At 73.0% G+C, this 56230-nt stretch carries 53 protein-coding genes, 2 tRNA genes and 1 riboswitch (2 of these 56 only partly in view); of the genes, 25 read left to right on the forward strand and 30 right to left on the reverse strand.

The window, feature by feature from the left end; genetic code table 11:
* Positions 1–594: the 3' portion of a 30S ribosomal protein S2 gene (rpsB, locus tag H4J02_RS04280; RefSeq protein ID WP_187675875.1), read on the forward strand. 393 nt of this gene lie to the left of the window's left edge; 594 of the gene's 987 nt are visible here — the last part of the coding sequence; the start codon falls outside the window, past its left edge; it ends in the stop codon at positions 592–594.
* A 38-nt stretch (positions 595–632) separates the two neighbouring features.
* Positions 633–1460 (forward strand): translation elongation factor Ts, encoded by an 828-nt coding sequence (gene tsf, locus H4J02_RS04285; protein ID WP_187675876.1) that lies wholly within the window; start codon positions 633–635, stop codon positions 1458–1460.
* Positions 1461–1528: 68 nt separating this feature from the next.
* Here tsf and dapD read toward each other — a convergent pair whose 3' ends face one another.
* Positions 1529–2452 carry a 2,3,4,5-tetrahydropyridine-2,6-dicarboxylate N-succinyltransferase gene (dapD, locus tag H4J02_RS04290; RefSeq protein WP_187675877.1) on the reverse strand — a complete coding sequence of 308 codons (924 nt, stop codon included), beginning with the start codon at positions 2450–2452 and terminating at the stop codon, positions 1529–1531.
* A gap of 33 nt (positions 2453–2485) precedes the next feature.
* On the opposite strand from dapD, the gene dapE reads away from it, so the two are divergent.
* The 3 genes from dapE to H4J02_RS04305 all read left to right on the forward strand — a co-directional run bounded on the left by dapE (position 2486) and on the right by H4J02_RS04305 (position 5043).
* The gene (gene dapE / locus H4J02_RS04295) at positions 2486–3556 is read left to right on the forward strand and encodes a succinyl-diaminopimelate desuccinylase (RefSeq protein WP_187675878.1); all 1071 of its coding nucleotides are present in this window, start codon (positions 2486–2488) and stop codon (positions 3554–3556) included.
* Positions 3538–4770, forward strand: coding sequence for a hypothetical protein (locus H4J02_RS04300; RefSeq protein WP_187675879.1), 1233 nt, complete (start codon positions 3538–3540; stop codon positions 4768–4770). Before dapE ends, H4J02_RS04300 begins: the two co-directional genes overlap by 19 nt.
* Positions 4771–4872: 102 nt before the next feature.
* Entirely contained in the window at positions 4873–5043 is a 171-nt protein-coding gene (locus H4J02_RS04305; RefSeq protein WP_120762851.1) for a DUF3117 domain-containing protein, read from the forward strand.
* Positions 5044–5122: 79 nt separating this feature from the next.
* On the opposite strand, the gene H4J02_RS04310 is transcribed toward H4J02_RS04305, so the two are convergent.
* Positions 5123–5755, reverse strand: coding sequence for an O-methyltransferase (locus H4J02_RS04310; RefSeq protein ID WP_187675880.1), 633 nt, complete (start codon positions 5753–5755; stop codon positions 5123–5125).
* Positions 5756–5812: 57 nt separating this feature from the next.
* Here H4J02_RS04310 and H4J02_RS04315 point away from each other — a divergent pair, with 57 nt between their 5' ends.
* Positions 5813–6193, forward strand: coding sequence for a Sec-independent protein translocase TatB (locus H4J02_RS04315; RefSeq protein WP_187675881.1), 381 nt, complete (start codon positions 5813–5815; stop codon positions 6191–6193).
* A gap of 7 nt (positions 6194–6200) precedes the next feature.
* Here the strand turns inward: H4J02_RS04315 and H4J02_RS04320 are convergent, their stop codons facing one another.
* Entirely contained in the window at positions 6201–6986 is a 786-nt protein-coding gene (locus H4J02_RS04320) for an SDR family NAD(P)-dependent oxidoreductase (protein ID WP_187675882.1), read from the reverse strand.
* Between the two features lie 100 nt (positions 6987–7086).
* Here H4J02_RS04320 and H4J02_RS04325 point away from each other — a divergent pair, with 100 nt between their 5' ends.
* Complete coding sequence (locus H4J02_RS04325) at positions 7087–7584, forward strand: MarR family winged helix-turn-helix transcriptional regulator (RefSeq protein ID WP_187675883.1); 498 nt, start codon at positions 7087–7089, stop codon at positions 7582–7584.
* A 65-nt stretch (positions 7585–7649) separates the two neighbouring features.
* Here the strand turns inward: H4J02_RS04325 and H4J02_RS04330 are convergent, their stop codons facing one another.
* Positions 7650–9197 carry a succinic semialdehyde dehydrogenase gene (locus H4J02_RS04330; RefSeq protein ID WP_187675884.1) on the reverse strand — a complete coding sequence of 516 codons (1548 nt, stop codon included), beginning with the start codon at positions 9195–9197 and terminating at the stop codon, positions 7650–7652.
* 94 nt (positions 9198–9291) lie between these two features.
* Between H4J02_RS04330 and H4J02_RS04335 the strand changes: the two genes are divergently transcribed.
* Both H4J02_RS04335 and H4J02_RS04340 read left to right on the forward strand, forming a co-directional pair.
* Positions 9292–10719, forward strand: coding sequence for an MFS transporter (locus H4J02_RS04335; RefSeq protein WP_187675885.1), 1428 nt, complete (start codon positions 9292–9294; stop codon positions 10717–10719).
* Positions 10716–12170: an aspartate aminotransferase family protein gene (locus tag H4J02_RS04340; RefSeq protein WP_187675886.1), complete on the forward strand. Its 1455-nt coding sequence runs from the start codon at positions 10716–10718 to the stop codon at positions 12168–12170. Before H4J02_RS04335 ends, H4J02_RS04340 begins: the two co-directional genes overlap by 4 nt.
* A 121-nt stretch (positions 12171–12291) precedes the next feature.
* Here H4J02_RS04340 and H4J02_RS04345 read toward each other — a convergent pair whose 3' ends face one another.
* From H4J02_RS04345 to H4J02_RS04355, 3 genes are read right to left on the reverse strand one after another with little or no spacing between them, the layout of a single operon-like run.
* Entirely contained in the window at positions 12292–13353 is a 1062-nt protein-coding gene (locus tag H4J02_RS04345) for a P-loop NTPase (RefSeq protein WP_187675887.1), read from the reverse strand.
* On the reverse strand, positions 13350–13856 hold the full coding sequence (locus H4J02_RS04350; RefSeq protein ID WP_187675888.1) for a DUF1003 domain-containing protein: 507 nt from the start codon (positions 13854–13856) through the stop codon (positions 13350–13352). The genes H4J02_RS04345 and H4J02_RS04350 overlap by 4 nt, the downstream gene beginning before the upstream one ends.
* Entirely contained in the window at positions 13843–15156 is a 1314-nt protein-coding gene (locus tag H4J02_RS04355) for a magnesium transporter MgtE N-terminal domain-containing protein (protein ID WP_187675889.1), read from the reverse strand. Before H4J02_RS04355 ends, H4J02_RS04350 begins: the two co-directional genes overlap by 14 nt.
* Positions 15157–15192: 36 nt before the next feature.
* Between H4J02_RS04355 and H4J02_RS04360 the strand changes: the two genes are divergently transcribed.
* Positions 15193–15681 carry a general stress protein gene (locus tag H4J02_RS04360; RefSeq protein ID WP_187675890.1) on the forward strand — a complete coding sequence of 163 codons (489 nt, stop codon included), beginning with the start codon at positions 15193–15195 and terminating at the stop codon, positions 15679–15681.
* 98 nt (positions 15682–15779) lie between these two features.
* On the opposite strand, the gene H4J02_RS04365 is transcribed toward H4J02_RS04360, so the two are convergent.
* Together H4J02_RS04365 and H4J02_RS04370 are read right to left on the reverse strand one after the other, a co-directional pair.
* On the reverse strand, positions 15780–16592 hold the full coding sequence (locus tag H4J02_RS04365) for an ABC transporter permease (RefSeq protein ID WP_187675891.1): 813 nt from the start codon (positions 16590–16592) through the stop codon (positions 15780–15782).
* 5 nt (positions 16593–16597) lie between these two features.
* Entirely contained in the window at positions 16598–17491 is an 894-nt protein-coding gene (locus H4J02_RS04370; protein WP_187675892.1) for an ATP-binding cassette domain-containing protein, read from the reverse strand.
* A 114-nt stretch (positions 17492–17605) separates the two neighbouring features.
* Between H4J02_RS04370 and H4J02_RS04375 the strand changes: the two genes are divergently transcribed.
* Positions 17606–18523 carry a TetR/AcrR family transcriptional regulator gene (locus H4J02_RS04375; RefSeq protein WP_187675893.1) on the forward strand — a complete coding sequence of 306 codons (918 nt, stop codon included), beginning with the start codon at positions 17606–17608 and terminating at the stop codon, positions 18521–18523.
* A gap of 57 nt (positions 18524–18580) precedes the next feature.
* Here H4J02_RS04375 and H4J02_RS04380 read toward each other — a convergent pair whose 3' ends face one another.
* The 3 genes from H4J02_RS04380 to H4J02_RS04390 form a co-directional block, all read right to left on the reverse strand.
* Positions 18581–20707, reverse strand: a complete 2127-nt coding sequence (locus H4J02_RS04380) for an alpha-amylase family glycosyl hydrolase (RefSeq protein WP_316250703.1) — start codon at positions 20705–20707, stop codon at positions 18581–18583.
* 212 nt (positions 20708–20919) lie between these two features.
* Complete coding sequence (locus H4J02_RS04385; RefSeq protein ID WP_222942210.1) at positions 20920–22371, reverse strand: aminopeptidase P family protein; 1452 nt, start codon at positions 22369–22371, stop codon at positions 20920–20922.
* Positions 22372–22473: 102 nt separating this feature from the next.
* Positions 22474–23487 carry an endonuclease/exonuclease/phosphatase family protein gene (locus H4J02_RS04390; RefSeq protein ID WP_187675895.1) on the reverse strand — a complete coding sequence of 338 codons (1014 nt, stop codon included), beginning with the start codon at positions 23485–23487 and terminating at the stop codon, positions 22474–22476.
* Between the two features lie 130 nt (positions 23488–23617).
* Here H4J02_RS04390 and H4J02_RS04395 point away from each other — a divergent pair, with 130 nt between their 5' ends.
* A complete protein-coding gene (locus tag H4J02_RS04395) occupies positions 23618–24481 on the forward strand; it encodes a PHP domain-containing protein (protein ID WP_187675896.1) in 864 nt (287 codons plus the stop codon).
* A gap of 449 nt (positions 24482–24930) precedes the next feature.
* On the opposite strand, the gene H4J02_RS04400 is transcribed toward H4J02_RS04395, so the two are convergent.
* A complete protein-coding gene (locus H4J02_RS04400) occupies positions 24931–26367 on the reverse strand; it encodes a DEAD/DEAH box helicase (protein WP_187676420.1) in 1437 nt (478 codons plus the stop codon).
* Between the two features lie 121 nt (positions 26368–26488).
* Between H4J02_RS04400 and H4J02_RS04405 the strand changes: the two genes are divergently transcribed.
* On the forward strand, positions 26489–27202 hold the full coding sequence (locus H4J02_RS04405; RefSeq protein ID WP_187675897.1) for a ferritin-like fold-containing protein: 714 nt from the start codon (positions 26489–26491) through the stop codon (positions 27200–27202).
* Positions 27203–27428: 226 nt separating this feature from the next.
* Here H4J02_RS04405 and H4J02_RS04410 read toward each other — a convergent pair whose 3' ends face one another.
* Both H4J02_RS04410 and H4J02_RS04415 read right to left on the reverse strand, forming a co-directional pair.
* On the reverse strand, positions 27429–27725 hold the full coding sequence (locus H4J02_RS04410) for a hypothetical protein (protein ID WP_187675898.1): 297 nt from the start codon (positions 27723–27725) through the stop codon (positions 27429–27431).
* Between the two features lie 25 nt (positions 27726–27750).
* Entirely contained in the window at positions 27751–27975 is a 225-nt protein-coding gene (locus tag H4J02_RS04415) for a DUF3107 domain-containing protein (RefSeq protein ID WP_187675899.1), read from the reverse strand.
* 135 nt (positions 27976–28110) lie between these two features.
* On the opposite strand from H4J02_RS04415, the gene H4J02_RS04420 reads away from it, so the two are divergent.
* Both H4J02_RS04420 and H4J02_RS04425 read left to right on the forward strand, forming a co-directional pair.
* Entirely contained in the window at positions 28111–31242 is a 3132-nt protein-coding gene (locus H4J02_RS04420) for an ATP-dependent DNA helicase (RefSeq protein WP_187675900.1), read from the forward strand.
* Positions 31235–34501 carry an ATP-dependent DNA helicase gene (locus tag H4J02_RS04425; protein WP_187675901.1) on the forward strand — a complete coding sequence of 1089 codons (3267 nt, stop codon included), beginning with the start codon at positions 31235–31237 and terminating at the stop codon, positions 34499–34501. Before H4J02_RS04420 ends, H4J02_RS04425 begins: the two co-directional genes overlap by 8 nt.
* Here the strand turns inward: H4J02_RS04425 and H4J02_RS04430 are convergent.
* Complete coding sequence (locus H4J02_RS04430) at positions 34498–35340, reverse strand: LysR substrate-binding domain-containing protein (RefSeq protein WP_187675902.1); 843 nt, start codon at positions 35338–35340, stop codon at positions 34498–34500. The two genes, H4J02_RS04425 and H4J02_RS04430, sit on opposite strands and share 4 nt — an antisense overlap.
* Positions 35341–35421: 81 nt before the next feature.
* On the opposite strand from H4J02_RS04430, the gene H4J02_RS04435 reads away from it, so the two are divergent.
* Complete coding sequence (locus tag H4J02_RS04435) at positions 35422–36777, forward strand: MFS transporter (protein ID WP_262406215.1); 1356 nt, start codon at positions 35422–35424, stop codon at positions 36775–36777.
* 523 nt (positions 36778–37300) lie between these two features.
* On the opposite strand, the gene H4J02_RS04440 is transcribed toward H4J02_RS04435, so the two are convergent.
* Entirely contained in the window at positions 37301–38293 is a 993-nt protein-coding gene (locus H4J02_RS04440; protein WP_187675903.1) for a phosphotransferase, read from the reverse strand.
* Between the two features lie 108 nt (positions 38294–38401).
* Between H4J02_RS04440 and nudC the strand changes: the two genes are divergently transcribed.
* Both nudC and H4J02_RS04450 read left to right on the forward strand, forming a co-directional pair.
* Complete coding sequence (nudC, locus tag H4J02_RS04445; RefSeq protein ID WP_262406216.1) at positions 38402–39382, forward strand: NAD(+) diphosphatase; 981 nt, start codon at positions 38402–38404, stop codon at positions 39380–39382.
* Complete coding sequence (locus tag H4J02_RS04450) at positions 39379–41079, forward strand: ATP-dependent helicase (RefSeq protein ID WP_187675904.1); 1701 nt, start codon at positions 39379–39381, stop codon at positions 41077–41079. Before nudC ends, H4J02_RS04450 begins: the two co-directional genes overlap by 4 nt.
* A gap of 783 nt (positions 41080–41862) precedes the next feature.
* Here H4J02_RS04450 and H4J02_RS04455 read toward each other — a convergent pair.
* The 5 genes from H4J02_RS04455 to H4J02_RS04475 form a co-directional block, all read right to left on the reverse strand.
* Positions 41863–42759 (reverse strand): SDR family oxidoreductase, encoded by an 897-nt coding sequence (locus tag H4J02_RS04455; RefSeq protein WP_187675905.1) that lies wholly within the window; start codon positions 42757–42759, stop codon positions 41863–41865.
* Positions 42760–42918: 159 nt separating this feature from the next.
* On the reverse strand, positions 42919–43641 hold the full coding sequence (locus tag H4J02_RS04460) for a membrane protein insertase YidC (protein WP_187675906.1): 723 nt from the start codon (positions 43639–43641) through the stop codon (positions 42919–42921).
* A gap of 84 nt (positions 43642–43725) precedes the next feature.
* On the reverse strand, positions 43726–44025 hold the full coding sequence (locus H4J02_RS04465; protein WP_187675907.1) for a DUF6412 domain-containing protein: 300 nt from the start codon (positions 44023–44025) through the stop codon (positions 43726–43728).
* A 19-nt stretch (positions 44026–44044) separates the two neighbouring features.
* Positions 44045–44257: a hypothetical protein gene (locus H4J02_RS04470; protein ID WP_187675908.1), complete on the reverse strand. Its 213-nt coding sequence runs from the start codon at positions 44255–44257 to the stop codon at positions 44045–44047.
* Positions 44258–44513: 256 nt separating this feature from the next.
* Positions 44514–45020 carry an emopamil-binding family protein gene (locus H4J02_RS04475; protein ID WP_187675909.1) on the reverse strand — a complete coding sequence of 169 codons (507 nt, stop codon included), beginning with the start codon at positions 45018–45020 and terminating at the stop codon, positions 44514–44516.
* 22 nt (positions 45021–45042) lie between these two features.
* Positions 45043–45190, forward strand: a riboswitch (TPP riboswitch).
* A 65-nt stretch (positions 45191–45255) separates the two neighbouring features.
* Here H4J02_RS04475 and H4J02_RS04480 point away from each other — a divergent pair.
* Genes H4J02_RS04480 through H4J02_RS04495 form a run of 4 tightly spaced genes read left to right on the forward strand, consistent with a single transcriptional unit; the run spans position 45256 to position 48764 of the window.
* On the forward strand, positions 45256–45891 hold the full coding sequence (locus tag H4J02_RS04480) for an ECF transporter S component (RefSeq protein ID WP_187675910.1): 636 nt from the start codon (positions 45256–45258) through the stop codon (positions 45889–45891).
* A gap of 28 nt (positions 45892–45919) precedes the next feature.
* Positions 45920–47401 carry an ABC transporter ATP-binding protein gene (locus tag H4J02_RS04485; protein WP_187675911.1) on the forward strand — a complete coding sequence of 494 codons (1482 nt, stop codon included), beginning with the start codon at positions 45920–45922 and terminating at the stop codon, positions 47399–47401.
* Positions 47398–48177, forward strand: coding sequence for an energy-coupling factor transporter transmembrane protein EcfT (locus H4J02_RS04490; RefSeq protein WP_187675912.1), 780 nt, complete (start codon positions 47398–47400; stop codon positions 48175–48177). The genes H4J02_RS04485 and H4J02_RS04490 overlap by 4 nt, the downstream gene beginning before the upstream one ends.
* 26 nt (positions 48178–48203) lie before the next feature.
* On the forward strand, positions 48204–48764 hold the full coding sequence (locus tag H4J02_RS04495; RefSeq protein ID WP_262406217.1) for an ATP-binding protein: 561 nt from the start codon (positions 48204–48206) through the stop codon (positions 48762–48764).
* A 39-nt stretch (positions 48765–48803) separates the two neighbouring features.
* On the opposite strand, the gene H4J02_RS04500 is transcribed toward H4J02_RS04495, so the two are convergent.
* The 8 genes from H4J02_RS04500 to H4J02_RS04535 all read right to left on the reverse strand — a co-directional run bounded on the left by H4J02_RS04500 (position 48804) and on the right by H4J02_RS04535 (position 53197).
* The gene (locus H4J02_RS04500) at positions 48804–49439 is read right to left on the reverse strand and encodes a hypothetical protein (protein WP_187675913.1); all 636 of its coding nucleotides are present in this window, start codon (positions 49437–49439) and stop codon (positions 48804–48806) included.
* 105 nt (positions 49440–49544) lie between these two features.
* Positions 49545–49898 (reverse strand): metallopeptidase family protein, encoded by a 354-nt coding sequence (locus tag H4J02_RS04505; RefSeq protein ID WP_187675914.1) that lies wholly within the window; start codon positions 49896–49898, stop codon positions 49545–49547.
* The gene (locus H4J02_RS04510; RefSeq protein WP_187675915.1) at positions 49895–50347 is read right to left on the reverse strand and encodes a DUF2017 family protein; all 453 of its coding nucleotides are present in this window, start codon (positions 50345–50347) and stop codon (positions 49895–49897) included. Before H4J02_RS04510 ends, H4J02_RS04505 begins: the two co-directional genes overlap by 4 nt.
* Entirely contained in the window at positions 50344–50610 is a 267-nt protein-coding gene (clpS, locus tag H4J02_RS04515) for an ATP-dependent Clp protease adapter ClpS (protein WP_187675916.1), read from the reverse strand. The genes H4J02_RS04510 and clpS overlap by 4 nt, the downstream gene beginning before the upstream one ends.
* Positions 50611–50663: 53 nt before the next feature.
* A tRNA-His gene (locus H4J02_RS04520) sits at positions 50664–50739 on the reverse strand.
* A gap of 28 nt (positions 50740–50767) precedes the next feature.
* Positions 50768–51391, reverse strand: coding sequence for an oligoribonuclease (orn, locus tag H4J02_RS04525; RefSeq protein ID WP_187675917.1), 624 nt, complete (start codon positions 51389–51391; stop codon positions 50768–50770).
* A 121-nt stretch (positions 51392–51512) separates the two neighbouring features.
* A complete protein-coding gene (locus tag H4J02_RS04530; protein WP_262406218.1) occupies positions 51513–52766 on the reverse strand; it encodes an MFS transporter in 1254 nt (417 codons plus the stop codon).
* Positions 52763–53197, reverse strand: coding sequence for a MarR family winged helix-turn-helix transcriptional regulator (locus tag H4J02_RS04535; RefSeq protein ID WP_187675918.1), 435 nt, complete (start codon positions 53195–53197; stop codon positions 52763–52765). Before H4J02_RS04535 ends, H4J02_RS04530 begins: the two co-directional genes overlap by 4 nt.
* 107 nt (positions 53198–53304) lie before the next feature.
* On the opposite strand from H4J02_RS04535, the gene H4J02_RS04540 reads away from it, so the two are divergent.
* The 3 genes from H4J02_RS04540 to H4J02_RS04550 form a co-directional block, all read left to right on the forward strand.
* Positions 53305–53380 (forward strand) — tRNA-Arg (locus H4J02_RS04540).
* 41 nt (positions 53381–53421) lie between these two features.
* A complete protein-coding gene (locus H4J02_RS04545) occupies positions 53422–55863 on the forward strand; it encodes a hypothetical protein (protein WP_187675919.1) in 2442 nt (813 codons plus the stop codon).
* Positions 55860–56230 carry the 5' portion of an FtsX-like permease family protein gene (locus H4J02_RS04550; protein WP_187675920.1) on the forward strand. Its footprint extends 2293 nt past the window's final position, so the window shows 371 of its 2664 coding nt (coding positions 1–371); its start codon is at positions 55860–55862; its stop codon lies beyond the right edge, outside the window. The genes H4J02_RS04545 and H4J02_RS04550 overlap by 4 nt, the downstream gene beginning before the upstream one ends.

Consider the following 56230-nt stretch of genomic DNA (forward strand, 5'->3'; position numbering starts at 1 on the left):
AAGGAGCTCCTCATCAAGAAGCGCGAGCTCGACAAGCTGCACAAGACGCTCGGTGGCATCCGCAACCTCACCAAGACCCCCAGCGCGATCTGGGTCGTCGACGCCAAGCGCGAGCACCTCGCGGTCGACGAGGCCACGAAGCTCGGCATCCCCGTGATCGGCATCCTCGACACGAACGCCGACCCCGACGAGCTGCAGTTCCCGATCCCGGGCAACGACGACGCGATCCGCTCGGTGAGCCTGCTCACGCGCATCATCGCCGACGCCGCCGCCGAGGGCCTCATCCAGCGTCACCAGAAGCCCGAGGCCGAGGGCAACGTCTCCGCCGTCGAGCCGCTCGCCGAGTGGGAGCGCGAGCTCCTCGAGGCGTCGAGCAACCCCGAGTCGGTCGCCGAGAAGATCGAGTCCGTCGACAACCGTGTCGAGGGTGACGTCGAGGCGGGCGCCGAGGCCGTGGCCGAGGTCGTCGAGGCCGAGACCCCGACCGAGCAGAACGACGCGGATGCGGAGGTCGCCGAGAAGGCTGCCGACGCCGACGCCGAGGAGAAGCCCGCGGCGAAGAAGAAGCCGGCCGCCAAGAAGGCCGCCGAGTAATCCCCCCGATCGATTTCGAACAGCTAAGGAACACATCCATGGCCAACTTCAGCCTGGAAGACGTGAAGGCCCTGCGCGAGCGCCTCGGCACCGGCATGGTCGACACCAAGAACGCTCTCGTCGAGGCCGATGGTGACATCGAGAAGGCCGTCGAGATCCTGCGCCTCAAGGGTGCGAAGGGCAACGCGAAGCGTGCCGACCGCTCCACGAGCGAGGGCCTCATCGCCGTCGTCGAGTCGGCCACGGCCGTCACGATGATCGAGCTCGCGTGCGAGACCGACTTCGTCGCGAAGAACGACAAGTTCGTCGCCCTCGCCGACAAGATCGTCGCCGCGCTCGCCGACTCGGGTGCCGAGACGGTCGACGCGGCCCTCGCGGTCGCCGTCGACGGCGGCACCGTGGCCTCCCTCATCGAGGACCAGGCCGCGACCATCGGCGAGAAGATCGAGCTGCGCCGCGTCGTGCGCATCGCCGGCGAGAAGTTCGCCGTCTACCTGCACCGCACGAGCAAGGACCTCCCGCCGCAGATCGGCGTCGTCGTCTCCTACACGGGTGACGACGCGGAGACCGCCCGCTCGATCGCTCAGCACATCTCGTTCGCCGACCCGGCCTACCTCACGCGCGAGGACGTGCCCGAGGCCGACGTCGAGAACGAGCGTCGCATCGTCGAGGAGATCAGCCGCAACGAGGGCAAGCCGGAGGCCGCCCTGCCGAAGATCGTCGAGGGTCGCCTCGGCGCCTACTTCAAGCAGGTCGCCCTGCTCGAGCAGGACTACGCCCGCGACAACAAACTGACCGTCGGCAAGGTCGTCGCCGACGCCGGTCTGACCGTGAACGGCTTCGCCCGCTTCAAGGTCGGCGCCTAAGCAGCCGCACGCGAAGGGCCCCGGATCCACGAGATCCGGGGCCCTTCGTCGTCGCGGGGTCGGACGCGTCAGGCGTGCAGCTGGGCGTTGAGCTCGACGCCGTGGCCGTCGCGGGGCAGTGCCTCGACGGCACCCGTGACGGAGTTGCGGCGGAACAGGATGCCGGGCACGCCCGAGAGCTCGACGGCCTTCACGGTGCGCGGCCCAGCCGGCAGGCGGTAGGTGACCTTCGTGCCGGCCGTGACGTAGAGGCCCGCCTCGACGACGGAGTCGTCGCCGATCGAGATGCCGATGCCCGAGTTCGCGCCGAGGAGGGCGCGCTCGCCGATCACGACGCGCTCCGTGCCGCCGCCCGAGAGGGTGCCCATGATGGAGGCGCCGCCGCCGATGTCGGAGCCGTCGCCCACGACGACGCCCTGCGAGATGCGCCCCTCGACCATCGACGAGCCGAGCGTTCCGGCGTTGAAGTTCACGAAGCCCTCGTGCATGACGGTCGTGCCGGGGGCGAGGTGCGCGCCGAGCCGCACGCGGGCGGCATCCGCGATGCGCACGCGCTCGGGCACGACGTAGTCGAGCATCCGCGGGAACTTGTCGACGCCCGTGACCGAGATGCCGGCACGCTGCAGGCGAGCGCGCCCGCTCGAGAGCACCGACGGATGCGCGGGCCCGCCCGTCGTCCACGCGACGATCGGCAGGTGGGCGAAGACGCCGTCGAGGTTGACCTCGTTCGGCTTGACGAGCAGGTGCGACAGGAGGTGGAGGCGGAGGTAGGCGTCCGGGGTGGAGGCGGGGGCCGCATCCGTGTCGATCTCGACGAGCATCGCCTCGGTCGTGACCTCGCGCACGGGGTCGGCGCCGACCCCGTCGGCCACCTCGGCGGGCGCGGAGGCGTCCGCGGGGGCGGCGCCGAGCGCGGGGGAGGGGAACCAGGTGTCGAGCACGGTTCCGTCGGCGGCGATCGTGGCGAGTCCGTGGCCCCAGGCGGTCGTCATAGTGCCAGGTTATCGGCTGGGTAGGGTTGGTCCGTGCCCGCCCTCGACCTCGCCACCAGCACCCCCGAGCTCACGCGCCAGCTCGTCGACATCTTCTCGGTGTCGGGCGAGGAGGCCGCGATCGCCGACGCCATCGAGCATGTTGTGCGCGCGCAGCCGCACCTCGAGGTGGTGCGCGACGGCGACGCCGTCGTCGCCCGCACGAACCTCGGCCGCCCGCAGCGCGTCGTCATCGCGGGTCACATCGACACGGTGCCGGTCAACGACAACCTGCCCGCGCGGCTCGAGGGCGACATCCTGTGGGGCCGCGGCACGGTCGACATGAAGGGCGGATGCGCGGTCATGCTCGCGCTCGCCACCCAGCTCGCCGAGCCCGCGATCGACGTCACGTGGGTCTGGTACGACAACGAGGAGGTCGACTCCTCGCTCAACGGCCTCGGCCGCATCGCGCGCGAGCGCCCCGAGCTGCTGCAGGCCGACTTCGCGATCCTCGGCGAGCCCTCGAACGGCAAGATCGAGGGCGGATGCAACGGCACGATCCGCGTCGACGTCACGACCCGCGGCAAGCGCGCGCACTCGGCCCGCGCCTGGATGGGCGAGAACGCCATCCACGCGATGGCGCCCGTGCTCGAGCGCCTCGCCGCGTATGAGGCGCGCGAGGTCGAGGTCGACGGGCTCGTGTACCGCGAGAGTCTCTCGGCCGTGCGCATCTCGGGCGGCGTCGCCGGCAACGTCATCCCCGACGAGTGCACCGTGCACGTCAACTACCGCTTCGCGCCGAGCCGCAGCGGCGCCGAGGCCCTCGCCCACCTCGAGGAGCTGCTCGCCGGCCTCCCGGTGGAGATCGCGGTCGCCGACCTCGCCGAGGGCGCCCGCCCCGGCCTCGACGCGCCGCTCGCCCAGCAGTTCGTCGCCGCGGTCGGCGGCGAGGCCCGACCCAAGTACGGGTGGACGGATGTCGCCCGCTTCAGCGCTCTCCGCATCCCCGCCGTGAACTACGGCCCCGGCGACCCGAGTCTCGCCCACGCCGACGATGAGCGCGTGCCCGTGGCGCAGATCGAGCGGGTCGAGGCGGGCCTGCGCCGATGGCTCAGCGCCGGCTGATCCTCCCCGCGCTCGTGCGGTGGCGCCTCACACCCTGGTGGGGCCGCGTGCTCGTCGTCTTCGCGCTCTCGCGCGTCGTGACGACGGCGATCATGCTGTGGGGCGCGGGCGAGCAGGCGCGCACGACGGGCGCCTCGCCGCTCGACTACGCGACGTTCGCGAGCAACTGGGACGGTCAGTGGTACTGGCTCATCGCGGTCGCGGGCTACCCATCCGAGCTGCCCGTCGACGCATCCGGCCACGTCATGCAGAACGCGTGGGCGTTCATGCCGGCCTACCCACTGCTGCTCGGCGTCTTCGCGCGGCTGGGGTTCCCGTTCCCGCCGCTCGCCGTGCTGCTGTCGCTTGCGGCGGGGGCGTGCGCGGCGTTGCTCTTCGAACGGCTGCTGCGAGGCAACGGCTTCTCGCCGGGCTCGGCGCTCTTCGGCGTCGTGCTGCTGTGCACCGCCCCGCTGTCGCCCATGTTCCAGGTCGCCTACGCGGAGGCGGCGGGGCTCGCGCTGCTGTTCCTCGCACTCCTGCTCGTGCAGCGGCGTCTGTTCTGGACGCTCGTGCCGGTCGTGATCCTCATGTCACTCACGCGGCCGTCAGGGCTCGCGTTCGCGCTCTTCCTTCTGCTCGTGTTCGCCCTGCGGATCTGGAGGCGGCGGCGCGACGCCGATGCGCATCCGCTGCCCCCGCGGGAGTTCTGGGGGCTCGTGACCGCGGGCCTCGCGAGCTTCGCGGCGGGGCTCGCGTGGCCGGCTGTCGCGTGGGCCGTGACGGGCTCGCCGAGCGCCTACCTCGACACCGAGCTGTCGTGGCGGGCGAGCTACCTCGGCTACGGAGAGCTCGTGCCGTTCGAGGCGTGGCTGCGCGGCATCGCGTTCTGGCTGGAGTTCGCGGGAGCGGATGCGCCGGCCACCTCGCTCGCGGTCGTCGCGGTGGTCGTCATGGTCGCCCTCTTCGCGGTGTTCCTCGGGAGCCCGTGGGGACGTCGTCTCGGCGAGCTGCGGCTGTGGCTCGTGAGCTACCTTGTGTATCTCATGGCGGTGTTCTTCCCGCAGTCGAGCACGTGGCGCCTGCTGCTGCCGCTGTCGCCCGCCCTCGGAGCCTTCGCGGTGCCGCGCTCGCGGGCGCTGCGGGTCGTGCTCGTGGTGCTCGGCGTGCTCGGGCAGCTGTGGTGGGTGTACTTCTGCTGGGTGCGCGTGCCGGGCGACTGGTCGCCGCCGTAGGCGCCCGTCACCGTGCCCGCGGCGCTGGCCCGCCGCAGGATTCGCCCGTGTCCCCCGCATACGGGATAATGGGGATGAGCAACCGTCGAAAGGGGACATCTCATGGCAGCCATGAAGCCGAGGACCGGTGACGGCCCGATGGAGGCTGTGAAGGAGGGTCGCCTCATCATCGTGCGCGTTCCGCTCGAGGGCGGAGGCCGCCTGGTGGTCTCGGTCAACGACGACGAGGCCAAGGAACTGCACGACGCTCTCGCGAGCGTCATCGCGGGCTGACCCGACACAAGCCGACGCGCCCCGTCTGATCTCCGGATCAGGCGGGGCGCGGTCGTCGGCGGGGGAGACGCGCGGGGCGTCAGTCGGACGTCTTGACGAGCTGCAGCAGCCCGTCGCCCGCGGTGCTGAGGGATGCCGTGACGGCGGCCGACTCGGCGATCGTCGTGAGCAGGGCCCGGAAGTCGGCGACCGTCTCGTCGCGCTGCGCCGGGTCGGCGACGCGACCCCGCCACAGGGCGTGGGCGACCGCGACCACGCCGCCCGTGCGCGCGATCCGGAGACCGTGCTCCACGTAGTCGAGCACCGATCCGGGGTCGGCGTCGACGAGCACGAGGTCGTAGGCGCCGTCGTTCATGCGCGGGAGCACGTCGGTGGCGCGGCCCGCGATGAGGCGGGCGCGCGAGGAGGGGATGCCGGCGTCGGCGTAGGCCTGACGCGCGCGGTTCTGGTGATCGATCTCGACGTCGATCGTCGTGAGCGTGGCGTTCGGGGCGCCCTGCAGGAGCCACAGGCCGCTCACGCCGGCGCCCGTGCCGATCTCGAGGATGTTGCGCGCACCGCTCGCGGCGGCGAGCACGGCGAGCTGGGCGCCCACGGCGGGCGAGACCGGGTCGATGCCGAGCTCGAGCGAGTGCTGCCGGGCAGCCTGCGTCGCGGGGGGTTCCACGGGGAACTCCTCCGCGAACTTCCAGCTCAGGTCTTTGTCGCTCACATCGCCTCCGCCTCCCAGCGTAGGGCCGTGCCCAGCCCGCGCCGGTATCCTGAGCGGGTGTCCTTCGGGTTGACCTTCGACAAGATCCTGATCATCCTCGTGATCGCGGTCTTCCTCGTGGGCCCCGAGCGTCTGCCGGGCTACGCCGCCCAGCTCGCGCGCCTCACGCGCTCGCTGCGCGACCTCGCGAACGGCGCGAAAGACCGGATGCGCGAGGAGATGGGCCCCGAGTTCGACGAGGTCGACTGGGCGAAGCTCGATCCCCGCAAGTACGACCCGCGCCGCATCATCCGCGACGCCCTTCTCGAGGAGGACCCGGCCGGCCCGGTGCCCGCCGGTCCGCCGACGCCGACCCGCTCCTCGGCGACCGCGTACGAGCTGCGCCAGCGCCGGCTCGGCAAGGGGCCCGTGCCGCCGTTCGACGGCGAGGCGACCTAGGCTCGCATCACAGCACGGTGGGCAGCACGCCGCCGTCTGCCCGCAGGGCCGCGCCGTTCGTCGCCGACGCGAGTGGGCTCGCGAGGTAGGCCACGAGGCTCGCGATCTCCTCGGGGCGGAGGAAGCGTTGGGCGAGCGACGTGTCGCGCACGAGCGCGTCGCGGAGCGCCTCGGCCGGCATCCCCTGAGCGTGCGCGATGTGCTCGATCGTGCGCGCCACGCCGTCGGAGTAGGTCGGGCCGCCGAGCACGGTGTTGACGGTCACGGCGGTGCCCTTCGTGAGCTTCGAGAGGCCGTTCGCGAGCGCGAGCGCGGCCGCCTTGGTGGCGCCGTAGGCGATCATGTCGCCCGGCACGTCGACGGCCGACTCGGTGCCGACGAAGAGGATGCGGCCCGCGCCCGCCGCGATCATGTCGCCGAGCACGGCGCGCGAGAGCCGCACGGCGCTCATGAGGTTCACCTCGATGTAGCGGGCCCACTCGTCGTCGCCGACTTCGGCGAACGGGGCGACGTCGAACGTGCCGACGTTGTTGACGAGGATGTCGACCCGTCCGAGTCGCTCGACGAGAGCGCGCGTCCGCGCGGCATCCGCGAGGTCGGCGGCGAGCCCTGTGACGTCGGCGCGCGGGACGGCCTCGCGCAGGAGCGCGACCGCTGCGTCGACGCGTTCTGCCCGCCGCCCGTTGAGCACGACAGCCGCGCCCTCCTCGGCGAGCGTGCGGGCGATCGCGAAGCCGATGCCCTCGGTCGAGCCGCTGATGAAGGCGCGGGCGCCGTCGAGTTGGAGATCCATGGGGTCCTTCCGGGCGCGCGAGGCGCCGATTCACTTTCCTGGGAAAGTCAACGGTAGGCGAAATCACTTTCCCAAGCAAGTAATCGGCTAGGCTCGCACCATGACATCCGAATCCGCGGAGCTTCCCGCTCGCGACTTCGCGCCTGACGAGCTCGACACGTGGTCGGCCGTCGCGACGCTCCTCGAATGGATGCCCGCGGCTCTCGACGCGCAGCTGCAACGCGACGCGGGGCTCAGTCACTTCGAGTTCGGCATCCTCTACGCGCTCGCCCGCGCCGAGGACGGCGTGCTGCGCATGAGCGAGCTCGCGGGCTACGCCAACAGCACCCTCTCGCGGCTGTCACGGGCGGTCGCGCGCCTCGAGCGCCCGGGCTGGGTTCGCCGCGAGGTCGACCCTTCGGATGGGCGCGTGACCCTCGCGCGGATCACCGCCGAGGGGCGACGCGCGCAGCAGGCGGCGGCACCGGGGCACGTCGACCTCGTGCGGCGCGTCGTGTTCGGCTCCCTCACGCCCGCGCAGGCGCGGGCCTTGGGTGAGAGCAGCCGGCGCATCACATCCGCTCTCCGCGCCGACGGCGCCTGGCGCCCGGCCCCCTGACGAGAGTTCCCGTTCCGCGTGATAGTCGCCGAAGGAACGGGTGCGAACACGCGGAACGGGAACTTTCAGCGGCGGCGGACGGCCTTGAGCCCCTTGAGGGTGAACACCATGAGCCCGACAAGGCGGCCGAACTCGTAGCCCGTGCGTGGTAGCTGCAGGAGCCCCGTCGCCTCGGCGACCGTCGTCGACTCGGTGAAGCGCAGCAGCCCGTCGACACCGTTGCGGCGCCCGACCCCCGACTGCTTGACGCCGCCCATGGGGGCATCTATCGAGCCGAAGGTCGCGCGGTAGCCCTCGTTGATGTTCACCGAGCCGGCCTCGAGGCGCGCGGCCACGCCGCGGGCGCGCGCGGGAGAACCGGACATGACGGATGCGTTGAGGCCGTAGTCCGTGTCGTTCGCGGCGGCGACCGCGGCATCCGCGTTCTCGACGACCGTGACGGCCACGAGCGGGCCGAAGGTCTCGCCCGCGAAGCACTGCATCTCGGAGGTCACGTCGGTGAGCACGGTCGGCTCGAGCACGTAGGGGCCGAGGTCGGGGCGGTGGCGGCCCCCGGCGAGCACCGTCGCGCCCTTCGCGATCGCGTCGTCGAGGTGCGCCGTGACGCGCTCGAGCTGGGCGGCGGATGCGAGCGAGCCGACATCCGCCGTGTAGTCGAAGTCGACGCCGAGGGCGAGGTTGCGCACGCGCTCGGCGAAGGCGGGCACGAAGCGGTCGGCGACTCCCTTCTCGACGTAGACGCGCTCGATCGACACGCACAACTGCCCGGCGGCCGAGAAGCACGCGTAGGCGGCATCGGCGGCGGCCTTCTCGGGGTCGACGTCGTCGAGCACGATGAGCGGGTTCTTGCCGCCGAGCTCCATCGAGGCGCCGATGAGGCGGCCCGCGGCGCGCTGCGCGACGGTGCGGCCGGTCGCCGTCGAGCCCGTGAAGCACACGTAGTCGGCGGCGTCGACGACGGCCGAGCCGACCTCGGAACCCGGGCCCGCGACGACCTGCCACAGCTCGGGCGGCAGTCCCGCGTCGACGAACGCGCGGCGGGCGAGCAGCACCGAGAGGGTGCCCTGATCGTCGGCCTTCTGCAGCACGCCGTTGCCGACCGCGAGGGCCGGCGCGATGTCCATGAGGGCGAGGCTCAGCGGGTAGTTCCAGGGCGTGATGACGCCGATGAGCCCCTTCGGGGCGCGACGCACGCGGGTGCGCATGACGAGCGGGATGCCAGCGCGGCGCGCCTCGGGGCGCAGCACGCGCCGGGCGCTCAGCGCGGCATAGCGCGTCGCGGCTGCCGAGTTGAAGACCTCCTCGAAGGCCTGCCCGCGTGTCTTGCCGGTCTCGGACTGCACGGCGTCGAGCAGCAGCTCGCGGCGCTCGAGGAAGAGGTCGTGCCCCCGCAGCAGCACGGCGCGGCGGTGCGCGTCGCCCGCGGCCCACCACGCGCGCTGCGCCTCCCGCGCGCGGAGGGCGGCATCCGCCACCTCCTCGACGGTCGCGTGGGGGAGCGTGTAGAGCTCCTCGCCCGTGAACGGGGCGATGACGGAGACGGGGGATGCGGCGCGGCCGGCGAGGTCGGTGATGAGCTCGTCGGCGAGCGTCCGGGGCAGCAGGCCGGGCATGCCGCGAGTCTAACTTGGACGGGCGTCCAACTCGGGGCCCCTGTGCGGGGGAGGCTGCCCGGATGCCGGCCGCGCTCCCGGTAGGGTGGCCCGCATGACGACGCCGTCTCCGAGGATCCGCGCATCCGTGATCGCCCGCTACGCGGCCGGCTCGATCGGCACGGGAGGGTTCGGCACGCTCCCCGGGCTCGTGCTCGCGATCTACCTCACCGACACGCTCGGCGTCGCCGCGATCTGGGCCTCCGTTATCATCGGCACCGCGAAGCTGTGGGATGTCGTGATCGACCCCGTCATCGGCGGCCGCAGCGACCGCAGCCTCGCCGTCACCGGCTCCCGTCGCCGCTTCATGCTCATCGGCGCCCTCCTGCTGCCCGTGTTCTTCATCCTGACCTTCGCCGTCCTGCCGGGCGTCGGGCCCGTCGTCGCCGGCCTGTGGGTGCTCGTGGCGTTCGTGCTCACGGCCACGGCGTTCAGCCTCTTCCAGGTGCCCTACATCGCCCTGCCCGCCGAGCTCGTCGGCGACTACGACGGCCGCACGCGCCTGCTCTCGGCGCGCGTCGTCGTTCTCACGATCGCCATCCTGCTGTTCGGCGCGGGCGGGCCCATGCTCGTGAAGCTCTTCAGCGGCACCGCCGATGGCACCGCGACCCAGTCGGGCTATCTCGGCATGGCGGTCGTCGCGGGCCTCCTGCTCGGGCTCGGGATGCTCGTGGCCGTCACGTCGGCGCAGCGGGGCCCGCGCGCGGACGCCCCGCCGCGCATCCCGCTCGGCCGCTACTACCGGGATGGCGTCGAGGCGCTGCGCTCGAGCCGCCCGTTCCGCGCGCTGCTGCTCACCTTCCTGCTGCAGGCCCTCGCCACGGGCATGATGCTCGCGGGCGCCGCCTATGTCGCCAAGTGGGTGCTGCGCGACCCGATCGACGGCACGACGTTCCTCTTCGTGGCCCTCATCGCGCCGGCCCTCGTGTGCGCGCCGGTGTGGGCCGTCATCTCGCGCCGCACCGGCAAGGAGTGGGCGTTCGGCGTCGCATCCGTGCTCTTCGGGCTCGCGGCGCTGTCGCTCGTGCTGCTCGTGTGGATCCCCGGCCCCTGGCTCTACGCGCCGGTCGCGCTCGCGGGCGCCGCGTACGCGGGCATGCAGACGCTCCCCATGGCGATGCTGCCCGACGTCATCAGCGACGACGCGACCCGCAACGGCCCGGGACGCGCGGGCGTCTTCGGGGGCGTGTGGACCGCGGGCGAGACGACGGGCATGGCGCTCGGCGCCGTGCTGCTCACGCTCGTGCTCGCGCTCACCGGCTACCAGGAGGCATTCGCAGGTCAGGTCGTCGAGCAGAGCGCCAACGCCCTCACGGGGATCGTGCTGAGCTTCAGCATCGTGCCCGCGATCATGATCGGCGTGAGCCTGTGGGCGCTCAGCCGCTACCCGCTGAGGCGCGGCGACATCGACGGGGCGGTGGTCGCATCCGCTGTTCCCGTGGGCGACATCACTGCCGCCGACACCGCGGAGGAGACCCGATGACGCTCGACGCCGAAGCCGTGCTGGGCCGGCTCTCGGAGCTGCGCGCGGGCGACCCGCCCACCCACGGCGGCCGCGTGCTGAGCTACGTCTACGACCCGGGCCTCGCCGGGCTCGATGACATGGTCGCGGCTGTCGTCGACGAGGTGCTGCCCGTCAACGGCCTCGACCCGACGACGTTCCGCTCGGTGGGCGTGCTCGAGTCGGAGCTCGTCGGCTTCATGCGCGAGTTGCTGCACGGCGACGCGGATGTCGTGGGCTCGGCCACGAGCGGCGGCACCGAGAGCTGCCTGCTCGCGGTCAAGACGGCGCGCGACGTGTGGCGCGCCGCCCACCCCGAGGGGCGTCCGCGGCTTCTCGCCCCCGTCACGGTGCACGCCGCCTTCCAGAAGGCCGCCGCCTACTTCGACCTCGTGCTCGACCTCGTGCCGACCGCGCCCGACGGCGTCGTCTCGGCAGCGGATGTCGTGGCCCGCCTCGGCGACGACGTCGCGCTCGTCGTGCTCTCGGCGCCCAACTACCCCTTCGCGAGCCTCGACCCGATCGCCGAGGTGGCGGAAGCCGCATCCGCCGCGGGCGTCCCGTTGCACGTCGACGCGTGCATCGGCGGGCTCGTGCTGCCGTTCTGGCGCGACGACGCGGATGCCGAGCTGCCCGCGTGGGACTTCCGCGTGCCCGGCGTCACGAGCGTGAGCGCCGACCTGCACAAGTACGGCTACGCGCCGAAGGGCGTCTCGGTGCTGCTGCAGCGCGGGCGCGATCGCCAGCGGCACCAGTACTTCGCGACGACGCGGTGGCCCGGATACCCGGTCGTGAACCCCACGATCCTCGGCTCGAAGTCGGCCGTGCCGCTCGCGGCGGGCTGGGCGATCGCCGAGGGGCTCGGGGTCGAGGGCTTCCGCGAGCTCGGCGAGTCGTGCCTGCGCGCGACGCGCGCCCTGCGCGCCGCAATCGAGGGCATCGAGGGGCTGCGCGTCGTGGGGGAGCCCGTCGGGCCGCTCTTCGCGGTGGCGACCGATGAATCCGTCGCGCCCGAGCAGCGTGTCGACCCCCATCATTGGGCCGACGCCGTGCGCGGGCTCGGCTTCGTGCTGCAGCTGCAGCCCGCGCTGGCCCCCCTGCCGTCGACGACGCACCTCACGATCACGCCCGTCACCGAGTCGGTGCTGCCCGAGCTCACGAGCGCGCTCGTCGCGGGGGCGGATGCCGTGCGCGGCGTGCCGCACGTCGACGCGTCCGCGCTGCTCGGCGGGCTCCCGCCGCTCGAGGCGCTCGCGGCGCTCGACTCCGACACCGCATGGGCGCTGCTGCAGGGCATCGGCATCGGGGGTGGCGCGGAGCTGCCGGATGCGCAGGCGCCGCTCGTGGCGCTCATCGAGGCGCTGCCGGCATCCGTCGCGGAGAGGCTGCTCGTCGAGCTGCTGGGGCGGTTGGTGGAGCCGCGGGAGGTGTAGCGGGGTGGTGGTCTCGAGACGCGTCGCCTTCGGCGGCGCTCCTCGACCACCTACATGAACACAGGTGGTCGAGGAGCGCCCGCGCAGCGGACGCGTCTCGAGACCACCGCCCCCGAGCTACCTACAGCAGCGGCCGCCCCGCGAGCCCGCGACCGCGGGCGACCACGGCATCCGCGAGCTCCCTGAGCGCCGCAGCCGCGGGGTCCGCGGGGTCGCCCAGCACGACGGGCGCCCCCGCGTCGCCCCCCGAGGCGACGGATGCCGCGAGCGGCACGCGCGCGAGCACGGGCACCTCGAGCCGGCGCGCGACCTCGTCGCCGCCGCCCGCGCCGAACACCCCGCCCGACATGTTCTCGACGACGCCGATGACCGTCTGACCGGTCTGCCGCGCGAGCAGGCCGGAGCGCTCCGCCACATCCGCCGCGGCCGCCTGCGGCGTCGTCACGACGACGACCTCGGCGTTCGGCAGCAGCTGGCCGAGCGTGATGGCGACATCGCCCGTGCCGGGCGGCAGGTCGAGCAGCAGCACGTCGAGGTCGCCGAAGTACACGTCGGTGAGGAACTGCTGCATCGTGCGGTGCAGGAGCGGCCCGCGCCACGACACGGGCGTGCGGTCCTCGACGAACATGCCGATCGAGATGACCTTCACGCCGTGCGCGACGGGCGGCAGGATCATGTCGCCCACCTGGGTGGGCTTCGCATCCGCGATGCCGAGGATGCCGGGGATCGAGAAGCCGAAGACGTCGGCGTCGACGAGCCCCACCGCGAGACCGCGCGCCGCGAGGGCGACCGCGAGCTCGGCCGTGATCGTCGACTTGCCGACGCCGCCCTTGCCCGAGGTGATCGCTACGACGCGCGTGAGCGTGCCGGGGCCGAACGGCATCCGGCGCTCGCCGCGGAGGCGCGTCACGAGCGCCTCTCGCTCGGCGGGGGTCATGACGCCGAGCGCGAGGTCGAGCGAGTCGACGCCCGGCACCGCGAGCACCGCCTCGCGCACGTCGCGCTCGATGCGGTCGGCGGCCGGGCAGCCCACGATCGTGAGGCGCAGGTCGACGCGTGCCGCGCCATCCGCCACCTCGACGCCGCGCACCATGTCGAGCTCGGTGATGGGGCGACGGATCTCGGGGTCCTGCACGCGCGCGAGCGCCGCGAGGACCGCGTCGGCGGCGGGGGAGGAGGTCACTTCGCGACCTCGTCCGTCTCCTTCTCCTTGTCGAGCTCCTCGAGCAGCGCGCGCAGCTCGGCCCGGATGAAGTCCTTCGTGGCCATGTCCTTGACCGCGAGGCGCAGCGCCACGACCTCGCGCGCGAGGTACTCGGTGTCGGCGAGATTGCGCTCGGCGCGCTGACGGTCCTGCTCGATCTGCACCCGGTCGCGATCGTCCTGCCGGTTCTGCGCGAGCAGGATGAGGGGCGCCGCATACGAGGCCTGCAACGACAGGATGAGGGTGAGCAGCGTGAAGTTGAGGGCGCGCGGGTCGAACTGGAACGGCACGGGCATGACCGAGTTCCACACGAGCCACAGGGTCACGAAGACCGTCATGCCGATGAGGAACCAGCTCGTGCCCATCGCGCGCGCGAACGACTCCGAGAAGCGGCCCATGCGGTCGCGGCCCGAGGGGCGGAAGCCGAAGGCCGGGCGGATGCCCTTGGGGGCGTCGAGCCGGGGCTCGTTACGTCGTGCCATGCGGCGTCCTCCTTCCTCGGATCGGGATGGCTGCGGTGCTCGTGCTCACGGGCTCCGGTTCCTGCTCGTCGTGCGAACTTCGCCAGTCATCGGGCAGGAGGTAGTCGAGGACGTCGTCGATGGTCACCACCCCGACGAGACGGTGCTTCTCGTCGACGACGGGAAGCGAGACGAGGTTGTAGGAGGCGAGGATGCGCGCGACCTCGGCCGCGCTCGTCTCGGGCGCGACCGGCTCGAGGGTCGCGTCGATGAGCGTGCCGAGACGCTCGTGCGGCGGGTAGCGCAGCATCCGCTGGAAGTGCACGACGCCGAGGAAGCGACCCGTGGGCGGCTCGTACGGCGGCAGGGTGACGCACACGGCGGCGCCGAGCGCCGGCGCGAGCTCGTGGCGGCGGATGAGGGCGAGCCCCTCCGCGACGGTCGCGTCGGCCGAGACGATGATCGGCTCGGTCGTCATGAGGCCGCCCGCGGTCTCGGGGGCGTAGTTGAGGAGGAAGCGCACGTCTTCCGCCTCCTCCGGCTGCATGAGACCGAGCAGGGCCTCACCGCGTGCCTCGGGCAGCTGGGCGATGAGGTCGGCGGCGTCGTCGGGCTGCATCTGGTCGAGCACGTCGGCGGCGCGCTCGTCGTCGAGCTGCGTGATGATCTCGACCTGCTCGTCCTCGGGCATCTCCTCGAGGGCGTCGGCGAGACGGTCGTCGGGGAGCTCCTCGGCGACCTCGATGCGGCGGTCCTCGGGCAGGTCGAGGAGAGTCGATGCGAGGTCGGCCGGCAGCAGGTCGGCGTAGGTCGCGATGAGCTGCTCGGCGGACTGCGACTCGCCGGGGGCGTTGACCTCGCGCACCTTGTCCCACGCAGCGAGCACGGTGCTGCCCTTGCCGAACGGAGCCGCGCTCGTGCGGGGGCGGCGCAGGAAGAGCTCGCCCACGACCCACTCGCCGGGGCCCGACTCCTCGATCGCGACGTCCTCGATCGTGGCCTGGCCCGATCCGTCGCGCAGCGCGACCTGGCGGCCGAGCATCTCGGCGATGACGCGCACTTCGCCGCCGCGCTGCTCGAAGCGGCGCAGGTTGATGAGACCGGTCGTGATGATCTGGCCCGCGCCGATGCTCGTGACGCGTCCGATCGACACGAAGACGCGACGCCGACCGGGGATCTCGACGATGAGCCCGACGACACGCGGCGAGCTCTTGGGGCGGTACACGACGAGCACGTCGCGCACCTTCCCGACCCGGTCGCCGTTGGGGTCGAAGACGGAGCACCCGGCCAGTCGGGCGACGAAGACTCTCGTGGCGCTCACGGGAAAACCCTACCCGCCGGATGCCAGAATGGCGGGGTGACCAGCCCTTCGCCTTTCGCACGTCCCGGCGCCCCGCTGACGGTTCCGCAGGGCGACGTTCTCGGCACCTACGACAGCTATCCCGAGGCGCAGAAGGTCGTCGACCGGCTCGCGAAGGCGGACTTCCCGGTGGCGAAGCTCGCGATCGTCGGCAACAACCTCACGAGCGTCGAGATCATCACCCGCAAGCGCTCGTGGAACCGCGCGGCCTTCTCCGGCGTGCTGTCGGGCGCGTGGCTCGGCATCTTCATGGGCCTGCTGCTGAGCCTGCTCTCGCCGACCTTCACGTGGCAGCTCTTCGCGGCCGCCGTGTTCATCGGCGCCGCGCTCGGCCTCTTCCTGCAGCTCATCAGCTACGCGATCAGCCGCCGCAACCGCGACTTCGAGTCGGTGTCGCAGGTGATCGCCGCGAACTACCAGATCGTCATCGAGCCGGGCATGCTCGCCCGCGCCCAGGACGCCCTCGCCCGCAACCCCCAACTCTGACCTCGTGCTCGTGGCGCGGCTGGAGCCGCGACGCGACGGCGGGAGAAACGCCTCCCGCCGCACGGTCGTAGCTCCAGCCGCGCCGTGAGTCGACGTCGTCAGCGGCGGCCGGCCTTCGCCCGGAACAGCACGCGCGTGAGCACGGCGCCGACGGCGAGGAAGGCGACGCACCAGCCGAGAGCCCACCATCCGCTCGTGCCGATGTCGGTGCCGAGCAGGAGCCCGCGGATGGTCTCGATGATGGGGGTGAGGGGCTGGTTCTCGGCGATCCAGCGCAGCCACTCGGGCATCGTGTCGACGGGAACGAAAGCGCTCGACACATACGGCAGGAACATGAGGAAGAAGCCGTACCCGTTCGCCGCCTCCGGGTTCGACGCCGCGAGGCCGATCGCCGCGAAGACCCAGGTGATCGCGAGGATGTAGAGGGCGACGAGCGCGCCCATCCCGATCCACTCGATCGGTCCGGCGCTCGGTCGGAACCCCAGCAGCAGGGCCACGCCGATGACGATCGCGGTGGCGACGAGGTTGCGCACGAGGCTCGCGACGACGTGCCCCGTGATGACCGTCTCGGCGCGCATCGGCATGGTGCGGAAGCGGTCGATGACGCCCGTCGTCATGTCGGTCGCCACGTCGACGGCGACCGAGGCGGCCCCGAACCCCGCGCACAGCAGGATGATGCCCGGCACGACGTAGTCGACGTAGCCGCCGCCGGGGGCGATCGCGCCGCCGAACACCTGCGTGAAGAGCACCATGAGCATGGTGGGCAGCGCGATCGCCATGACGAGCGCGTCGGGGGTGCGCAGCGTGTGCAGCATGCTGCGGCCGACGAAGGTCGCGAAGACGGATGCCGCTCGCGGCGGCGCGGCGGGCGCCGGCGCGGGCGCGTGTCCGGGTGCGGTGAGGGTGGTCATGGCGGTCAGTCCTTCGTGAGGGCGAGCTCGGGCTCGCGGGTGGCGGGGGATCCCGTGACGGCGAGGAAGACGTCGTCGAGGCTGGGGGAGCGCAGGGAGACGGATGCGGCATCCGCGTTCCCGAGTCCGGCGAGCGCGCGGCGCAGTCCCGCGACGGTGCCGTCGGTGGGGAGCTCGGCGAGCACGGCGCCCGTGGCGTCGCTCACGGTGATCACCTCGCCGCCGACGCGCGCCTTGAGCTCATCGGCGGTGCCCTCGGCCACGACGACGCCGTGCTCGATGACGGCGATGCGATCGGCGAGCTGGTCGGCCTCCTCGAGGTACTGCGTCGTGAGCAGCACGGTCGTGCCGTTCGCGGTCAGGGTGCGGATCTCGTCCCACAGCGCCTGGCGGCTGCGGGTGTCGAGGCCCGTCGTCGGCTCGTCGAGGAACACCACGGGCGGCGCGAGGATGAGGCTGATGGCGAGGTCGAGGCGCCGGCGCATGCCGCCCGAGTAGGTGCCGACCCGCTTGCCGGCCGCCTCGACGAGGCCGAAGCGGTGGAGCATCTCGTCGGCCCGGCGTGCCGCGTCGGCCCGACCGAGGCCCGAGAGCCTGCCCATCATGCGCAGGTTCTCGCGTCCGGTGAGCACCTGGTCGACCGCTGCGGCCTGACCGGTGACGCTGATGCGGCGCTTGACCTGCTCGGGCTCGTGTGCGACGTCGTGGCCCGCGACGGTCGCGGTGCCGGCGTCGGCGGCGACGAGCGTGCTGAGGATGCCGAGCAGAGTGGTCTTGCCGGCCCCGTTGGGACCGAGCAGGGCGAAGACGGTGCCGGCTGAGACGTCGAGGTCGATGCCGCGGAGCACCTCGGTGCCGCCGAAGCTCTTGCGGATGCCGCGAACGGTGATGGCGTCCATCGCGCGTCCTTCCTGTGGGAGTGTGAATGGCGTAAACTGTTTACGCCATATGCGAACTGTTTAACAGATACACAGTTAGCGCCCTCCGCGTCAACCCCGAATACGATGAGGCCGATGACCGACACCCCGACCGAGCCGGAGCTCCCGCGCGCCGTCGCCCTCGCATGGGGCGTCGCGGCGCATCCGCAGCGCGGCCCCAAGCGCGAGCTCTCGATCGAGCGCATCGTCGACGTCGCCGTCGAGCTCGCCGACCGCGGAGGGCTCGGAGCGGTCTCGATGGCAGCCGTCGCGTCGGAGCTCGGGTACACGCCGATGTCGCTCTACCGCTACGTCACGAGCAAAGACGACCTGCTCGTGCTCATGCAGGAGCGCGGCATCGGCGTGCCGCCCGAGAGCGTGCGAGAGGCCGACGGCTGGCGCGACGGGATGCGCGACTGGGCCGCCGCGACCCTCTCGACCTACCGTGAGCATCCGTGGCTGCTCGACCTCGCGATCGAGGGCACCCCCCAGACGCCCAACAACCTCGCGTGGCTCGACGCGGCGCTCGAGACGCTCGCGGAGGCGCCCGCCGACTACGAGGCCAAGGTCTCGATCGTGCTCGCCGTCATGGCACAGGTGCGCTGGCAGGGCGTCGTCGAGCGCGGCTACCTCGCGGCGGCGGCGGCGGCCTCCGTGCGACCCGAGGATCTCGACCGCCACGCGAGCGACGTCATCGCGACCTTCATCACGCCCGAGCAGTTCCCCGAGGTGCACCGCGCGCTGCAGGCCGGCGTGTTCGGGCCCGGCCCCGACGACCCCTTCGCGTTCGGCCTCGAGCGCGTGCTCGACGGCATCGAGAACTACCTCGCGACCGAGCCCTCCGCACGACCCGCGACGCCCCTCGGCGACCCCCAGGAGGACCAGATCGCGCGCGATCCGAAGGTCAGGGAGGCCGTCAAGGCGCGGCGCGAGGCCGAGAAGCAGCTGCGCGAGGCCCGCAAGCGCGAACGCGAACGGATGCGCGAGGCGCGCGAGCGGATGCGGAGGGGATAGCCGATCGCGGAGGTCTCGAGACGCGTCCGCTGCGCGGGCGCTCCTCGACCACCTGGGTCAGCCGATCGTCACGACGTGGGACGCCGCGGTACGGCGATCGTGCGCGTCGATCGTGACGGCGCGGTACTCGATGCGCGTGCCGTCGGCGAGCGGGCGCACGTCGTGCACGACCCGGGCGCCCGGGCCGGTCGCGGTGCCGAGCCCGTGCCACTCGTCCGAGCCCACCTCGCGCCACGAGAAGCTCGTCTCGCTCCACAGGGCACCCGTGTCGACGTCGACGTGCACGATGCCGTCGATCTCACCCGGCTCGGGCGAGGTGAAGACGGGCGCGACCGCGGCATCCGGGGCCCCCACCTGGCGGTCGGCGACGAGCACGACGGCCGAGAGCGGCGGCACCGCGACCGAGGCGACGCCGTCCGCGTCGGCCGTGGTCGCATCCGTCTCGCCGTAGAGCACCGAGAACGCGGCGCCGGGGGTGAGCGTCGGCACGTCGATCGTCACCTCGCGTCCGCCGGCGTTGAGCACGACGAGGTGCTCGACGCGCTCCGCGTGGTCGACCCGCGAGAACGCGTAGCTCGAGCCGTCGGCGATGCGCTCGAGCTGCGCGCCCGTCGCGAGGGCCGGATGCGACTTCCGCAGCTCGGCGAGCTCGGCGATGAGCCGGTAGAGGGGCGCGTCGGGGTCGTAGCGGTCGACGGCGCCCGCGATCTCGCCCGTGATGAGCGGCTGGTCGGCGTACTCGGGGGTCGCGGTGGCGAAGAGGCTCTGGCGCGCGTGGCGGTCGGCGCCGTCGCCCGCGCCGACGAAGCCCTGCTCGTCTCCCGCGTAGACGACGGGCTGCCCGCGGGCGAGGAAGAGCAGCTCGTGGGCGAGCTCGTCGCGGGCGAGGGCGTCCTGGTCGCGCACGAGGTAGCCGATGCGACCCATGTCGTGGTTGCCGAGGAAGGTCGGGAGAGCGCGCGCGTCGCCGTCGGCGGTCGTGTAGCCCGCGTCGCCCGCGAACACCTCGGCGAGATGGGCGGACCCCGCGCCGTTGACGAAGTCGAGCGCGGCGGACTGGAACGCGAAGTCGAGCACGGCGTCGAAGCCCCGGTCGCGCACGTACGGCGCGAGCAGGTTCGGATCGGCGTCGAAGACCTCGCCGAACACGAAGAAGTCGTCCTTGCCGATCTCGGCCGCGTGGGCGTCGAGCCCCTCCGTGAACGCAGCCCAGAACTCCTCGTTGACGTGCTTGACGGTGTCGATGCGGAAGCCGTCGACGCCGAGGTCCATCCAGTCGCTGTAGACGTCGATGAAGCCGTCGACGACGCGCGGGTCCTCCGTCATGAGGTCGTCGAGGCCCGCGAAGTCGCCGAGCGTGACGGACTCGCCGGCCCACGTCGTGTCGCCGCGGTTGTGGTACAGCGTCACGTCGTTGAGCCAGGCGGGCACCTTGATGTCGGCCTCGGCCGGATCGACGACGGGCGCGTACGGGAAGCTCGTCTCGGCGTCGAGCTCGGGGAAGTCGTCGGAACCCGCGACGGAGGCCAGGTCCACCTCGTTCCCCTCCGCATCGAGGTAGGGCTTCGCGGCTGTCGCGATGTAGCTATGGCCCGCCAGACCGTAGGAGATCACGTCGGCCGTGTGGTTCGTGATGATGTCGAAGTAGAGCCGCATGCCGCGCGCGTGCAGCTCGTCGATGAGCCGTTCGAGCTCGGCGTTCGTGCCGAGGTGCGGGTCGATGCGCGTGAAGTCGGTGACCCAGTAGCCGTGGTAGCCACCCGAGCGGTTCGCGCCGACACCCTGCACGGGCTTGTTGGCGAAGCTCGGCGTGAGCCAGATCGCGCTCACCCCGAGCCCCTCGATGTAGTCGAGCCGTTCGAGGAGGCCCGCGAGATCCCCGCCCTGGTAGAAGCCCGTGTCGGTCGGGTCGAACCCCGTGGCGTAGCGGTCACCCTCGAGCCCACCCGTGTCGTTCGTCGGGTCGCCGTTCGCGAACCGGTCGGTCATCACGAAGTAGAACGACTGCCCGGCGCCCGCCGGGAGCGCGGGTTCCCGCAAGAGCGCGGCATCCGCATCCGTGTACGCCCCGCGCGGCTGCTCACGCGCCGCGATCGCGAGCGGGATGCCGACGCCCGCTCCGAGCGCAAGCACGGCCGCCGCCGCGATCCCGATGATCGCGGGGCGGGGCAGGCGACGGCGCACGCCGCGACGCTACCCGCCTCGTTGCGCCGATTGCAACCGCTTCCAACGCAGGACGCGAGCGAAGTGGGTGTGCGGATTCGCTTCCGGGACGCTGGCATTGGGTCGGGCAGGAGCGCGCCGCCGGAGGCGGCACGCGGGGGCATGCGGCGCGGAAGCGAATCCGCACGCCCGCGAAGCGACACCGCTCCGCCGCGAAGCGGCTTCCGGGAGCGTTACGAGCGCAGCGACGCCAACCACGCCTCGACGTCGTCCGCCGTGCGCGGGATCGCCGCCGAGAGGTTCTCGGCGCCGTCGGCCGTCACGAGGATGTCGTCCTCGATGCGCACGCCGATGCCGCGGTACTCCTCGGGCACGGTGAGGTCGTCGGGCTGGAAGTAGAGGCCCGGCTCGATCGTGAACACCATGCCCGGCTCGAGCACACCGTCGAGGTAGAGCTCGCGGCGGGCCTGCGCGCAGTCGTGCACGTCGATGCCGAGGTGGTGGCTCGTGCCGTGCACCATGTAGCGGCGGTGGTACTGCGCGTCGGGGTCGAGCGACTCCTCGGCGCTCACCGGCAGGAGGCCCCACTCTGCGGTCTTCGCGGCGATGACCTTCATGGCCTCGGCGTGGATCTCGCGGAACCGGATGCCGGGGCGCACGATCGCGAACGCCGCATCCGCCGCCTCCCGCACCGCCTCGTACACGCGGCGCTGCACCTCGGTGAAGGTGCCCGACACGGGGAGGGTGCGGGTGATGTCGGCGGTGTAGAGCGAGTCGAGCTCGACGCCCGCGTCGAGCAGCAGCAGGTCGCCGGGGGCGACGGGTCCGTCGTTGCGGGTCCAGTGCAGGATGCACGCGTGCGGCCCCGAGGCGGCGATCGTGTCGTAGCCGACGGTGTTGCCTTCGGCGCGCGCGCGGCGGTTGAAGGTGCCCTCGACGAGGCGCTCGCCGCGGGGGTGGGCGACGATCTCGGGGAGGTCGGCGATGACGTCGTCGAAGCCCTGGCGGGTCGCGTCGATCGCGGCGCGCATCTCGGCGATCTCGTACTCGTCCTTGACGAGGCGCAGCTCGCTCACGGCGCGCAGCAGCTCGGCGTCGGCGCTGCCCGCGGGGGCCAGGTCGTCGGCGGCCTCGTCGACGCCACGCAGCACGATGATCTCGTCACCGGGGGCCGCGAGCTCGGTGAGCGGGCGGGTCTCGAGGGCGAGGTCGGCGGCGACGTGGGCGAGCGAGGGGCGCGGGCCGGTCCAGAACTCGCCGATCGCGGCGTTCGCGTAGAACTCCTCGGTGTCGCGGCCGGCGGTCGGCGTGAAGTAGAGCACGGCGGGGGTGTCGTCTCCGGGGCTGATGACGAGCACGGCGCCGGGCACGGTGTCGCTCGCCCAGCCGGTGAGGTGCGAGAACGCGGAGTGCGCGCGGTAGGGGTAGTCGGTGTCGTTGGAGCGCACCTTCGCGGGGCCCGCGGGGATCACGAGCGTCGCGCCGGGGAACTTCGCGGCGAGGCGCATGCGGCGTGCGGCGGCGAACGCGGCCTGCGGGCGCGGGGAGGGCGTGACCTCGGGGCGCTCCGCCCAGCTCGAGCTGATGTAGTCGCGGAAGGTGCTCGAGGTGGGCGTCGTGGAGCGGTTGGCGGTCGCGGGGGTGGTGGATGCCGCCACGGTGTCGACGGGGGTGCTGTCAGCCATGCCCCCATCCTCCCACCGCGAGCCGAGCGCGGGCTGCGGGTGCGGCATCCGGATGCCGTGGTCGGGCTTCGGCGGCGGGGGCGGCGGGGGTCGCGGCGGGCGTCAGGCGGCGGGGCGCAGCTGCGCCACCACGGGGCGGTGGTCGGAGCCGGAGCCGTCCTCGGCGTCGATGACGCGGAACCCGACGACTTCCCACGCGTCCGTCGCGAGCACGTGGTCGATGGGGGAGCCGAGCACCGGCGGCATGCGCGTCGGCCAGGTGCCGAGGGCGGCGGCGCCCACGGCACGCGCGGCGTCGCGGCACGAGGCGAGGCCGACATCCGATCCGAAGCGCGACCAGTGGTCGAGCGTCGAGTTGAGGTCGCCTGCGACGACCACGTTCGACTCCGCGTCGGCGCAGCGCTCGGCGAGCCACGCGAGCCCGTCGCGCCAGTTGCTCATCTCGCCGGGCACGGGCGCCACCGGATGCGCGGCCACGATCGTGGGCCCGGACCCGTCGACGGGCACGGCGACGACGCTCGGGAGGGTGGGCGTCGAGCCGGCCTCCTCGTCGACACGGTACTCGCCGAGCTCGGTGCTCACGAGCAGCATCGTCGAGCGGGCCTTTGAGACGGTGTCGTACTGCAGCTCGAGCAGCTGCATGGGCCGCCCGCCCGCGGCGAGGAGCGCCCGTACGGCCTCGCCCGCCTCGTGGCTCGTCTCGGGCAGCGCCACGACGTCGGCCTCCTGGCCGAGCGCGAGGTTCGCGATGCGCTCGGCGCCGGGGGAGTCGCCGAGCGTGTTCCACGACAGCACGACGAGGTCGCCCTCGGCGATCGTCTGGAACGCGCCGCCGGAGAAGCCGCGGATCGACAGCACCCCGGCCGTGAGGATCGAGAACGCGAGCAGGAGCACCGCGAGGCCCGCGAAGAAGCGGCGCGCGGCGCCCGACAGCAGCGCGATGAGCGTCAGCAGCACGGCGAGCAGGATGGCGACGAGCGCGGCGATCCCGCGCACGGCGACGAGCTGCACCACCCCCAGCGTCTGCTCGAGGCCGAGCAGCTGGGGCCAGCAGGCGACGAGCAGCAGGGCGGCGAGGGCGAGGGTGGTCGCGGCGGCGAGGATGCGTCGGACCATCGCATCGAGCCTAAGCGCGCGTTCCCTGGTCGCGGCTGAAAGGGCGTCGCGAGCCGTCGGATGCCGCGCCCGCCTGCCCGCACGCACTCGCGCGCCTGCGTGCCCGCCTGCCGCGCCCTAGCATGAGGTGATGCCCGGACCGATCGACCTGCACGCGCACTCGAGCGTGTCCGACGGCACGGAGACGCCCGCCGAGCTCGTCGCCGCAGGCGTCGCCGCCGGGCTCGGGGTGCTCGCGATCACCGACCACGACTCCACGGCAGGCTGGGACCAGGCGTTCGTCGCCGCCGACGGCACGGGCCTCGAGCTCGTGCCCGGCATCGAGCTGTCGACGCAGCTCGACTACGCGAGCGTGCACATCCTCGGCTACCTCATCGACCCCGCCGACGCCGACCTCGTCGACGCGACCGCCGCCATCCGCTCCGAGCGCCTGCACCGCGCCGAGTCGATGGTGAAGCGCATCTCGCGCGACTACGCCCTCGACTGGGACGACGTGCTCGCGCAGGCGACGCCCGGCGCGACGATCGGCCGCCCGCACATCGCCGACGCGCTCGTCGCGCGCGGGCACGTGAGCGACCGCACGGCGGCGTTCCAGACGATCCTGCACTGGCAGGGCGGCTACTACCGGCCGCACGAGGCACCCGCGCCGCTCGAGGGTGTGCGGCTCATCACGAACGCGGGCGGCGTCGCGGTCATCGCGCACCCCGGTGCGCGCGGTCCCGAGCGCGTGCTCAGGGAGCCACGGATGCGCGAGCTCGTCGACGCGGGACTCTTCGGCCTCGAACTCGCCCACCGCGACAACCCGCCCCGCTCGCGTGCCCACTGGGCCGAGATCGCGGCGCGCTACGGCCTCGTCACGACGGGCTCGAGCGACTACCACGGCACGGGCAAGCCCAACCGCCTCGGTGAAAACAAGACCGACCCCGAGGTCTACGCGGCGATCGTCGCGCGCGCGACCGGCTCGCGCCCCTTCCGCACGAGCGCGTCCGCCTGAGCCGCGGGCGCATCCGCCGCTGCCGCGCGCATCCGTCGCTGCCGCGCGCATCCCCTCGGCGGGCGCATCCGCCGCTGCCGCGCGCATCCGCTCGGCGGGCCGCATCCGCCGCGCGAGTCTCGACGGCGGGAACAACCGCACCATCGGCGGGGGTAACCACGCCAGCGGGCGGTGAAGCACGCACCCGGCGGGGGTGACTGCTCCCGCCGTATGTCAGCTTCGCCGCCCGCTTGGCTGGCGGGACGGATGATGCGGATGGGGGCTGGCGTGGTTGATGATCGGCGGGAGAAACCGCCGCGGCGGGCGATGAAGTGCCCATGTGGCGGGGGTAACCGCCCCAGCGGCGGGAGCAACCGCCGCAGCGGGCGCGGAAGCGGACACGCGGCGGGAGGAGTTGCTCCCGCCGCGTGTCAGGTCTTCCGCCCGGAGGTGGCCGGTGCGCCCGGAGGTCAGCTCGCGGGCGGCGGGGTGGGCGCGCCCGACCCGGCACCGCCGCTGCGGCGGCGACGACGGCGGCGCTTCGCCGGGGCGGCGTTGCCGTCGTGGTGCTCGTGGCCCTTGCCGTCGTGGGTGCCGGCGCCCTCGGGACGCGTCGAGCCCTCGGAGCCCGCACCCGATCCGCTCGACCCGCCGCGCGTGCGACGACGCGAGCGGCCCGCACCGCCACCGGACGACGAACCGGCGCCCGAGCCCGACGACGAGCCCTCGCGCGGCGGACGTGCCGCGGCGGGGGCGGCCGGCTTGAGGCGGCCCTTCGTGCCTTCGGGGATGTCGAGGTCGGTGTAGAGGTGCGGCGACGACGAGTACGTCTCGACGGGCTCCGGCACGCCCATGTCGAGCCCGCGGTTGATGAGCGCCCACTTGTGCAGGTCGTCCCAGTCGACGAACGTGACCGCGATGCCCGTCTTGCCGGCGCGGCCCGTGCGGCCCGCGCGGTGCAGGTAGGTGTCGGGGTCGTCGGGCACCGTGTGGTTGATGACGTGCGTGACGTCGTTGACGTCGATGCCGCGCGCCGCCACATCCGTCGCGATGAGGATGTCCTTCTTGCCGGCCTTGAACGCGGCCATCGAGCGCTCGCGCGCATCCTGGCTCATGTCGCCGTGGACGGCACCCGCGTTGAACCCGCGGTCGCCCAGCTCCTCCACGAGCTTCTGGGCCGCGCGCTTCGTGCGCGTGAAGATCACGGTCTTGCCGCGACCCTCCGCCTGGAGGATGCGCGAGATGACCTCGTCCTTGTCGAGCGAGTGCGCGCGGTAGACGACGTGCTTGATGTTCGCCTGCGTGAGCCCCTCGTCGGGGTCGGTCGCGCGGATGTGGATGGGCCGGTTCATGAAGCGGCGCGCGAGGGCGACCACCGGGCCGGGCATCGTGGCCGAGAAGAGCATCGTGTGACGCGTCGGCGGGGTCTGCGCGAAGAGCTTCTCGACATCCGGGAGGAAGCCGAGGTCGAGCATCTTGTCGGCCTCGTCGAGCACCATCACCTGCACCTCCTTGAGGGAGAGCAGGCGCTGGCTCGCGAGGTCGAGCAGACGGCCGGGCGTGCCGACGACGATCTGCGCGCCCGCCTTGAGCGCCTCCACCTGGCCCTCGTAGGCCTTGCCGCCGTAGATGGCGACGACCTGCGTGGGGCGGTTGGATGCGGCGAGTTCGAGGTCCTCGGCGACCTGCACGCACAGCTCGCGCGTGGGGACGACGATGAGGGCCTTCACGCCGGGCCCGGGGTTCTCGCCGAGCGCCTGGATGACGGGGAGGCCGAAGCCGAACGTCTTGCCGGTGCCGGTCTTGGCCTGGCCGATGATGTCCTGTTTGGCGAGGCCGAGGGGGATGGTCTGCGTCTGGATGGGGAAGGGCTCGATGATGCCCTTGGCGGCCAGCGCGTCGACCATGTCCTGGTCGATGTTGAGATCGCGGAAAGTCAAGGAATACCTGTCTGGGTAGGGGATGGGGCCAGTCTACCGGGCCGACACTGCGGAAGCCCCGGGCGGCGCGACCTCCTACACTGAACCGGTGGCCTGGTTCCGTCGTCGCTCGCGTCCGCGCCCGGGGACGCTCCGTGTCGCCCCGCGCTCGGAGGCCGTCGCCGTCGCACGCGTCGAGCTGCGCGACCTCGCACCCGCGCCGGCGCGTTTCCTCGGTCAGACGGCGTACCTGACGATCGTGCTCTTCGAGAACCTCGGCCGCGCCGTGACGACCGCCCCGACGACGGATGCGAAGTCCCGGCTCGCGCGGGCGGCATCCGAGATGCTGCGGATGCACGAGGGGCTCGTCGCCGAGCTCGAGCGCCTGGGTGTCGACCCCGCCGTCGAGATGGAGCCGTTCCGGCTGCCGCTCGACGACTACCAGCGCCGCACGAAGGGCGCCGACTGGTACGAGATCCTCGTGACCTGCTACCTCACGAACGGCTTCCTGCTCGACTTCTTCGCGGGGCTCGCATCTGGGCTGCCCGACGACCTCGACGACCGCGCGGCGACGCTCCTGCAGAGCCGAGAGGGCGAGGCGGTGCTCGTCGAGGAACTGCGACTGGCGATCGAAGAGAACCCGCGGCTCGCCTCGCGCCTCGCGATGTGGGGACGCCGGCTCGTGGGCGACACGATGCTCGTGGCGCGCCTCGCGATCGAGCAGCACCCGTCGTCGACGGTCGAGGAGCGTGTCGACCCCGTGTTCACGGAGCTCATCGCGGCCCACACGCGCCGCATGGACAAGCTCGGCCTGACGGCGTAGCGCCTGACTCAGGGCTGCAGCCTCCCCCGTTGCCGTTGTGCAGGATTTCGCTGTTGTTCAGGAGCGAGCGGCTGTTATGCAGGAGACACGGCGAACGGCCCTGCAATCACAGAGGTCGATCTGGTGCGGATGCGCGAACTCCTGCACAACAGCCGAACTCCTGCACAACAGCGAACTCCTGCACAACAGCCGAACTCCTGCAGAACAGCAGGGACGTAGCCGCTAGCTAGATGCGGCCGCCGGAGAGCTCGTGAAGGGCGCGCGCGTCGGCGGCGTCGCGGGAGCGGGGCAGCACGAGCGCGACGACGGCGCTCGCGAGGGCCCCCGCCACGAGGGAGGCGACCCAGATCCAGCCGCCGTCGAAGGGCCAGCCGAACCACACGAGGATCGCCCACACGGCGGCGGTGGCTGCCGCGCCGACGGCCGGCAGCAGCGCGAGGCCGTAGGTGCGGCGACCCGGGATCAGGTAGCGGATGACGCCCCCGATGCCGGCGCCGATGACGGTGACGAAGACGATCTCCACGCGGCGATCCTAGGGCAGGCGCGCGTCAGGCGACGAAGCCGACGCGTCGGCTCTCGCCGCCGCCGATCTCGATGTAGGCGAGCGCGGCCGTCGGCACGAGATACACCTTGCCCTTGTCGTCGCTGAGGCTCAGGAACTTCGCGTCGGAGGCGAGGGCGTCGGCGACGATCTTCTCGACCTCGGCGGCGGTCTGCGCGCTCTCGAACGAGAGCTCGCGGGCGGTGTTGGCGATACCGATGCGAATGTCCACGTGTCGAGCGTAGAGGATGCCGGGGGCGGCATCCGGGGCGTTCACCGTGGGCGGAACGGCGGTCGGCGCGGCGGGGTGCGAGGTCGCCCGCGGGGCAGCGGATGCGGTGTCGCCGGAGCCGGATACGGTAGCCGCATGCCCGACACCCGGTTCGCCGTCGACGCGTCCGAGGAGGCCGGCTCGATCGCGCTCGATCCGTCGCAGCGCGCCGTGCTCGACCTGCCCGACGCGGCGTCCGCTGCCGTGCTCGGGGCGCCCGGCACGGGCAAGACCACGACCCTCGTCGAGCTCGTCGCCGACCGAGTGGCGCGCGGCTGGGAGCCGGAGCAGATCCTCGTGCTCGCGCCCTCGCGCGCATCCGCGGCCCGCCTGCGCGACCGGCTCGCGCGGCGCATCGGGGCGCCGACCGACGGGCCCCTCGCCCGCACTGTCGCGTCGCTCGCCTACGAGGTCGTGGGCGCCGCGGCGCGCGCGGCCGGGCATCCCGCGCCGCGCCTCCTGACGGGCACCGAGCAGGACGCCGACATCGCCGCCTACCTCGCGGGTCACATCGCCGATGGCACCGGCCCCGACTGGCCCGAGCCGCTCACGCCCGAGGTGCGCGAGCTGCGCGGCTTCCGCAGCGAGCTGCGCGAGTTCATGGCGCGCGCCACCGAGTACGGCGCGGATGCGGGCCGCATCGCCGCCCTCGCCCGCGAGGCGGCCCGCGCCGACTGGGCGGCGGCCGCCGAGTTCATGCGCGAGTACGCGGCGACGCAGGCGCAGAACCGGCCCGACCAGTTCGACGCCGCCGAGATCGTGAGCTTCGCGGTGCGCGCCATCCGCGACGGCGGCGAGGGCGACCGCATCGGGCGCCTGCGGCTCGTGCTCGTCGACGACCTGCAGGAGGCCACGGAGTCGACCATGGCGGTGCTGCGCGCGCTGCTCGACCGCGGCGTCGCCGTCATCGCGTTCGGCGACCCCGACATCGCGGCCAACGCCTTCCGCGGTGGCGAGGCGGATGCCGTGGGCCGGTTCGCGGAGCGCATCGGCCTCTCCGAGGGCGATCGGCTCGTGCTCGAGACGGTGCACCGCGGCGGCCCCGAGCTGCGCGCCCTCGTATCGCGCACCGTCGAGCGCATCGGCACGGCGGCGGCGGGCCCGCAGCGACGCGCGCGGGTGGCGGATGCCGAGGCGGCATCCGCGGACCCCGAACGTCCGTCCGTCGCGACGGTGCTCGCGACGACCCCGTCGCGTCACGCCGCCGGCATCGCGCGCGTGCTGCGCGAGGAGCACCTGCTGCACGGCGTGCCGTGGCGGCAGCTCGCGGTCGTCGTGCGCTCGGGTGCGCAGATCCCCGAGCTCGCGCGCGCCCTCGCCCGCGCCGAGGTGCCGACGCGCACGACCGGCCGCGGCACCCCGTTGCGCGACGATCCGGCCCCGCGCGCCCTGCTGTCGCTCGTCGAGGTCGGCGTCGGCCGACGAGCGCTCGACCCGATCACGGCGGCCGAGCTGCTCACGGGGCCGTTCGGGGGCCTCGACCCGCTCGGCCTGCGGCGGCTCCGCCTCGCCCTCCGGCACGAGGAGCTCGCGGGTGGCGGCACGCGCCCCGGCGCCGAGCTCGTCGCCGACGCGCTCGAGTCGCCCGGTCGCCTCGCGTCGATCGAGGGCCGCGCCGCGCGCCGCGCCGCCAAGCTCGCCGAGACCCTTCACGTGCTGCGCGGCATGGCATCCGAGTCCACGATCGAGGAGTTGCTCTGGACGGCGTGGGAGCGCAGCGGCGTCGCCGAGCGCTGGCGCCGTGCGGCACTCGGCACGGGCATCGAGGCGGCGGAGGCGAACCGCGACCTCGACGGCGTCGTCGCGCTCTTCGCGGCCGCCAAGCGCTTCGTCGAGCAGCGCCCGACCGAGGGCATGCTCGAGTTCCTCGAGCACGTGCTCGACTCCGACATCGCCGACGACCTGCTCGCGCCGCCGCGCGCCGACGACGCCGTGCTCGTCGCGACGCCCTCGGCCCTCGTGGGGCTCGAGTTCCGCACGGTCGTCATCGCGTCGCTGCAGGACGGCGGCTGGCCGAACCTGCGTCCGCGCGGCTCGCTGCTCGCCCCGCAGCGCCTCGTGCGTGTGCTCGAGGGGCGCGACGCGGGCACGATCGACGAACGCAAGCTCGTGCTCGACGACGAGCTGCGGATGTTCGCCCTCGCGGTCTCGCGGGCGTCCGAGCGTGTCGTGCTCGCGGCGGTCGACAACGACGACGAGACCCGCAGCGTGCTGTTCTCCCTCGCGCCGGATGCCGTGCCGCTCGCCGTGACGACCGCGGCGCCGCTGACCCTCCGCGGGCTCACGGGGCGTCTGCGCCGCGACCTCACGGCATCCGACTCGACGCCCGTGCGGCGTGCGCAGGCGGCCGCCGCGCTCGCGCGCCTCGCCGCCGAGGGCGTGCCGGGCGCCGACCCCGAGCAGTGGCTCGGCCTGCTCGAGCCGTCGACCGAGGCGCCGCTCTTCGCCGAGGAGCCCGTGCGCGTCTCGCCGTCGCAGCTCGAGAACGTCGAGGCGTCGCCGCTCGACTGGGCGATCCAGCGCCTCGCGGCGGGCGGCTCGTCGCTCGTCATGAGCATCGGCACGATCGTGCACTGGGCGATGGAGACCGCCGAGGCGCCGGATGTCGACGCGCTCTGGGCGCAGGTCGAGAGGCGCTGGCCCGAGCTGCCCTTCGAAGCCGAGTGGATCGGCGAGTTCCAGCGTCGCGCGACGATGGGCCTCATCCGGGGACTCGCGAGTTACCTCGGCGACTTCCTGCGCGAGGGCAAGACGCTCGTCGCGGCGGAGGGTCGCTTCAGGTTCCCGATCACCGACGACGTCATCGTGAGCGGCTCGATCGACCGCGTCGAGCTCGCGCCGACGGGCGAGGTCGTGATCGTCGACCTCAAGACCGGCCGCCCGAAGACGTCGAAGGCCGAGATCGACGCCCACCCGCAGCTCGGCATCTACCAGCTCGCCTACCGCGAGGGCGTGCTCGACGAGTTCCTCGCGCCGCACGGCGAGCACCGCGCCGGCGGCGCGAAGCTCCTCTTCGTCAAGGAGGGGGTCGGCGGCAAGCTCTACCGCGAGGCGGTGCAGGCCACGCTCGACGACGAGGCCCTCGACGACTTCCGTGCGCGCATCATCGCCGCGGCGGCCGTCATGAAGGCCGCCGAGTTCACGGGGCCGCTCGAGCCCGCCTCCTACGGACCGCGCCCCGACCCGGACGCCGTGCTCCCGCGGGTGCCGGAGGTGACGCGTGACTGAGCCGACCGCGCCCACGCCCGGCCCCGCCGCATCCGCGTCGCCCGTCACCGCCGCCCGCATCGCGGAGGCGCTCGCCGCCGTGCGCTCCGAACGCGGCGACGACGGCACCGTGCGCTACCCGACGCCCGAGCAGACGGCCGTCATCGAGGCCGACCCGCACGAGCCCGCGCTCGTCGTCGCGGGCGCCGGCTCGGGCAAGACCGAGACGATGGCGAACCGCGTGCTGTGGCTCGTCGCGAACGGCCACGTGCAGCCCGCCGAGGTGCTCGGCCTCACCTTCACCCGCAAGGCGGCCGGCGAGCTGGCCGAACGCATCCGGGAGCGGCTCGCCGAGCTGCACGAGGCAGGGCTCACGCCCGTGGGGCACGACCTCTTCGACGCCCCCGAGATCTCGACCTACAACTCGTTCGCGAGCGCCGTCTTCCGCGACAACGCGCTCGTGCTCGGCCGCGACGGCGACGGCGTCGTGCTCGGAGAGGCGGCCGCGTGGCAGCTCGCGCGCTCGGTCGTGATCCGCAGCACCGACCCGCGGCTCGCATCCCTCGACAAGCGTCTCGACGCGGTCGTCGAGGCCACCATCAGGATCGCCGCGGGGCTCGCCGACAACGCCGCCGACCCCGAGCGCGTGCGCGAGCTCGGCCGCCGCTTCGCCGCGATGCGCGAGCTGCCGCTCGGCGACCGCTACGAGCGCCTCGACATGCTCGAGAAGATCGACGACCTCGCCCAGCTCGACCTGCTCGTCGACCTCGCGGCCGAGTACGACGCCGCGAAGCGCGCCCGCGGCGCCGTCGACTACGCCGACCAGGTGGTGCTCGCGCTGCGCGCTGTCGAGAAGCGCGCCGAGGCGGGGGAGGAGCTGCGCGCGCGGTTCCGCGTCGTGCTGCTCGACGAGTACCAGGACACCTCGGTCGTGCAGACCGAGCTGCTCGCGCGCATCTTCGCCGGCACGCCGGTCACGGCGGTCGGCGACCCCAACCAGTCGATCTACGGATGGCGCGGCGCGAGCGCCTCAAACCTCGGCGAGTTCCGTGAGCGGTTCCGCGCGAGCGACGGCGGGCCCGCGCCCGACTTCACGCTCGCGACGAGCTGGCGCAACGGCGAGCGCATCCTCGACGCCGCCAACGCGCTCGTGGCGGGCGGCGAGACGCCCATCCCGGTGCCGACCCTCACGGCTCGGCCCGGTGCGAGCGCCTTCACGGTCGACAGCGCGTTCCCCGAGACGGTCGGCGACGAGGCTGCGCACGTCGCCGCGTGGCTGCGCGACCGCCTCGCCGACGTCGAGGCCGGCCGGGGCAAGCCCGGCACGGCTGCCCTTCTCCTGCGCGCCCGCAAGACGCAGCAGCATTTCCTCGACGCGATGCGCGAGGCGGGCGTGAAGTACCACGTGCTCGGCGTCGGCGGCCTGCTCGCCGAGCCCGAGATCGCCGACCTCGTGAGCGCCCTGCGCGTCATCGACAGTCCGGATGCCGGGCTCGAGCTGCTGCGCCTGCTCGCCGGGGCGCGCTGGCGCATCGGCGTCGCCGACCTCGACCGCCTGCGGGAGGTGTCGGGCTGGCTCGCGCGGCACGACGCGGCGGAGAGCGGCATCCTCTCCGACGAGGTGCAGCAGCGGATGCGCGACTCGGTCGCCGACGGCGAGGGCGGCTCGATCGTCGACGCGCTCGAGTTCGTGGGGCGCGCACCCGAGACCCATCGGGCGCTCGAGGGCTTCAGTGCCGAGGGGCTCGTCCGACTGCGCGACGCGGCGTCGCTCTTCGGCCGACTGCGCGCCCGCGCGGGACTCGAGCTGCCGGAGCTCATCGTGCTCGTCGCGCACGAGCTGCGGCTCGACCTCGAGATCGCCGCCAACGAGACGCGCACGGCGGGGGAGGCGAACCTCGACGCCCTGCTCGATGCGCTCTCGGGCTACCTCGCGATCGCCGAGACGGCGACGCTCAGCGGCTTCCTCGCGTGGCTCAAGGAGGCAGAGCAGCGGGAGGACCTCACGCCGCGCCCCGAGGACCCGGAGCCCGGCACCGTCCAGGTGCTGACGGTGCACGGCTCGAAGGGCCTCGAATGGGACGTCGTCGCCGTGCCGCGGTTCGTCGAGGACGAGCTTCCCGCGCGCCCCCTCGAGGGCTACGGCGGCTGGCTCGGATTCGGACGCTTCCCGTGGCCGGAGCGCGGCGACGCCGACCACCTGCCCGTCTTCGAGCTCTCGCGCATCGACTCGCGCAAGGTGTTCGCCGACGAGGTCAAGCGATTCCGCGAGCGGGTCGTCGACCACTACCGCGCCGAGGAGCGCCGGCTCGCCTATGTGGCGGTCACGCGCGCCCGCGATCACCTGCTGCTCACGGGTTCGTTCTGGGGCGGCCAGACGCGGCCGCGCACCGCGAGCCGCTTCCTGCGCGAGCTCGCCGACGCGGGAGTCGTGGCGCCGCTGCCCGACGCATCCGCGACCGACGCTCCGCCGCCCGGTGCCGAGCCGGAGGTCACGCGCTGGCCGCACGACCCCTTCGGATCCCGCGCCGCCGCCGTGCGCACCGCAGCTGCCGCCGTCCGGAGCGCGAGCCCCGCGCTCGTCGGCCCCTGGGCGCGCGAGCTCGAGCTGCTGCTCGAGGAGCGCGAGCGCCGCCGCTCCCGCGAGGGCGTCGTGCCGCTCCCGGTGCGCATCCCGGCATCCGCGTTCAAGGACTACGTGACCGACCCGGATGCCGTCGCCGCCGAACTGCGTCGGCCCATGCCCGAGCGCCCCTACCGGGCCACGCGCCTCGGCACGCTCTTCCACTCGTGGGTCGAGGAGCGCTACGGGCGCCTCGGTGGCTCGGACGAGCTCGACGCCGCCCCCTTCGAGCTCGACGGCGACGGCGAGGTCGTCGACGCCGAGAAGCTCGCCGAGCTGCAGGCCACCTTCGAGCGCTCCGAGTGGGCGCAGCTGCGGCCCGTCGAGGTCGAGCGCGAGATCCACCTGCCGTTCGACGGGCGCGTCGTCATCTGCAAGATCGATGCCGTCTACCGCCGCGGCGACCGCTTCGAGGTCGTCGACTGGAAGACGGGCAAGGCGCCGCGCGACGATGCGGACCTCGAGCGCAAGCAGTTGCAGCTCGCCCTCTACCGGCTGGCCTATGCCCGCTGGGAGGGCATCGACCCGGGTCTCATCGACGCCGCCTTCTACTTCGTGCACGACGACCGCGTCATCCGTCCCGAGCACATCGACACGGAGGAGGAGTTGCTCGTGCGCTGGCGGGCGGCCTTCGGCGCGCCCGCGGGGGAGCGTTAGCGCGCGGTCGCGTGGATGGCGTTGGCGAGCGCCTCGGCGGGCTCGCGGGCCGAGCGCGGGTTGGCGAGCAGCGTGAAGTCGACCTCGCCCATCCGCGGGAGCTCGAAGACGCCTGTCACCTCGGTGAGGTCGTCGGGGATGAGCACACGCGGGAAGACGCCGATGCCGATGCCCGCGCGCAGGGCCGCGAGGGCGCCGTTGACCTCGCGCACGTTGCACGTGATGCGCCACGTGCGGCCCGCCTCCTCGAGGGCGCGGATGGCGGTGTCGCGTGAGTAGCTCGGCGCCTGGTAGACGATGAGCGGCACCGTCGCGTCGGGGTCGAGCCGCAGCGAGCGGTGCGCGACCCACACGAGCCGCTCGCGGCGCACCGTGCGCCCCTCGTCGTGGCCGGGGTCCTGCTTGACGTAGACGAGGTCGAGCTGGCCGGCGGCGAGGCGGCGCGTGAGCTGACCGCTCTGGCCGACCGTGAGCTCGAGGTTGATCTGCGGATAGAGCTGGCGGAAGTCTCGCAGCACCTGCGGCAGGTGGGTGAGCGCGAGGTCGTCGGCCGCGCCGAAGCGCAGGCGGCCGCGCATCGCGGAGCCCACGAAGTAGGCGGCGGCCTCGTCGTGGGCGGCGAGGATCGTACGCGCGAAGCCGAGCATCGCGTCGCCGTTGTCGGTGAGGTGCACGGCACGGGTGTCGCGCGCGACGAGGATGCGGCCGGCGGCGTTCTCGAGGCGCCGCACCTGCTGGCTGACGGTCGGCTGGCTGATGCCGAGCAGCTCGGCGGCGCGTGTGAAGCTCGCCGTGTCGGCGACGGCGACGAAGGTGCGCAGGAGAGCGGGGTCGAACATCCGAGCCTCTATTCGTATATCGAATGGGAGTTATAGCGACCATAGCTCGACGCAATGTCACGGGCTATCTAGCCTTGAATCGTGTCATCCGCGCCGCCGCCTCCCGAGCCCGACGCGATCCCGTACCCGGTGACCGAGCCCATCCCCGTCTTCGACCGCCGCCCGAGCTTCCGCGAGAGCTTCGCCGCCCTCGCCGCCTACAACTACCGGCTCTACCTCGGCGCCCTCATGCTCGGCAGCACCGGCGGATGGATGGCGCGCGTCGCGATCGACTGGCTCGTGCTCGAGCTCACGGGCGACGTCGCGCTCGTCGGCGTCGCCGTCGCCCTGCAGTTCGCCCCCAGCCTGCTGCTCGGCCCGTGGGCAGGGGTGCTCTCGGACCGCCTCCCGCGGCGCTTCGTCGTGCTCTCGATGCAGGCGATCGCGACCGTCGCCAACGGTGCGCTCGCCGTGCTCGTGCTGTTCGGTCACGTCGTCGTGTGGCAGGTCATGCTCATCGCCGCGATCGGCGGCATCGCGGGCGCCATCGAGGGACCGAGCCGCTCCGCCTTCGTCTCCGAGATGGTCGGCACGGCCCGACTGCGCGGCGCCATCAGCCTCAACGCGACCACCTTCCACCTCGGGGGCCTCATCGGGCCCGCCCTGTCGGGCGTGCTCATCGCGGCGATCGGCTCCGGCTGGTCGATCGCCGTCAACGCCGGCACGACCGCGATCGCCGTGCTCGCGATCTCGCTCATGCGGGCGCACGAGCTCGTTCCGACGCCCAAGCAGCCGCGATCGCGTGGTCAGATCCGCGAAGCCGTGCAGTACGCGTGGCGCAAGCCCGCCATCCGCTGGAGCCTCGTGCTGCTCGCCGCCGTCGCCACCTTCGGCATGAACCTGCCCGTGCTGCTCGCGGCCGCCGCCGACGGAACCTACGGCACGGGGTCGACCGGGTACGGGCTCTACAACTCCCTATGCGCGGGTGGTGCGTTGATCGGCGCGATCCTGTCGTCGCGGCGTAGGACGCTGCGGCTGCGCGACGTCGTCGGCTTCACCGCGCTCTACGGCGCCGTGACGATGCTCGCCGGCTGGGACGGCTGGCACCCCGTGTTCCTGTCGGCGCTCGTCGGCATCGGCGTCTCGCGGCTGCTCTTCGCGATGAGCGCGGAGGCCCTCACGCAGCTCTCCACCAACCCCGCCATCCGGGGACGCATCGTGTCGTTCTACATGATGGTCGCGATGGGCGGGCAGGCGGCCGGTGGCGTCGTCATGGGCTGGATCGCGGAGACCCTCGGCGGTCGCATCGCATTCCTCGCCGCGGGCGCCGTGCCGCTTGTCACGGCGCTCGTCGTGGGCGCCGTGCTCGCGCACCGTCACCAACTGCGCATCCGCGTCGACCTGCGTCGTCGCGCCCAGTTCTTCACGATCGTGCCGCGCGACTCCACCGTCGGCTGAGTCGGTCCTCCGAGCCTCGAGGCGCTTCGCGAGGGCGCCGGAGGGTTTCCGAGCCGCATGCCCCCGCACGCCTGGACGGCGTGCTCCCGCCAGTCCCGATGCCAGCGTCTTGGAAACCCTCCGGCGCCCTCACTCCGCTCGTGCGCGGTGCGCGCTGCTCGCCACCACCGTTGGTTGAGTGCGGCGCGCCGTGCCGGAGGCGCTGCGCACCGCGTATCGAAACCCCCGCACCGAGTGGTGCGTGCGGACGGGTGTCATCCTGGCCCGTCCTTGATGCGTCGTGCGAGGGTTTCGATACGCGTGCGGTCGCTGCGCGGCCGCGCGCTACTCAACCAGCAGGGGGCGGCGGAGCGGCGCGCACAGGTCGCACGGGGCAGGACAGGAGCGCAGCGAGGGTGCGGACCGGTTTGCGCGACGCTGGCATCGGGACTGGCGGGAGCACGCCGTCCAGGCGTGCGGGGGCATGCGGCGCGCAAACCGGTCCGCACCCTCGCGAAGCGGCGGGGCAAGACCGCGGGAAGCCCTAGGAGACCCGCTCCGCGCGGTCGAGCAGCGCCTCCACCTCGTCGACCGCCAGCACCGGCAGGGTGGGCGGGGAGATGGACTCGGAGGCGTCGGTGGTGACGTCGTCGACGAGGCGCGACATCATCCGCACCGCGTCGTCGACGATCTCGGTGCTGCGCTGCTCGGTGCCGTGAAGGAGCCAGCGGGCGACCTCGAGCTCGGAGAGCAGGGTGGCGCGCTGGCGGATGCGGCGGTCGACGGTGCCGCGGATGCGGGTGTACGCGTCGAAGATCGCGTCGGCGACGCCGTCGCGGCGGATGCCGACGGCCCAGCACAGGTCCTGCGCGGGGTCGGCGACCCGGAGGTTGTGCCAGCCGAGCACACCCGTGACGTCTCCCGAGGAGGCGAGGAACGAGGCGGCGCCCAGGTCGCCATTGACGACGGCGGGGGTGAACTGCCAGAGGCCGGCGTCTTCGCCCGCCTGCTCCCAGCGGGCGAGCAGCGCGGCGGGCACGAGACTCGTGGCGGCTGCGCGGTCGATGAGGGCGATGGCGGCGCGGTGGGAGTCGACGGAGCCGTAGGCGGGGAGGCCAGCGTCGGTGACGAGGCTCGTGGGGAGCGCGTGGATGGCGGCGATCGCCTCGCCGATCGAGGTCGCGAGGGCGTTGTCGATGCCCGCGGAGGTGACGGGGGTGCCGTAGACGAACTCGGAGACGATGGCGCGCGTGCCGTCGACGGGGGTCTGCCCGGCGAACGCGGTGACGGCGAACGGCAGTCGGGCCCGCACGCCGGGGCTGAGCGCGCGCAGGGCGACGAGGTCGGCGGACTGCTGCTGCTCGGCGCGCTCGGAGCGGGGCACGCGCACGATCCAGTGACGTCCGTCGCGTCCGGTGATGACGGCCGCGTCGAAGTCTCCACGCCCCGCGGAGCCGAACGGCGCCGCACCCACGACGTCGAGCTCCGCGACGGCCGAGGTGGCGAGCGCCGCTAGAGTGAGGTGGGATCTGGCCATGGCGACAGGGTAGGTCTGCCCCGCCCCGGCCGCCCGGCACGCCACGCCCGTCGTGCGGTTCTCGCAGGCGATCCGAGGCCCGCGGTGTGCGCCAGGGATGGGATGCGGATGAGCGGTTCGACGCACGGGTCGATGAGCGGTTCGGCGCGGCCCCCGAGGCGCCCTGCGCTCGCGCCGGCGCTCTCGCGTTCCGAACTCGATCGCGACTACCTGTCGCGGCTCGGCGGCGTACCCGCACTCCTCGAGGACCCGTCGACGCGCATGGTCGTGCTGCACGAGGGCCGCGCCCTCGGCACGCACGAGGGTGCCCTCGCGCTCGTCGACCCGTCGACGCTCGCCGTGGACCCGGATGCCGCGGTCTTCCTCGGGAGGGCGCGTGCCGCATCCGCCGATCTCGAGCAGGGCGCCGCCGTGCTCGCTCTCGTCGTGTCGGAGGAGGACGCGGTGCGGCTCGGCGAGGAGGGCTCGTGGCTCGACCTGCGCCGCGTCGGCTCGCTGCTGACGCCGCGCGACGCGGGACTCTTCACGCAGGCGCTCGCGCTCGCGAACTGGCACGGCTCGGCGGCGTTCTCGTCGGCGACGGGGGAGGCGACGAGCGTCGCGCAGGCCGGCTGGGTGCGGGTCGACCCGTCGACGGGGCGGGAGAGCTATCCGCGCACCGACCCCGCGGTGATCGTGGCGGTGCTCGACGACGACGACCGCATCCTGCTCGGCTCGAACGTGGAGTGGGACGACCGGCGGTTCTCGCTGCTCGCGGGTTTCGTCGAGCCGGGGGAGTCGCTCGAGGCGGCCGTGATCCGGGAGATCTTCGAGGAGGCGGGCGTCGTCGTCGACGACCCGGAGTACCGGGGCAGCCAGCCGTGGCCGTTCCCCGCATCGCTCATGGTCGGCTTCGAGGCGCGCGTGGCGTCGGGCACGTCGACCGTGCCGCGGCCGGACGGCACGGAGCTGCGCGAGCTGCGCTGGTTCTCGCGCGAGGAGCTCGCGGCGGATGTCGCGGCGGGTCGCGTGCTGCTGCCGGGCGCCGCGTCGATCGCCCGGGCGATCGTGGAGGACTGGTTCGGCGGGCCCATCGAGGAGCCGCGGTGACCGACATCCTCGACGCGCTCGACGAGCAGCAGCGCCAGGCGGCGGAGGCGCTGCTGGGGCCGGTGTGCATCCTCGCGGGCGCCGGCACGGGTAAGACCCGCACGCTCACGCACCGCATCGCGCACGGCGTGGCATCCGGGGTCTACACGCCCGACCGCGTCATGGCGCTCACCTTCACGACCCGCGCGGCGGGCGAGCTGCGCTCGCGTCTGCGCGCGCTCGGGGCCGGTCGGGTGGCGGCGCGCACCTTCCACTCGGCGGCGCTCGCCCAGTTGAGCTTCTTCTGGCCGCAGCTCGTCGGCGGGCGGCTGCCCGAGATCCTGCCCGGCAAGGGGCGCCTGCTCGGGCAGGCGGCGGAGTCGCTGCGGATGCGTGTCGACACGGCCGTGCTGCGCGACCTCGCGGCCGAGATCGAGTGGCGCAAGGTGCGCCGCATCCCGCTCGACGACTACGCGCGGCTGAGCTCGCGCCCCCTGCCGCCGGGCCTCGACATGCACGCCGTCGTCGAACTGCAGCAGCGCTACGAGGACCTCAAAGACGAGCAGCGCCGCCTCGACTTCGAGGACGTGCTGCTCGTGACGGCGGGGATGCTCGAGGCCGAGCAGCGCGTGGCCGATCAGGTGCGCCAGCAGTACCGCTTCTTCGTCGTCGACGAGTACCAGGACGTCTCGCCGCTTCAGCAGGAGCTGCTTGAGCTTTGGCTCGGGCCGCGCACCGACGTGTGCGTCGTGGGTGACGCATCGCAGACGATCTACTCGTTCGCGGGCGCCTCGAGCGAGTACCTGCTCGGCTTCGCGAGCCGGTATCCGGATGCGACCGAGGTGCGCCTCGAGCGCAACCACCGCTCGACGCCCGCCATCCTGGGTGCCGCCAACCGGCTCATGCGCGGGCGTCCGGGTGCTCTCGAGCTCGTCGCGGTCGACGGCGACCTCGCCTCTCCCGAGCCGACCGTCACACGCTGGGACTCGGATGCCGCGGAGACGAACGGCGTCGCCGACGCGGTCGCGGCGCAGCTCGCGGCCGGGGTCGCACCCGAGCGCATCGCCGTGCTGTACCGCGTCAACGCGCAGGCGGTCGCGCTCGCGACGGCGCTCGCGGAACGCGGCATCAGCTCGCGCCAGGTCGGCGGAACGAAGTTCTTCGAGATCGAGGCGATCAAGCGCGCCGTGCTCGAGCTCACGAGCCTGTCGCGCACGGGCTCGCCGAAGGGCCTCTACGAGACGGTCGCGGATGTCGCCCTCGCGAACGGCTGGTCGGCGCACGCCCCCGACAGCCAGGGTGCCGTGCGGGAGCGCTGGGAGGCGCTCGGCGCGCTCGTCGAGCTCGCCGACCAGGCGCCGGAGGGTATGACGCTCGCCCAGTTCGTGGCCGAGCTGCAGGAGCGCCAGAGCATGCAGCACGAGCCGACCATGCCATCCGTCGTGCTCTCGACGCTGCACGGCGCGAAGGGCCTCGAGTGGGACCACGTGCACATCGTGGGCCTCACCGAGGGCCTGCTGCCGATCTCGCACGCGAAGGGCTTCGCCGCGATCGACGAGGAGCGCCGCCTGCTCTACGTGGGCATCACGCGTGCGCGGCGGACGCTCGCGTTGCACTGGTCGGCGGAGGGGCTGCGCTCGCGTCCGCGGGAGCCCAGTCGCTTCCTGGCGGAGCTGCGCAGCGGCACTCCGGGTGCGGCGCGATCGCGCGCTCGCTGAGCTCCGATCCGTCGCCCGCCACGCGCCACTCGCGGCCCGTCTCGGCCGCGCCGTCGAGAGCTGCCGCGGCGATCCGCGCCGCGAGGGCGATCGCGGCCGCCTCGCGCAGCGGATGCGGTGCGGGCGCCGTGTGGGTCGCGAGCTGCGCCGCGATGGCCGGCCATGCGGTATCGGCATCGCGCCGGTGCAGGAAGGCGCAATGGAGGCACGCGGATGCGCCGGGCACGACGAGCGGGCCGACGGTGACGGCGGTGTCGCCGCGCACGATGGGCAGATGGGGCACGTCGCGCTGCAGCCACGCGCGGTGATCGGCGGGCCGGAGCACGCGGTCGGCGACGAGCGCGACGAGCGCGGGGCGGTGGCGGGTGTCGCGCAGGCGGAGGCCCGCGTCGTCGAGCAGTCGCGCGAGGCCGACGGCGAGCTCGCCCTCGCCGAGCACGACCGCGGCACCGGCCGTCTGCTCGCGCGACCGCTCGCGCACCAGGCAGGGCTTGAGCGTCGCGAGCAGCTCTTCGGCCCGCGGGCCGGGCACGTGCTGCACCCCCGCGAGCATCCGGAAGCCCGAGAGGGAGACGCCCGCCGCGAGCACCGAGATCAGGTGCTCGACGGCGGGCGACACATCCGGCAAGACGGCGAGAACGGGGTCCACGCCGAACTGCAGGGTGTGCGGGTCCCGCCACACGAGGGGGATAGCAGGATCGAGCCGCAGGACCACGGGGTACAGCGTGGCGTGCGGCGCCGATCGGCGTCGGCGGCTATCCACAGGCCGCCCGCCGATCCGCCCTACGGCACGTTCGCCCCGCCGTTGACGTTGATGACCTCGCCCACGACGAAGCTCGACTCGGGCGACGCGAGGAACACGTACGCAGGCGCCTGCTCGACGGGCTGGCTCGTGCGGCCGAGCCACGACGACTCGCCGAACCCGTCGAGCTTCTCCGCCGGCTGTCCGTCCGACACCTGCAGCGGCGTCCACACCGGCCCCGGCGCGACCGCGTTGACGCGGATGCCGCGCGGCGCGAGGTCGTGCGCGAGCGCCTTCGTGAAGCCGATGATCGCGAACTTGGTGGAGGCGTAGTTGATGATCATGGGCGACGGGTTGTAGCCCTGCACCGAGGTGCTGTTGATGATCGTCGCGCCGGCGGGCAGGTGGGGGAGCGCCTCGCGCGTGATCCAGAACATCGCGTAGATGTTGGTCTTGATGGTGCGGTCGAGGTCGTCCTCGTCGAGCGCGTCGAAGGTCTGGTGGTACACCTGGTGCGCCGCGTTGTTGACGAGGATGTCGAGGCCGCCGAGGCCCTCCACGGCATCCGCCACGAGCGTGCGGCAGAAGTCGCGGTCGCGGATGTCGCCCGGCAGCAGGATCGCCTGGCGGCCCTCGGCGCGCACGACCGCGGCGATCGCCTCGGCGTCGACCTGCTCCTCGGGCAGGTAGCTGAGGGCGACATCCGCCCCCTCGCGTGCGAACGCGATGGCGACGGCCGCGCCGATGCCCGAGTCGCCGCCCGTGATGAGCGCCTTGCGGCCGGGGAGGCGGCCCGTGCCGCGGTAGCTGGTCTCGCCGTGGTCCGCCTTCGGATCGAGTTCGGCGTCGAGGCCGGGCAGGGGCTGCCACGACGCGTGGGGCTTGATGTGCGAGTGGCGCTCGACGGGGTTGTCGAACGTGAGCTGGTCTGACGTCATCGTCGTCTCCTTTTGTTGCCGCTGGCAACTTTAGGGGACGAGGCGGCCGCTCCGAAAGATGCGTTTCCATCTCCGAAACTTGCGAAGTCCGCGAGAGTACGTACTTTTCGCCCGAATCGGCCCCTCGAGCCCGAAAAGCACGTACTCTCGCGGACCTGGTCAGGCGTAGACGTGGCGGAGGATGCGGCGCTCGGTGGCCGACCAGACGCCCGAGACCGCGAGGTAGAGGGTCGCGGCGAGAGGGACGACGGCCGCCGCGGCGAGCACGAGGAACGGAGCCCAGCTGAGCGGGCCGCTCGGGTTGAGGAGCGCCGCGCCCGGGGCGTCGGGGGACGGGCCGGGGGCGAGCGCGGCATCCCGCAGCGTCATCCGGCGGTTGGCCCACGCGACGGCGGCGAGCACGACGAGCAGCGCGACGAACACGAGGTCGCTCGCCTGGAAGCCCGAGCCGATGTCGAGAAGGTGGCGCCCGAGCCCCGCGCCGAAGAGCGACTCGTCGAGCAGCCGGTTCGGCTCGCCCGCGATCGTCGGGTAGGCGAAGAGCGCGTAGACGAGCGAGATGACGGGCAGCTGCGCGAGCATCGGCAGGCACCCTGCGAGCGGCGACACCTTCTCGGCGGCGTAGAGCTCGAGGGTCGCCTTCTGCAGCTTCTCGGGGTTCTTCTTGTAGCGCTTCTGCAGCTCGGCGAGCTGCGGTGCGATGCGGCGGCGGCCCTGCGCGGCCCTCGCCATCGAGACGCCGACGGGGATGAGCAGGGCGCGCACAGCGAGCGTGACGAGCACGATCGCGCCGGCGGGGGTGGCGAGGGAGCCGAGCGCCATGAGGGCGTCGGCGGCGGCCGCGAGGATCGCGGCGATGGCGGGGATGTCGAAGGGGTTCACGGATGCTCCTGGATCGGATGCGGGCAGGCGGGATCGTCTGGCCGCCCGGCTCGTCGGAGCGTGAGCAGGGGCGCGCGGTGCGCGTCAGGCGGCCGGCAGGAGCCGACCGGGAGCCCGCGAGCGCACGTGACCGCGCGCATCCGGGTGCGAGGCGTCGGGCAGGTGCCCGAGCAGCACGGCGTGGCGGCGGGCACGCAGGCCCACCGTCATGTGGCGAGGTGCGGATGCGAGGGTCGCCCGCACGAGAGCGGCGATCGCCGCCGCGAGCGCGCCGACGAGCGCGATCGCACCGAGCGTCGTGAGCACGGAGCCCGTGCCCTCGGTTCCGAGCACGCCGAGCGCCACGGCGAGGCCGTGGAGCAGCTGGGCGAAGGGCTCGGTCACGCGGACAGTCTAGGCGGGGCTACCGGCGGTCGCGGCGTTCCCGCGGCTTCGGGTCGGCGACCTGCTGCCGCCAGGCGAGCACGACGAGGAGGATCGCCGCGACGATGAACACGAAGCCGAGGATCGCGATCGGCTGCAGCCCGTTGAGCAGGCCGACGACGAGCAGCACGATGCCGAACGTCCCATTGAGCCCCTGCAGCACGAACACGCGCATCCGCTGCCAGCGCTTCATGGGACCCCCGTTTCGGACGCCGATCGGCGCACTCTCAGTCTCCCACCCCGCCGCGACTGCTCCGCATCCGCGATCCCCCCGCATCCGCGCCGTCCTCGTGGGGTGGAGCTGTTGTGCAGGGTTCGCTGTTGTGCAGGAGTGCGCACTTGCGGGCTCCGTTTCGCATCCGGAAATCAACCCTTCAGGGGTGACTCGGCGAGCGGGGATCGAGCCGGCTCCTGCACTACAGCGAACTCCTGCACAACAGCAGCGCAGGTCAGAAGCGCCGCGTGAAGGGGAGGGGCTTGCGCATGCGGATGAGGAGGAGCAGCGGGATGAGCACGTACGGCAGGTTGAAGGCGAGGAATTTGACCGGGTTCTGGGTCTGGAACTCGGGCTCGCCGAAGAACTCGACGCCGAACACGATGACGCCCGTGATGACGCTGATCGCGGTCGCGTAGATGACCGAGGGCAGCTGGATCCAGTTCCACCCGCGGATGAGCGCCGGCACGAGCACGAGGTAGAACGCGAGATAGACGAACGCCGAGAGGCCCGTGACGATGCGCATCCACACGGGCGGGTGCATGAAGAGCGGATCCGCGTCGTGCGCGTACCAGTAGTTGGAGTCGACGAGGAACTGGCCGTTCGGCTGCGAGAAGTCGACGCCGAGGGTCGGGAGCATGTCGGCGATGCACGAGGTGACGATGAAGATCGTGAACATCACCGCGAAAAAGATGTCGATGGGGCGCTTGCGGAGGGGGAGTTTGACGACGGTGTCGGGCATGGCGGGAAGTGTAGCGAGGGGGTGGGCGCTGCGCGGGTGCTCGACCAGCGGTACTGTTGTCACCGAACACGGGAGTCCGGTGTGCCGGGCTGAGAGGAAGCTCATCCAAGCTTCGACCGTCGAACCTGATCCGGATCATGCCGGCGCAGGGAGGCATCTCGGGGCCCGACCGCATCCGCGGTCGCCCACCCGTGCCACTTTTACGGCGAACACAGCCACAGAAAGGGCACGAACAGTGACCACCGCAACCATCGACCGTCCGTCCATCTGGCGCTGGCGCGTCGTCGACATCGTGACCGCCGCCGTGCTGGGCGTCGCATCCGGCGTGCTGTTCTGGGCGTGGGGCCTCGCCTGGACCCCGCTCAGCACCCTGCTCGCGTTCTCGCCCGGCCTCTCGGGCCTGCTCGCGGGCGGCTGGCTGTTCGCGGGCATCCTCGGCGGCCTCGTGATCCGCAAGCCGGGTGCAGCTGTCTTCACCGAGGTCGTCGCGGCGACCGTGTCGGCGATCATCGGCACCCAGTGGGGCTTCGAGACGCTCATCTGGGGCGCGATCGAGGGGCTCGGCGCCGAGATCGTGTTCGCCGTGCTGCTCTACCGCGTGTGGGCCTTCTGGGTCGCGCCGCTCGCGGGCCTCGGCGCGGGCGTCGCGGTCGCGATCCTCGACATCAACTTCTCGTCGATCGCGGGCTTCGACCCCACCGCGAAGCTCGTCTACGCGATCTCGGCCGTCGTCTCGGGCGTCATCGTCGGCGTGCTCTCGTGGCTCGCCGTGCGCGCCCTCGCGCGGGCGGGCACCCTGGGCCGCTTCGCCGCCGGCCGTCGTCGCGTCGCGGCCGATCCGGCTCCCGAGCGCGAGACGGCGGCGTCCTGATCCGGCGCACGCGACAGGACGGATGCGGATGACCGCGGCAGCGCGCCTCACGGCACGCGGATGGGGCTGGCGCCACGGCGACCGGCCCCGTCCGGCCGTGTCGGGGCTCGACCTCGACGTCGAGCCGGGGGAGCGCGTGCTGCTGCTCGGGGCCTCGGGCGCGGGCAAGTCGACGCTGCTCGCGGGGCTCGCGGGCGTGCTCGGCGACGCAGAGGACGGCGACCGCACGGGCGAGCTGCTCGTCGACGGCCGCCGCCCCGAGGACGCCCGCGGCCGCGTCGGCCTCGTGCTGCAGGACCCCGACGGCCAGACCGTGCTCGCGCGGGTTGGCGACGAGGTCGCATTCGGCTGCGAGAACCTCGGCCTTCCGCGCGGCGAGATCTGGCGCCGCGTCGCCGAGGCGCTCGACGCGGTCGGCCTCGATGTGCCGCTCGATCATCCGACGTCCGAGCTCTCGGGCGGGCAGAAGCAGCGCCTCGCGATCGCGAGCGTGCTCGCGATGCGCCCGGGCCTCGTGCTGCTCGACGAGCCGACAGCGAACCTCGACCCGGATGGGGTCGCCGAGGTGCGCGAGGCCGTCGCGCGCCTCGTCGCGAGCCGCCAGACGACGCTCGTCGTCGTCGAGCACCGCGTCGAGACGTGGGTCGACCTCGTCGACCGCGTCGTCGTGCTCGAGCCGGGCGGAGGCGTGCGCGCCGACGGCACCCCGGATGCCGTGCTCGGCTCCCGGGGCGCGGAGCTCGCCGCGGAGGGCATCTGGGTGCCCGGCCGTCATCCGTCCGTGCCGCGCGGACGTCGTCAGGCCGACGCCCCCGAGCTGCTCGTCGCCGACGGTCTCGCCGTGGGCCGCCGCCGCTTCGGCGAGCGGCAGCCGCGCACGGCCGCCGACGGCGTCCACCTCACCGTGCGCGCGGGTCGCACGACAGCGATCCTCGGCCCGAACGGCGCCGGCAAGTCGACCCTCGGCCTCACGCTCGCGGGGCTCCTCGCGCCCGTCGACGGCGAGCTCACTGCCCTGCCCACGCTCGCCGGCAGGCTCGGCCCGACGCCCATCCGCTGGCGCTCGCGCGAGCTCGCCTCCCGCATCGGCACCGTCTTCCAGGACCCCGAGCACCAGTTCCTGCGCGGCACCGTACGTGAGGAGCTCGAGGTCGGCCCGCGCGCGCTCAAGCGCCCGGAGGCCGAGGTCGCCGCCGTGCGCGACCGCCTGGCCCAGCGCCTGCGGCTCACGTCGCTGCTCGACGCGAACCCCTTCACGCTCTCGGGTGGCGAGAAGCGCCGCCTCTCCGTCGCGACGGCGCTCGCGACGGCGCCGCAGGTGCTCGTCGCGGACGAGCCGAGCTTCGGGCAGGACGCCCTCACCTGGGCCGAGCTCGTGCGGCTGCTCGACGAGCTCGTGGCCGAGGGCACGGCGCTCGTGACGGTCACGCACGACCTCGCGCTCGTCGATGCGCTCGCCGACGACCGCCTGCTGCTCGCGGGCGCCGCCGCGCGGGAGGTCGTGCCGTGAGCCTCATCGTGCCCGAGATCCGGCGCAGCTGGATCGCCTCCGTCAACCCGCTCGCGAAGCTCGTCGTCGCGCTGCTCGTCGGCGTGACGCTCGTGCTCTCGATCGACGTCGTCTCGGCGGGCATCGTCGTCGCGGTCATGGTCGTGCTGCTGCCGTTCGCGGGGCTCTCCGCCCGGCAGCTCGCCGCGCGCACGGCGCCCATCGTCGTGTCTGCGGTGCTCGCGTGCATCGCGACCGCCCTCTACGGAGTGGACGACGGCGCGACGCTTCTCGCACTCCGGCCGGTCACGGTCACCGAGGGGTCCCTGCTGCTCGCCGTCGCGATCCTGCTGCGCGTGCTCGCGGTCGGTGTGCCCGCAGTCGTGCTGTTCGCGACGACCGACCCCACCGATCTCGCGGATGCGCTCGCGCAGCTCGCGAAGCTTCCCGCGCGCTTCGTGCTGGGTGCGCTCGCGGCGCTCCGTCTCGTCGGCCTCCTGCTCGAGGACTGGGAGGCGCTCGGGCTCGCCCGGCGCGCGCGAGGCGTGGCAGACAGCGGGCGCATCCGCCGTTTCCTCGTGCAGGCGGGCACCCTGCTCGTGTTCGCCGTGCGACGCGGCGGCAAGCTCGCGACGGCCATGGAGGCGCGCGGGTTCGGAGGCTCGACGCCGCGCAGCTGGGCCCGCCGCTCGCGGCTGAGACCTCGCGACGTCGCCGTCATGGTCGTCGGCGCGGCGATCGTCGCGGCGGCCGTGACGACGGCCGTGCTCGTCGGGAGCTGGAGACCGGTTCTGTGAGGGGCGCTGCTGTGAGGGACGCTGCTGTGAACGACCGAGCTGTGAGCGACCGTGCCGTGAGCACTCCCGTGACCGCCGCGCGCGAGATCGACCCCGCGCCGCTCGTCGCGCGTCTCGCCGCGGGCCCGCAGCCGTGGGTGCTGCTCATCGACGGCCGGTCGGGCGCAGGGAAGACCGTGCTCGCACGGCGCCTCGCGGAGGAGACCGGCGCGACGCTCGTGTCACTCGACGACGTGTATCCCGGCTGGGACGGGCTCGCCGCGGGGGCGGCCGCTGTGCCCGGCATCGTGCGGCACGGCAGGTGGCGGCGCTGGGACTGGGCGGCCGACGCGTGGGGCGAGGCGGCATCCGTCGACCGCACGGGGTCGCTCATCGTCGAGGGCTGCGGCGCGATCTCGCGCGCCTCGCGCCCCCTCGCCGACCACGCGTGGTGGCTCGACCGCGACGACGCGGAGCGCAAGCGGCGCGCGCTCGGCCGAGACGGCGACGCCTACGCCCCGCACTGGGAGCGGTGGGCGGCCCAGGAGGAGGCGTTCGCCGCCGCCGAGCACCCGCGGGAGCTCGCCGACCTCGTCGTGCGCGCCTGACCCCTTCCGCGAGGCGCGGTGCCGCTCGGCGCGGTGCCGTCAGGAGCGGCGCCACGTCGTCGTGAACGGCACCCCCTGCGGCGTGGTCGTGAGGGTGTCTCCCGTGCACGTGATGACCATCGGCACGTTCGCGGCCGACGGGTCGGGGATGGGGATCGTCGACTCCGAGCTCTGCCCGTTGATGTCGACGGTGTTCTCGACCGTGTAGCGGCTCGCGTCGAAGTTCTCGAAGATCATCGTGCCGTTCGTGTCGGAGGCCTCGGCGGAGCCGTCCCACGCCCAGTCGGCGGCCATGTCGCCCGTGTGGTGCTGCGTCACGGTCATCGTGAGCCCATTGCCCATGTCGAGCGCGAGCTGGAGCACCGCGTCGGCCGAGAAGCCCATGACTCCCTCGCCAGCGATCGAGAGCTCCTGGTCGCCGGATGCCGTGGCCGAGACGACCGTCATGCCCGAGCTCGCGAAGTGCGCGGCGAGCTGCTGGACGAGGTCGTCGAGGTCGGCGGTCCAGTCGCCGTCGACGCACTCGCTGAGCGCCGGGCCCGAGCCGCCGGGTTCCGATGCATCGGGGGAGGCCGATCCGCCGGTCGCCGGGTCGCCCGTGCCGCCCGGTGTGCAGGCGGCGAGGGAGAGCGCGAGCGCGGCAACGAGGCCGAGAGTGACACTGCGGTGCGACATGGATCCTCCTGAGGACAGGCGGTGCGCGATCGGGGGGATGCCGCAAGTGTGCTCGCTCTCGCGCGAGAAAGACACCCCCGGTGCCGTCCCGTGCCGCGGAGGGCCTCAGGCCCAGCCGAGGCGGTGCAGCTCCTCGTCGTCGATGCCGTAGTAGTGCGCGATCTCGTGCACGAGGGTCACGTGGATCTCGTCGCGCAGCTCGTCCTCGTCCTCGCAGATCGCGAGCAGCGGCTCGCGGAACAGCACGATGCGGTCGGGCAGCTCGCCGAATCCGTAGCGGTCGCGCTCGGTCAGCGCGACACCCTCGTAGATGCCCAGGAGGTCGAGCGAGCCGTCCTCCGGGCGGTCCTCGCACACGAACACGAGGTTCTCGAGGCCGTCGACCATCTCATCGGGGAGCGCGTCGAGCTCGTCGATGACGATCTCCTCGAACTCCTCCGCCGTGAGCTCCAGGCTCATGCACCCTCCAGAAGTTCCACGAGCACCCACTGCAGCTCGCCGAGCCAGGCGTAGATGTCGGCGAGCGGTCCCTCGCCCGGCTGGTCGTCATCCGTGCGGATGCCGAGGCGGCTGCCCACCATCATCCGGATGGCGGTGAGGGCCCGCACCCAGGTGTCGGCGGCCTCCGCGTCGAGCACGACGAGACCCTCGTGCGCCGAGCCCGCGATGCGCTCGGCGGCCGCGATCTTGCGCTGCTCGAGCTCGTCGCGCGTGTAGTGGTGGAACTCGGCGGCCGCCTCGGAGTCGTCGCGGTAGGCGTCGGGGAACAGCAACGCGAGCAGGGGGGCGTCGTCGAGCTCGGGGTCGCGCACGACGTCGGCGAACTGGTGGGCGAGCACCGTGATGAGGCCCGCCTCCTCCGCCTCGAACTCGATGTGCACCTCGTCGCCGACACGCCCGATCCTCACGGCACGTCCTTCGCGATCGTCGCGGTGAGGCCGTAGTCGTGCATGGCCTGCGCGTGGCGCTCCATCTCCTCGCGCGGACCCGACGCCACGATCGCGCGGCCCTCGTGGTGCACGAGCAGCATGAGCCGCTCGGCCTCCTCGCGCGGATAGCCGAAGTAGGTGCGGAACACGTGCACGACGTAGTTCATGAGGTTGATGGGGTCGTTCCACACGATGAGCACCCACGGCACGCCGAGCGACGACGTGGTCTCCACGTCGAGCACGGGCGCGGCCGTGCTGGAGGATCCCGGCGAACCGGGGTGACCCTCGGAGGATTTGGGGCGATCGACGGGACTCGAACCCGCGACATCCGGCACCACAAGCCAGCGCTCTACCAACTGAGCTACGACCGCCATACGCTGCTCACGCAACTGGACGATTCTACGGTATCCGCGGAGCCCATTTCGCCACGACCTCCGCGGCCGCGTCGTGAGCCTGCTCGCTCGTGGGTCCGGGGTCGGCGACGAACGCGACGCGACGGTAGTACTCGAGCTCGCGGATCGACTCGAGGATGTCGGCGAGCGCCCGGTGGCCGCCGTTCTTCGCGGGCGCCTGGAAGTAGACGCGCGGGAACCAGCGCCGCGAGAGCTCCTTGATGCTCGACACGTCGACGCTGCGATAGTGCAAGTGGGCGTCGACGCGCGGCATGTACTTCGCGAGGAATGCGCGGTCGGTGCCGATCGTGTTGCCCGCGAGCGGGGCCGTGCCGTGCTCGGGCACGAACCGCAGGATGTACTCGAGCACCTGGTACTCGGCGTCGGCGAGGCTCACGCCGTTCGGGATCTCCTCGAGGAGACCGGATGCCGCGTGCATGTCGCGCACGAAGTCGCCCATGTTGTCGAACGCCGACTGGTCGGGCTTGATGACGATGCTGAAGCCGGGGTCGACGGGCTCGAGGTCGTAGTCGGTCACGACGACGGCGACCTCGACGAGCTCGTCGACCGCGAGGTCGAGTCCGGTCATCTCGCAGTCGATCCACACGAGACGATCCGGTGTCTGGCTCATGACCTCAGCCTAACGGGCTGGTTTCGACACGCGCCTACGGCGCTACTCAACCAGCGGTAGGGCGCACGACTCGCTGGTTGAGCAGGTCGCGCAGCGGCCGTGTCGAAACCAGCCCGACGCTCTACGCGGCGTCGCCGATGCCGATCGCCTCCGCCTCGACGGCCGCGGGCTCGGGACCGTCGTCGACACGCGAGAGCTTCCCGCGGAAGGCGAGCACGAGCACAATGGCGATCGCGACGGAGAGTCCGCCGACGTAGTACGGCAGGCCGGAGCTTCCGATGCTCGCGAGCTCCGTGGCGAGCGGGGGAGCGGCGGCCGCCCCGAGGAAGCGCACCCCCGAGTACGACGACGACGCGACGCCGCGCGGCAGCTCGGTCGCCTCCATGACCGCCTCGGTGAGCACCGTGTTCACGACGCCGAGCAGGAGCCCGCCGATGACGACGAACCCGACGAGGGCGGCGGGCGACTCGACGAAGACGCCCGCGAGCACGAGGTCGACAGCGAGCAGAGGCAGCGCGGTCGCGAGCACGGTCGTGCGCCGCATCCGGGCCGTGAGCAGCGGTGCGACCCACACGCTCGTGACCGCGAGCGAGAGGCCCCACGCGGTGAAGGTCAGACCGAGCCCGATGGCGTCGAAGCCGAGGGGGAACGGCGTGTAGGCGAGCAGGATGAAGAACCCGATGTTGTAGAACAGCGCGACGAGCGCGAGCACGGCGAGAGCGGGGATGCGCAGGGCGCGGAAGGGTGCCGAGAGCTTCGCGGGCGCGGGGCGCTGCGCGGCATCCGCGTCCTTCGGCAGCATGACCGTGATCGCGACGAGCGCGATCGCCATGAGGGCGGCTGTGCCGAAGAACGGGCCGCGCCACGAGATGTTGCCGAGCAGCCCGCCGAGCAGCGGGCCGATCGCGAGCCCGACGCCGAGCGCCGCCTCGTACAGGATGATGGCGGGGCCGCTGCCGCCCGCGGCCGCGCCGACGATCGTCGCGAGCGCCGTCGAGACGAACAGGGCGTTGCCGAGGCCCCAGCCGGCGCGGAATCCGATGATGCCGTCGACGCTGCCGCTCAGGCCGGCGGCTGCCGCGAACGCGACGATGAGCGTGAGGCCGATGAGCAGGGTGCGGCGCGCCCCGATGCGGCTCGAGACCCAGCTCGTGAAAAACATCATGATGCCCGTGACGAGCAGGTAGCTCGTGAAGAGCAGCTCGGTCTCGGTGGGCGTCGCCTCGAGGTCCTCGGCGATCGAGGGCAGGATCGGGTCGACGAGGCCGATGCCCATGAAGCCGACGACGCACGCGAACGCGACCGCCCAGACGGCGCGGGGCTGCTTCAGGATGCTGCCGGTGTCGGTGCGGGCGCTGGCGGTGCGGGCGCTCACGAGGCCACCGCCGCGCTGTTCGCGCCGAGACGCGACTCGAGCAGCTCGGCCGTCGCGGCGAGTGTCGCCCACTCCTCGGCGGTGAGCTCGCCGAACCACGGCGCCATGGTCTCGGCGAGCTGGGCGCGCCAGGCGGCGAGGGCGGCGGCGCCCTTCTTCGTGACGACGACGAGCCACGCGCGCGAGTCCTCGCGGTCGGCGATGCGCGACACGAGCTCCTCCTCGACCATGGTCGCGAGCAGCCGTGTCATGCCGGGCTGGGTGACCCGGCTCGCGGCGGCGAGCTCGCCGATGCGCATGGGCCCGTCGGTCTCGAGGATCGAGAGCGTGCGCCACTGCGCGGAGGGGGTCGTGCTCCCGGTCGCCTGGGCGGCGACGCGCGTGAGCCGGTGGGACGAGACGAGGAGGGCTTCGAGGATCGCGGACTGCATCACATCCGGAAAGCATACCCGAGTTATATAACTTCGGCATGTTCGTCATCTCGGGACACCCATCGGTGACCTCCGGGCGACCCGGCCTGGGTTAGCCTGACAACCGCGCCCTCGTAGCTCAGCGGATAGAGCAGGAGCCTTCTAATCTCTTGGTCGCAGGTTCGATTCCTGCCGAGGGCACCATTCGGACCGTCCACCCAGGCCGGACCGCCGAGGGGGGATCGATGCGCGTAGCCCGGGCGCTGCTGCGCCGGAGCGCCGTGCAGGCGGGGCAGCTGGCCGCCGCGCTGCTGGTGGCTGCGATCGGCTCGGGCGCCGTCGTCGCGCTCGTGTCGCTGCCCGAGGCTGCGATCGCGCGCGGCGTCACGACGCTGCTCGCCGAGGCGGAGCCCACCGCGGGCGCGCTGCGCGTCGAGACGGCCCTGCCGCGCGGCGGGGGAGACACCCAAGACGAGCGCGTGCGCGAGGCCCTCGCGGATGCCGTGGGCACCGCGCCGCTCGACACCCTCCGCTCCCTGCGCAGCGAGCCGCTCGTGGCATCCGTCGCGGGTGCCGATCGCTCGCTCGTGCTCGGCGTGCAGGAGCACCTCGACGCGCTCGCCGAACTCGTCGACGGCACGTGGGCTGCGGGCGGTGACGAGGTGACGATCTCGGAGCCCGCCGCGCGCGAGCTGGGCATCGCGGCCGGCGATGAGCTCGAGGTCGCGGGCGAGTCGCTGCGCGTCGCGGGTGTCTGGCGCGCGCTCGACAGCGCGGATGCCGCCTGGTTCGGCGAGACGCTCGTCGCCTCGGGCAGGCTCGGCGACGCGGTCGGCCCCGTCATCGTGCCGGAGCGTCTGCTCGACGGTCTCGAGGTGCGCCCGCGCGTGAGCTGGACCCTCGTTCCGCGCCCCGACGTCGCGGTCGGCGAGCTCCCGGCACTCGGCGCCGTCGAGCGCCGTGTGAGCGCTGCGACGAGCGGCCTCGCCTCGGGTACGAGCTACGCCGTGACCGTCTCCGGCACCCTCGCGGCCACGGTCGCCCGCGCCGAACAGGCCGTCGCATCCGCTCGTGTGCTGAGCGCGACGGCCGTCGTGCTCGCCCTCGTGAGCGCGGGCATCGTGCTCGCGCTCGTGGGCCGCGCACTGTCACAGGTGCGCACTCCCGAGTGGCGGCTGCTGACGGCGCGCGGCCTGTCGCGGGGTCGCGGGGTCGCGCTCGCGCTCGTCGAGTCGTTCGTCGTCATCGCGGTCGGGGTCGCGCTCGGCACGACCGCGGTCGTGCTGCTCGCGGCCGCGACGGATGCCGTGGTGCCACCCGCGGGCGTGCTCGCCGCCGTCGCGTGCGCCGTCGCCGGCACGCTGCTGTTGGCCGCCACCGCGCGGCCCGAACCGGCCGGGCGCGAGCGGGGACGTGCGGCCGAGACCGAGTCAGTCATCCCCGCGATCGGCGCGGCCGTGCTCGCCGGGTTCGCGCTCGTGACCGCGGCTGCCGTGCCGGCCTCGCCTGCCGCCTACGTCGCGCCCGCGCTCGCGCTCGTCGCGGGCGTGCTGCTGCTGCGCCTCGCGCTCGCGCCCGTGCTGCGGGTCGCGGAGCGCCTCGCCGCCCGCGGGACGGGGCTCCTCCCGGTGCTCCCGCTCCGCCAGCTCGGACGCCGGCCGCGTTCGGTCGCGTCGGCCTTCGTCGTCGTGGCGCTCGCGGTCGGCACCGTCGTCGTCGCGGGGCTCTCCGAGGGTGCCGTGTCGCGCGACGCCGCCGCGGCCGTGCGCTCCGCGATCGGCGGCGATCTGCGCCTGTCGTTCACAAGCGTCGACCGCGACCCCGTGACGGCTGAGCCGTATGCGTCGGTCGACGGCGTCGACGCCGCGGCGGAGGTCGCGCTCGTGACGGCGGAGGCTGGGTCCACCCAGGCCGCGCTCGTCATCGCGGGCGACGGGTTCGCGGAGGTGACGCGCGTCGCGCCGCCCGCGTCGGCCGACGAGCTCGAGGTGCGGGTCGCATCCGCTCTGGCCTCGCGGCTCGGCGTGACCGTGGGCGACGTCGTGCCGCTCGAGCTGCCGGGGGTGCGGGAGGCGCTGTCCGCCCGGATCGCCGAGATCGCACCCGTGCCCGGCACGGGTGCGACGGGGATGCTCGTGGCGCGCGACGCCCTCGCCGCGCTGCTGCCCGCCGAGGCGACGACCCTCGCGGTCGATGAGGTGTGGCTCGCGTCGTCCGACCCCGAGAGCACGGCCGAGCGAGTGCGCGCCGCGGGCTACCGTGCCGTCACCGTGCTGACGCCCGCGGGCGCGAGCTCGCGCGCCGTGACCGACGCGGGCGGCTTCGCGACGGGCGCCGCCGCGGCCGTCGTCGTGCTCGTCGGGATCGGCGGCTTCGCCGCAGCGGCCGCGGGCCTCTCCCGCCTGCGCCGCGGCGAGGTCATCCCGCTCCGAGCGCTCGGCGTCGGTGCTGGATCCCAGGCACGCGGGCGCGTCGTCGAGCTGCTGCTGACGGCGCTCGCGGGCGCTGTCGCCGGTGCCGTCGCGGGGGTGCTCGCGACCCGGCTCGCGGCGGGTGAGGCGATCGCGCTCGGCGATCTCGCATCCGTCGTCCCACTCGTGCTCGCAGGGCTGCTCGTCGTCGGCGTGCTCGCGGTGTCGCTCGCCGCGGGCGCCGGCGCCCGACGGGATGCGGGGGTGCGCTCGTGAGCCGCCGCCCCTCGCGCGCCCGCATCGCGGCCGCCATCCTCGCCGAGGCCCCCGGCGCCTCGCTCGTCGTGCTGCTGCTCGCCGCCCTGCTCGGCGGGTCGGCCGCCGCGGCGTCGGCGTGGGCCTCGGACGCGCGGTCGGATGTGCTGCACTCGGCGCTCGACGCATCGCCGCCCTCGCAGCGCGACCTCGGCGACTCCGTGCGCGGGCTCCCCGTGTCGGCACCCGGCACGGCGGATCACGGTCTCTCACCCGAGCTCGCGCGTACCTGGGGAGCGACCTTCGACGCGCTCGACCAGCTCACCGTCGGCGCCGAGCCCGCCGCCGCCGACGTGCTCGGTCGGCCGCACGCAGCGCTGCGCCTCGA

The organism is Protaetiibacter sp. SSC-01, from assembly GCF_014483895.1.
GTDB lineage: Bacteria > Actinomycetota > Actinomycetes > Actinomycetales > Microbacteriaceae > Homoserinibacter.

Coding starts and splice junctions, on each gene's coding strand:
- tsf (WP_187675876.1), top strand. CDS start 633: ATGGCCAACTTCAGCCTGGAAGACGTGAAGGCCCTGCGCGAGCGCCTC.
- dapD (WP_187675877.1), bottom strand. CDS start 2,452: ATGACGACCGCCTGGGGCCACGGACTCGCCACGATCGCCGCCGACGGA.
- H4J02_RS04300 (WP_187675879.1), top strand. CDS start 3,538: ATGGCTCAGCGCCGGCTGATCCTCCCCGCGCTCGTGCGGTGGCGCCTC.
- H4J02_RS04305 (WP_120762851.1), top strand. CDS start 4,873: ATGGCAGCCATGAAGCCGAGGACCGGTGACGGCCCGATGGAGGCTGTG.
- H4J02_RS04320 (WP_187675882.1), bottom strand. CDS start 6,986: ATGGATCTCCAACTCGACGGCGCCCGCGCCTTCATCAGCGGCTCGACC.
- H4J02_RS04325 (WP_187675883.1), top strand. CDS start 7,087: ATGACATCCGAATCCGCGGAGCTTCCCGCTCGCGACTTCGCGCCTGAC.
- H4J02_RS04330 (WP_187675884.1), bottom strand. CDS start 9,197: ATGCCCGGCCTGCTGCCCCGGACGCTCGCCGACGAGCTCATCACCGAC.
- H4J02_RS04335 (WP_187675885.1), top strand. CDS start 9,292: ATGACGACGCCGTCTCCGAGGATCCGCGCATCCGTGATCGCCCGCTAC.
- H4J02_RS04340 (WP_187675886.1), top strand. CDS start 10,716: ATGACGCTCGACGCCGAAGCCGTGCTGGGCCGGCTCTCGGAGCTGCGC.
- H4J02_RS04350 (WP_187675888.1), bottom strand. CDS start 13,856: ATGGCACGACGTAACGAGCCCCGGCTCGACGCCCCCAAGGGCATCCGC.
- H4J02_RS04365 (WP_187675891.1), bottom strand. CDS start 16,592: ATGACCACCCTCACCGCACCCGGACACGCGCCCGCGCCGGCGCCCGCC.
- H4J02_RS04370 (WP_187675892.1), bottom strand. CDS start 17,491: ATGGACGCCATCACCGTTCGCGGCATCCGCAAGAGCTTCGGCGGCACC.
- H4J02_RS04375 (WP_187675893.1), top strand. CDS start 17,606: ATGACCGACACCCCGACCGAGCCGGAGCTCCCGCGCGCCGTCGCCCTC.
- H4J02_RS04385 (WP_222942210.1), bottom strand. CDS start 22,371: ATGGCTGACAGCACCCCCGTCGACACCGTGGCGGCATCCACCACCCCC.
- H4J02_RS04390 (WP_187675895.1), bottom strand. CDS start 23,487: ATGGTCCGACGCATCCTCGCCGCCGCGACCACCCTCGCCCTCGCCGCC.
- H4J02_RS04395 (WP_187675896.1), top strand. CDS start 23,618: ATGCCCGGACCGATCGACCTGCACGCGCACTCGAGCGTGTCCGACGGC.
- H4J02_RS04400 (WP_187676420.1), bottom strand. CDS start 26,367: ATGGTCGACGCGCTGGCCGCCAAGGGCATCATCGAGCCCTTCCCCATC.
- H4J02_RS04420 (WP_187675900.1), top strand. CDS start 28,111: ATGCCCGACACCCGGTTCGCCGTCGACGCGTCCGAGGAGGCCGGCTCG.
- H4J02_RS04430 (WP_187675902.1), bottom strand. CDS start 35,340: ATGTTCGACCCCGCTCTCCTGCGCACCTTCGTCGCCGTCGCCGACACG.
- H4J02_RS04440 (WP_187675903.1), bottom strand. CDS start 38,293: ATGGCCAGATCCCACCTCACTCTAGCGGCGCTCGCCACCTCGGCCGTC.
- nudC (WP_262406216.1), top strand. CDS start 38,402: ATGAGCGGTTCGACGCACGGGTCGATGAGCGGTTCGGCGCGGCCCCCG.
- H4J02_RS04455 (WP_187675905.1), bottom strand. CDS start 42,759: ATGACGTCAGACCAGCTCACGTTCGACAACCCCGTCGAGCGCCACTCG.
- H4J02_RS04470 (WP_187675908.1), bottom strand. CDS start 44,257: ATGAAGCGCTGGCAGCGGATGCGCGTGTTCGTGCTGCAGGGGCTCAAT.
- H4J02_RS04475 (WP_187675909.1), bottom strand. CDS start 45,020: ATGCCCGACACCGTCGTCAAACTCCCCCTCCGCAAGCGCCCCATCGAC.
- H4J02_RS04485 (WP_187675911.1), top strand. CDS start 45,920: ATGACCGCGGCAGCGCGCCTCACGGCACGCGGATGGGGCTGGCGCCAC.
- H4J02_RS04500 (WP_187675913.1), bottom strand. CDS start 49,439: ATGTCGCACCGCAGTGTCACTCTCGGCCTCGTTGCCGCGCTCGCGCTC.
- H4J02_RS04505 (WP_187675914.1), bottom strand. CDS start 49,898: ATGAGCCTGGAGCTCACGGCGGAGGAGTTCGAGGAGATCGTCATCGAC.
- orn (WP_187675917.1), bottom strand. CDS start 51,391: ATGAGCCAGACACCGGATCGTCTCGTGTGGATCGACTGCGAGATGACC.
- H4J02_RS04535 (WP_187675918.1), bottom strand. CDS start 53,197: ATGCAGTCCGCGATCCTCGAAGCCCTCCTCGTCTCGTCCCACCGGCTC.
- H4J02_RS04545 (WP_187675919.1), top strand. CDS start 53,422: ATGCGCGTAGCCCGGGCGCTGCTGCGCCGGAGCGCCGTGCAGGCGGGG.